General features: G+C 62.9%; 55 protein-coding genes and 1 tRNA gene (2 of these 56 running past the window's edge). 21 read left to right on the top strand and 35 right to left on the bottom strand.

Annotated elements, in window-relative coordinates:
- From SJI00_RS11395 to SJI00_RS11380, 4 genes are all read right to left on the bottom strand, one after another.
- Positions 1-381 carry the beginning of an amino acid permease gene (locus SJI00_RS11395; protein ID WP_322461814.1) on the bottom strand. 981 nt of this gene lie to the left of the window's left edge, so only the first 381 of its 1362 coding nucleotides appear in the window; it begins with the start codon at positions 379-381; its stop codon lies beyond the left edge, outside the window.
- 159 nt (positions 382-540) lie between these two features.
- Complete coding sequence (locus SJI00_RS11390) at positions 541-1482, bottom strand: AEC family transporter (protein WP_322461813.1); 942 nt, start codon at positions 1480-1482, stop codon at positions 541-543.
- A gap of 124 nt (positions 1483-1606) precedes the next feature.
- A complete protein-coding gene (locus SJI00_RS11385; protein ID WP_322461812.1) occupies positions 1607-2167 on the bottom strand; it encodes a response regulator transcription factor in 561 nt (186 codons plus the stop codon).
- The gene (locus SJI00_RS11380) at positions 2164-3423 is read right to left on the bottom strand and encodes an ATP-binding protein (protein WP_322461811.1); all 1260 of its coding nucleotides are present in this window, start codon (positions 3421-3423) and stop codon (positions 2164-2166) included. The genes SJI00_RS11385 and SJI00_RS11380 overlap by 4 nt, the downstream gene beginning before the upstream one ends.
- Before the next feature lie 198 nt (positions 3424-3621).
- On the opposite strand from SJI00_RS11380, the gene SJI00_RS11375 reads away from it, so the two are divergent.
- The 9 genes from SJI00_RS11375 (at position 3622) to SJI00_RS11335 (ending at position 15297) form a co-directional block, all read left to right on the top strand.
- A complete protein-coding gene (locus tag SJI00_RS11375; RefSeq protein ID WP_322461810.1) occupies positions 3622-4338 on the top strand; it encodes an SIMPL domain-containing protein in 717 nt (238 codons plus the stop codon).
- 345 nt (positions 4339-4683) lie between these two features.
- Complete coding sequence (locus tag SJI00_RS11370; RefSeq protein WP_322461809.1) at positions 4684-6309, top strand: ABC transporter substrate-binding protein; 1626 nt, start codon at positions 4684-4686, stop codon at positions 6307-6309.
- Between the two features lie 219 nt (positions 6310-6528).
- A complete protein-coding gene (locus SJI00_RS11365; protein ID WP_322461808.1) occupies positions 6529-8121 on the top strand; it encodes an ABC transporter substrate-binding protein in 1593 nt (530 codons plus the stop codon).
- Between the two features lie 160 nt (positions 8122-8281).
- On the top strand, positions 8282-9658 hold the full coding sequence (locus SJI00_RS11360) for an OprD family porin (RefSeq protein WP_322461807.1): 1377 nt from the start codon (positions 8282-8284) through the stop codon (positions 9656-9658).
- A gap of 66 nt (positions 9659-9724) precedes the next feature.
- Positions 9725-11311 carry an ABC transporter substrate-binding protein gene (locus SJI00_RS11355; RefSeq protein ID WP_322461806.1) on the top strand — a complete coding sequence of 529 codons (1587 nt, stop codon included), beginning with the start codon at positions 9725-9727 and terminating at the stop codon, positions 11309-11311.
- Positions 11312-11402: 91 nt separating this feature from the next.
- Positions 11403-12413, top strand: coding sequence for an ABC transporter permease subunit (locus SJI00_RS11350; protein WP_322461805.1), 1011 nt, complete (start codon positions 11403-11405; stop codon positions 12411-12413).
- A 10-nt stretch (positions 12414-12423) separates the two neighbouring features.
- Positions 12424-13350 (top strand): ABC transporter permease subunit, encoded by a 927-nt coding sequence (locus tag SJI00_RS11345; protein WP_322461804.1) that lies wholly within the window; start codon positions 12424-12426, stop codon positions 13348-13350.
- A gap of 10 nt (positions 13351-13360) precedes the next feature.
- Positions 13361-14329: an ABC transporter ATP-binding protein gene (locus tag SJI00_RS11340; RefSeq protein WP_322461803.1), complete on the top strand. Its 969-nt coding sequence runs from the start codon at positions 13361-13363 to the stop codon at positions 14327-14329.
- Positions 14329-15297, top strand: a complete 969-nt coding sequence (locus SJI00_RS11335; RefSeq protein ID WP_322461802.1) for a peptide ABC transporter ATP-binding protein — start codon at positions 14329-14331, stop codon at positions 15295-15297. Before SJI00_RS11340 ends, SJI00_RS11335 begins: the two co-directional genes overlap by 1 nt.
- A 164-nt stretch (positions 15298-15461) precedes the next feature.
- Here the strand turns inward: SJI00_RS11335 and SJI00_RS11330 are convergent, their stop codons facing one another.
- Positions 15462-16370 (bottom strand): hypothetical protein, encoded by a 909-nt coding sequence (locus tag SJI00_RS11330; protein WP_322461801.1) that lies wholly within the window; start codon positions 16368-16370, stop codon positions 15462-15464.
- Positions 16371-16609: 239 nt separating this feature from the next.
- On the opposite strand from SJI00_RS11330, the gene SJI00_RS11325 reads away from it, so the two are divergent.
- The 4 genes from SJI00_RS11325 to SJI00_RS11310 all read left to right on the top strand — a co-directional run bounded on the left by SJI00_RS11325 (position 16610) and on the right by SJI00_RS11310 (position 20620).
- Complete coding sequence (locus tag SJI00_RS11325) at positions 16610-17422, top strand: helix-turn-helix domain-containing protein (RefSeq protein ID WP_322462050.1); 813 nt, start codon at positions 16610-16612, stop codon at positions 17420-17422.
- A 277-nt stretch (positions 17423-17699) separates the two neighbouring features.
- Positions 17700-19106, top strand: a complete 1407-nt coding sequence (locus tag SJI00_RS11320) for an NAD(P)/FAD-dependent oxidoreductase (RefSeq protein WP_322461800.1) — start codon at positions 17700-17702, stop codon at positions 19104-19106.
- A 33-nt stretch (positions 19107-19139) separates the two neighbouring features.
- Entirely contained in the window at positions 19140-19484 is a 345-nt protein-coding gene (locus tag SJI00_RS11315) for a cupin domain-containing protein (RefSeq protein WP_322461799.1), read from the top strand.
- 56 nt (positions 19485-19540) lie between these two features.
- On the top strand, positions 19541-20620 hold the full coding sequence (locus SJI00_RS11310; protein WP_322461798.1) for a polyamine ABC transporter substrate-binding protein: 1080 nt from the start codon (positions 19541-19543) through the stop codon (positions 20618-20620).
- 346 nt (positions 20621-20966) lie between these two features.
- Here SJI00_RS11310 and SJI00_RS11305 read toward each other — a convergent pair whose 3' ends face one another.
- Complete coding sequence (locus tag SJI00_RS11305; protein ID WP_322461797.1) at positions 20967-22550, bottom strand: peptide chain release factor 3; 1584 nt, start codon at positions 22548-22550, stop codon at positions 20967-20969.
- Between the two features lie 481 nt (positions 22551-23031).
- Here SJI00_RS11305 and SJI00_RS11300 point away from each other — a divergent pair, with 481 nt between their 5' ends.
- The 5 genes from SJI00_RS11300 to SJI00_RS11280 all read left to right on the top strand — a co-directional run bounded on the left by SJI00_RS11300 (position 23032) and on the right by SJI00_RS11280 (position 28105).
- Positions 23032-23745, top strand: a complete 714-nt coding sequence (locus tag SJI00_RS11300) for an ABC transporter permease (protein WP_322461796.1) — start codon at positions 23032-23034, stop codon at positions 23743-23745.
- Positions 23746-23758: 13 nt separating this feature from the next.
- A complete protein-coding gene (locus tag SJI00_RS11295) occupies positions 23759-24670 on the top strand; it encodes a glycine betaine ABC transporter substrate-binding protein (protein WP_322461795.1) in 912 nt (303 codons plus the stop codon).
- Positions 24667-25320, top strand: a complete 654-nt coding sequence (locus SJI00_RS11290; protein ID WP_322461794.1) for an ABC transporter permease — start codon at positions 24667-24669, stop codon at positions 25318-25320. Before SJI00_RS11295 ends, SJI00_RS11290 begins: the two co-directional genes overlap by 4 nt.
- Positions 25317-26471, top strand: a complete 1155-nt coding sequence (locus SJI00_RS11285) for an osmoprotectant ABC transporter ATP-binding protein OsmV (RefSeq protein ID WP_322461793.1) — start codon at positions 25317-25319, stop codon at positions 26469-26471. The genes SJI00_RS11290 and SJI00_RS11285 overlap by 4 nt, the downstream gene beginning before the upstream one ends.
- A gap of 470 nt (positions 26472-26941) precedes the next feature.
- Complete coding sequence (locus tag SJI00_RS11280) at positions 26942-28105, top strand: type III PLP-dependent enzyme (protein ID WP_322461792.1); 1164 nt, start codon at positions 26942-26944, stop codon at positions 28103-28105.
- Between the two features lie 141 nt (positions 28106-28246).
- On the opposite strand, the gene SJI00_RS11275 is transcribed toward SJI00_RS11280, so the two are convergent.
- The 21 genes from SJI00_RS11275 to trmJ all read right to left on the bottom strand — a co-directional run bounded on the left by SJI00_RS11275 (position 28247) and on the right by trmJ (position 46851).
- Positions 28247-29041, bottom strand: coding sequence for an amidohydrolase (locus SJI00_RS11275; RefSeq protein ID WP_322461791.1), 795 nt, complete (start codon positions 29039-29041; stop codon positions 28247-28249).
- Entirely contained in the window at positions 29029-30177 is a 1149-nt protein-coding gene (locus SJI00_RS11270; protein ID WP_322461790.1) for a pyridoxal phosphate-dependent aminotransferase, read from the bottom strand. The genes SJI00_RS11275 and SJI00_RS11270 overlap by 13 nt, the downstream gene beginning before the upstream one ends.
- Positions 30178-30288: 111 nt before the next feature.
- Entirely contained in the window at positions 30289-31752 is a 1464-nt protein-coding gene (gene der, locus SJI00_RS11265; RefSeq protein WP_322461789.1) for a ribosome biogenesis GTPase Der, read from the bottom strand.
- Positions 31753-31868: 116 nt separating this feature from the next.
- On the bottom strand, positions 31869-33011 hold the full coding sequence (gene bamB / locus SJI00_RS11260) for an outer membrane protein assembly factor BamB (RefSeq protein ID WP_322461788.1): 1143 nt from the start codon (positions 33009-33011) through the stop codon (positions 31869-31871).
- A gap of 1 nt (position 33012) precedes the next feature.
- Positions 33013-33654, bottom strand: a complete 642-nt coding sequence (locus SJI00_RS11255; RefSeq protein WP_322461787.1) for a tetratricopeptide repeat protein — start codon at positions 33652-33654, stop codon at positions 33013-33015.
- Positions 33655-33693: 39 nt separating this feature from the next.
- The gene (gene hisS / locus SJI00_RS11250) at positions 33694-34983 is read right to left on the bottom strand and encodes a histidine--tRNA ligase (protein ID WP_322461786.1); all 1290 of its coding nucleotides are present in this window, start codon (positions 34981-34983) and stop codon (positions 33694-33696) included.
- A gap of 24 nt (positions 34984-35007) precedes the next feature.
- Entirely contained in the window at positions 35008-36117 is a 1110-nt protein-coding gene (gene ispG / locus SJI00_RS11245) for a flavodoxin-dependent (E)-4-hydroxy-3-methylbut-2-enyl-diphosphate synthase (RefSeq protein WP_322461785.1), read from the bottom strand.
- A gap of 3 nt (positions 36118-36120) precedes the next feature.
- Complete coding sequence (locus SJI00_RS11240; RefSeq protein WP_322461784.1) at positions 36121-37128, bottom strand: RodZ family helix-turn-helix domain-containing protein; 1008 nt, start codon at positions 37126-37128, stop codon at positions 36121-36123.
- Complete coding sequence (pilW, locus tag SJI00_RS11235; RefSeq protein WP_322461783.1) at positions 37128-37886, bottom strand: type IV pilus biogenesis/stability protein PilW; 759 nt, start codon at positions 37884-37886, stop codon at positions 37128-37130. The genes SJI00_RS11240 and pilW overlap by 1 nt, the downstream gene beginning before the upstream one ends.
- A gap of 13 nt (positions 37887-37899) precedes the next feature.
- Positions 37900-39045, bottom strand: a complete 1146-nt coding sequence (gene rlmN / locus SJI00_RS11230) for a dual-specificity RNA methyltransferase RlmN (protein WP_322461782.1) — start codon at positions 39043-39045, stop codon at positions 37900-37902.
- A gap of 28 nt (positions 39046-39073) precedes the next feature.
- Positions 39074-39499 (bottom strand): nucleoside-diphosphate kinase, encoded by a 426-nt coding sequence (ndk, locus tag SJI00_RS11225; protein ID WP_312934870.1) that lies wholly within the window; start codon positions 39497-39499, stop codon positions 39074-39076.
- 89 nt (positions 39500-39588) lie between these two features.
- Positions 39589-39789, bottom strand: coding sequence for a Fe-S cluster assembly protein IscX (gene iscX, locus SJI00_RS11220; RefSeq protein ID WP_322461781.1), 201 nt, complete (start codon positions 39787-39789; stop codon positions 39589-39591).
- A 10-nt stretch (positions 39790-39799) separates the two neighbouring features.
- Complete coding sequence (gene fdx, locus SJI00_RS11215) at positions 39800-40141, bottom strand: ISC system 2Fe-2S type ferredoxin (protein WP_322461780.1); 342 nt, start codon at positions 40139-40141, stop codon at positions 39800-39802.
- A gap of 3 nt (positions 40142-40144) precedes the next feature.
- Positions 40145-42007 (bottom strand): Fe-S protein assembly chaperone HscA, encoded by a 1863-nt coding sequence (hscA, locus tag SJI00_RS11210; protein ID WP_322461779.1) that lies wholly within the window; start codon positions 42005-42007, stop codon positions 40145-40147.
- Positions 42008-42049: 42 nt separating this feature from the next.
- On the bottom strand, positions 42050-42571 hold the full coding sequence (gene hscB / locus SJI00_RS11205; RefSeq protein WP_322461778.1) for a co-chaperone HscB: 522 nt from the start codon (positions 42569-42571) through the stop codon (positions 42050-42052).
- Between the two features lie 8 nt (positions 42572-42579).
- Positions 42580-42903, bottom strand: coding sequence for an iron-sulfur cluster assembly protein IscA (gene iscA / locus SJI00_RS11200; protein WP_312934864.1), 324 nt, complete (start codon positions 42901-42903; stop codon positions 42580-42582).
- Positions 42904-42948: 45 nt separating this feature from the next.
- Positions 42949-43335 (bottom strand): Fe-S cluster assembly scaffold IscU, encoded by a 387-nt coding sequence (gene iscU / locus SJI00_RS11195; protein ID WP_296263032.1) that lies wholly within the window; start codon positions 43333-43335, stop codon positions 42949-42951.
- 47 nt (positions 43336-43382) lie between these two features.
- Positions 43383-44597 carry an IscS subfamily cysteine desulfurase gene (locus SJI00_RS11190; RefSeq protein ID WP_322461777.1) on the bottom strand — a complete coding sequence of 405 codons (1215 nt, stop codon included), beginning with the start codon at positions 44595-44597 and terminating at the stop codon, positions 43383-43385.
- Between the two features lie 42 nt (positions 44598-44639).
- The gene (gene iscR / locus SJI00_RS11185; protein WP_312934860.1) at positions 44640-45131 is read right to left on the bottom strand and encodes a Fe-S cluster assembly transcriptional regulator IscR; all 492 of its coding nucleotides are present in this window, start codon (positions 45129-45131) and stop codon (positions 44640-44642) included.
- A 167-nt stretch (positions 45132-45298) separates the two neighbouring features.
- Positions 45299-46087 (bottom strand): serine O-acetyltransferase, encoded by a 789-nt coding sequence (cysE, locus tag SJI00_RS11180; protein ID WP_322461776.1) that lies wholly within the window; start codon positions 46085-46087, stop codon positions 45299-45301.
- A 5-nt stretch (positions 46088-46092) separates the two neighbouring features.
- On the bottom strand, positions 46093-46851 hold the full coding sequence (gene trmJ / locus SJI00_RS11175) for a tRNA (cytosine(32)/uridine(32)-2'-O)-methyltransferase TrmJ (RefSeq protein WP_322461775.1): 759 nt from the start codon (positions 46849-46851) through the stop codon (positions 46093-46095).
- A gap of 151 nt (positions 46852-47002) precedes the next feature.
- On the opposite strand from trmJ, the gene suhB reads away from it, so the two are divergent.
- Both suhB and SJI00_RS11165 read left to right on the top strand, forming a co-directional pair.
- Positions 47003-47821, top strand: a complete 819-nt coding sequence (gene suhB / locus SJI00_RS11170) for a type III secretion system regulator SuhB (RefSeq protein ID WP_312934856.1) — start codon at positions 47003-47005, stop codon at positions 47819-47821.
- A 267-nt stretch (positions 47822-48088) separates the two neighbouring features.
- Positions 48089-49150 carry an SDR family oxidoreductase gene (locus tag SJI00_RS11165; protein WP_322461774.1) on the top strand — a complete coding sequence of 354 codons (1062 nt, stop codon included), beginning with the start codon at positions 48089-48091 and terminating at the stop codon, positions 49148-49150.
- Between the two features lie 153 nt (positions 49151-49303).
- Here the strand turns inward: SJI00_RS11165 and SJI00_RS11160 are convergent, their stop codons facing one another.
- The 6 genes from SJI00_RS11160 to queA all read right to left on the bottom strand — a co-directional run bounded on the left by SJI00_RS11160 (position 49304) and on the right by queA (position 55391).
- Positions 49304-49852: a glycine zipper 2TM domain-containing protein gene (locus tag SJI00_RS11160; RefSeq protein WP_312934853.1), complete on the bottom strand. Its 549-nt coding sequence runs from the start codon at positions 49850-49852 to the stop codon at positions 49304-49306.
- Between the two features lie 122 nt (positions 49853-49974).
- The gene (secF, locus tag SJI00_RS11155; RefSeq protein ID WP_312934852.1) at positions 49975-50883 is read right to left on the bottom strand and encodes a protein translocase subunit SecF; all 909 of its coding nucleotides are present in this window, start codon (positions 50881-50883) and stop codon (positions 49975-49977) included.
- Positions 50884-50893: 10 nt separating this feature from the next.
- Positions 50894-52756 carry a protein translocase subunit SecD gene (gene secD / locus SJI00_RS11150; RefSeq protein ID WP_322461773.1) on the bottom strand — a complete coding sequence of 621 codons (1863 nt, stop codon included), beginning with the start codon at positions 52754-52756 and terminating at the stop codon, positions 50894-50896.
- A 62-nt stretch (positions 52757-52818) separates the two neighbouring features.
- Positions 52819-53151, bottom strand: a complete 333-nt coding sequence (yajC, locus tag SJI00_RS11145) for a preprotein translocase subunit YajC (RefSeq protein WP_312934849.1) — start codon at positions 53149-53151, stop codon at positions 52819-52821.
- A gap of 60 nt (positions 53152-53211) precedes the next feature.
- The gene (gene tgt, locus SJI00_RS11140) at positions 53212-54327 is read right to left on the bottom strand and encodes a tRNA guanosine(34) transglycosylase Tgt (RefSeq protein WP_312934881.1); all 1116 of its coding nucleotides are present in this window, start codon (positions 54325-54327) and stop codon (positions 53212-53214) included.
- 14 nt (positions 54328-54341) lie between these two features.
- Complete coding sequence (gene queA / locus SJI00_RS11135; RefSeq protein WP_322461772.1) at positions 54342-55391, bottom strand: tRNA preQ1(34) S-adenosylmethionine ribosyltransferase-isomerase QueA; 1050 nt, start codon at positions 55389-55391, stop codon at positions 54342-54344.
- A 108-nt stretch (positions 55392-55499) separates the two neighbouring features.
- On the opposite strand from queA, the gene SJI00_RS11130 reads away from it, so the two are divergent.
- Positions 55500-55584: transfer RNA gene (locus SJI00_RS11130), tRNA-Leu, on the top strand.
- Between the two features lie 358 nt (positions 55585-55942).
- Here the strand turns inward: SJI00_RS11130 and SJI00_RS11125 are convergent.
- Together SJI00_RS11125 and SJI00_RS11120 are read right to left on the bottom strand one after the other, a co-directional pair.
- Positions 55943-56458, bottom strand: a complete 516-nt coding sequence (locus tag SJI00_RS11125; protein WP_322461771.1) for a hypothetical protein — start codon at positions 56456-56458, stop codon at positions 55943-55945.
- 491 nt (positions 56459-56949) lie between these two features.
- Positions 56950-57376 carry the end of an AraC family transcriptional regulator gene (locus SJI00_RS11120; protein ID WP_322461770.1) on the bottom strand. The gene runs 539 nt beyond the window's last position, so 427 of the gene's 966 nt are visible here — the last part of the coding sequence; its start codon lies off the right edge, out of view; its stop codon occupies positions 56950-56952.

The raw sequence follows: 57376 nt of genomic DNA, 5'->3' as shown, positions 1-57376 counted from the left end.
CCAGGTAGGGAAGTCCGGCCACCAATATTTGACGTAGATGCCGACCGCCGTCAGCTCGGCCATGCCGACCAGCACGTACACCACCCAATAGTTCCAGCCCGAGACAAAGCCTGCGAACTCGCTCCAGTAGCGGTGGGCGAAGTGGCTGAAGCTGCCGGCAACCGGCTCTTCCACGACCATCTCGCCAAGCTGGCGCATGATCAGGAAGGCCATCACCCCGGCGATGGCATAGCCCAACAGTACCGAGGGCCCGGCCAGCTGGATGGTCTGGGCGATGCCCAGGAACAGGCCGGTACCGATGGCACCGCCCAGGGCGATCAACTGGATATGGCGGTTCTTCAGCCCGCGATGCAGCGGATCGGGCGTGTTCTGCTCGTGCATGAGGTGTCCTTTGGCTCAGAAGGCAGTGTCAGGAACGGTAGGAAGCGTCTTGAGAAAGCGGCCAGGCGCGGGGAAAACGACCGAGGTCGCTTGCAACGCAGCATGGCCGGGCATCAAGGCTTTTCGTACAACGCCTGAGAGGGAGACGGCGGGCAGCATCTAGATCCAGCCGCCCCACTGCAAGACGAAAATGCCGATGTTGGTTGTGATCGCCGCCATCAAGGTGGTGATGACGATGATCGAGGCCGCCAGCTCATGGTTGCCATTGGCTGCGCGAGCCATGACATAGCTGGCCGCTGCCGTGGGGCTGCCCAGGTAGAGAAACAGAATGCCCAGCTCAGCGCCGCGGAATCCGCACAGCCACGCGCCGGTGGTGCCCAGCAGCGGCAGCCAGGCCATTTTCAGCAGGCTGGCGTCGATGGCCAAGCGGCCACTGTCACGCAGGGAGGCCAGCGACAGCGTGCCGCCGATGCAGATCAGGGCCAGGGGCAAGGTCATCTGCGCGAGGTAATCGCCGGAGGTGAGCAGCCAGTTGGGCAGCGGCACCTGGGCATAGGCCAGGGGCGTGGCGATGACCACGCTGAGGATCAGCGGGTTGCTCGCCAGGCTCTTGCAGATGCTCCAGGGGTCGGACTTGAGGCTTGGGCTGTACACCGCCAGCACCACCGCCGAGAGCGTGTTGTAGAGCAGAATCACCACGCCAGCGAGCACCGCGCCCAGGGAAATTCCGACGTCGCCGTACAGGCTGGCCGCCAGGGCCAGGCCGATGACGCCGTTGTTGCCGCGAAACGCGCCTTGGGTATAGATGCCACGCTCGTGGGGTGGGCAACGCCAGATCGCCATGCCCCAGCACAGCGCGAACCCCAGCACGGTCGCGATCGTGAAGAAGCCGATCAGGCCCGGGCGGAACGCACTGGAGAGGTCGGCGTGGTAGATGCCGAGGAACAGCAGCGCCGGCATGCAGACGTTGAACACCAGATTGGAGGCGACGCGGTTGAAGGCATCGTCGATCACATGCAGACGTTTGAGCGCGACGCCCAGGAACAGCATGGCGAACACGGGCGCCGTGATGTTGAAGGTCTGGATCAGCAGGGCAAGCATGAAAGGCGGGAATCCTGAGGGCACGGTCAGGCCGAGGATAATACGCCAGTGCTCAGGACTTGAGGTTTATTACCCATCATAAAAGGCAGTTTCCTACGAAACTGCCGTGATCAAGCGGCTTGGCTCAGCGGCGCACCGGCCGCTTCTGCAGCTTGCGTTGCAAGGTGCGGCGGTGCATGCCCAACGCGCGCGCAGTCGCCGAAATGTTGCCTTCGTGCTCGCCCAGCACGCGCTGGATGTGTTCCCACTGCAGGCGGTCGACCGACATCGGGTTGTCTGGCACCAGGGTCTCGAGGTTGGCGTGCTCGGAGAGCAACGCGGCGAGCACGTCATCGGCGTCGGCGGGCTTGCACAGGTAGTTGCAGGCGCCGCGTTTGATGGCTTCCACGGCAGTGGCGATGCTGGAATAGCCGGTCAGCAGCACCACACGCATGTCCGGGTCCAGTTCCAGCAGCTTGGGCAACAGCACCAGGCCTGAGTCACCTTCCATCTTCAGGTCGAGGGTGGCGTAGTCGGGCAGGTCGCGCTTGGCCAGTTCATAGCCCTCTTCGGCCGAAGCGGCGGTGCTGACACGGAACCCGCGACGGCTCATGGCGCGCGCCATGACGCGGGTGAAGGTGGCGTCGTCGTCGACCAGCAGCAGGTGCGGCAGCTCTTCGCCTTCAACCTGGATTTCTTCGCTCATTGTGGTTCTCCTGGCGTGCCATAGGGCAGGCGCAATTCGGTCAGGGTGCCGCCCTGTTCATGGCTGTAGAGTTTCACCGAGCCGCCGGCGCGGGTCACGCTGGCCTTGCTCAGGAACAGGCCGAGGCCGAAGCCCTTGCCCTTGGTGGTGATGAACGGCTTGCCGATGGCTTCGGCAATGGCCGGCGCGACCCCGGGGCCGTGGTCGCGGATGCTGATCAGAATATCCTGCTCGTCCCAGTCCAGGTGCACTTCAAGGCTGTCCGGGCAGGCATCGGCAGCATTGTTCAACAGGTTCAGCAGGGCCTGGGTGAGGTCTGGCGGCGGTGACAAGCGTGGCACTTCGCCGTCGCGCAGGCGCTGGAAACGGTAGCTGGTTTCCGGGCGCATGAGGTGCCAGCGGTTGAGCGCCTCATCGAGCCAGGCGGTGACCTCCTGCTCGATGATCGCCATGCGCCGGTTAGCCTCGGCGGCGCGCACCAGCTGCTGCAGGCTGTGCTTGCACGACTGCACCTGGTCTTGCAGCACCATCAGGTCTTCCTGCAACTGCGGGTCGGTGTGGTCCTGGCGCATCTCGTTGAGCAGCACGCTCATGGTCGCCAGCGGCGTGCCCAGCTCGTGCGCCGCGCCCGCCGCCTGGGTGGCGACGGCCAGCAATTGTTCATCGCGCAGGCTGTCTTCGCGGCGCTCGGCACGCATCTGCTCGGCGCGGCGCAGCTCTTCGGCCATGCGCGCGGCGAAGAAGGTGATCACCGCCGCCGCCAGGGCGATGCTCAGCCACATGCCATAGACCTGCATGGTGTCGCGCGCCATGGGCATGCTTTCCAGCGGGTAGAACTGCACCAGCAGCAAGCTGTAGGCCGCCAGGGCAATGCCTGACAACACCAGCGAGTAGATCCACGGCAGCGTCACGGCGGCGATGGCCAGCGGCACCAGGTAATACGACACGAACGGGTTGGTCGAGCCGCCGGAGTAATACAGCAGCGCACTGTGGATCAGCAGATCGCAGGCCAGTTGCAGCGCGTACTCAAGCTCGGTGACCGGCAATGACAGGCGCAAGCGCAACGCCGTGAAGGCGCACAAAAGCGAAGACAGCACCAGCGTCAGCGCCAGTGACAGCCAGGGCAGGGGCAGCAGTTCGGTCCAGTAGGCAACGCCCACCGAGCCGGCCTGGGCAGCGAGCACCAGCACACGGATGACCGTGAGGCGCCAGAGGTTCAGGCGGGTGGCAGATAACGGGTGTGGTGCGGCGAGCATGAACGCTCCTGGTGGCAACAGCGGAAAACGCCGACGAAGTATACCGAAGCCGCTGACTGCACTGTAGCGATGCGGCAAAGCGCCACACTTTGATACAAGCCATTGAGGGCCGGTTTGAACCGGCTTCACCCGACCCGGTCTGATTGGCCATCAGGGGCAACCGTATCCATCGCCCCTTTCTACGCCAAGGAGCCCCACATGTTCATTCCTCGTCGCAGTGCCGCCATGATCATCGCCTCCGGGCTGCTCGTCAGCCTGCCTGCGCTGGCTGCCGATGAGCCGCGCTACAACCAGGTGTCGCTGCGCGCCGAAGTCAGCAAGGAAGTCCCCCGCGACCTGATGGTGGTCACGCTCTACACCGAAGCCCAGGACAACGATCCGGGCAAACTGGCCAAGCAGATCACCGATGCCATGAACAAGGCCGTGCAGCAGGCGCGCACCGTCAAGGACGTGAAGATCAGCCAAGGCAGCCGCAACAGCTACCCGGTCTACGACAACAAGGGCCAGAAGATCAACGGCTGGCGCGAGCGGGCCGAGCTGCGCCTGGAAAGCGCCGACTTCCCGGCCTTGTCCAAGCTCACCGGCGAGTTGCTGCAAGACCTGAAGATGGGCGGTATGGACTTCTCCATTGCACCGGCCACACGCAAGACCAGCGAAGACCAGTTGCTCAAGGACGCGGTCGGCGCCTTCAAGGCCCGCGCGCAGCTGGCCACCGAGGCCCTGGGCGGCTCCGGCTATAAAGTGGTCAACCTGAACCTCAACAGCAGCGGCTATCCACGCCCCTACCTGCGCAGCGCGCCGATGGCCATGAAGGCGATGAGCGCCGACGAAGCGGCGCCAGCACCGGATGTCGAGGCCGGCACCAGTGAAGTCAGCATGAACGCCGATGGCCTGATCGAAATCCAGATGCCCTGAGCGCATCCCGCCGGCCGCTCCATAAGACAGACCAAGGCGTGCAACGCGCCTTGGTCCTCCTCACCTGATACAAATTCCTTCGTAACTTTCAGTCATTTCCTACAACAAACACCGCGCTGTCTGACTAGCTGAAAAATCTCGAAAAATTACCCATCCTCGCTTAAATCAGCGATAAATCGACGCATCTTCGGCAAAGTTACAGGTATGCGACATTGATGTACGATCGTTCTACCTTTTCACCCTCATTCATTCTGCGAGCGTTGCAATGCCCCCTGCCCTGGACAAGTATCCCCAGGTCGGCTCACGAGGCCATCTCACTCGAAAAACTACAAGAATGAGGCCAACATGCTCAAAACTGCGGTTTTCCCTCTTCTGATCGGCGCCGGTTTGCTGGTTGGCAGTGCACCTCTGCTAGCAGCCTCCAACCTGGTGTTCTGCTCCGAAGGCAGCCCCGCCGGATTCGACCCGGGACAGTACACCACCGGCACCGATTTTGACGCGTCGGCCGAACCCCTGTTCAACCGCCTGGCCCAGTTCGAACGCGGTGCCACCCAGGTGATTCCGGGGCTGGCAACACGCTGGGAGATCAGCGACGAAGGCAAGGTGTATACCTTCCATCTGCGCGAAAACGTCAAGTTTCACACCACCGAGTACTTCAAACCTTCCCGCACGTTCAACGCCGACGATGTGCTGTTCACCTTCAACCGCATGCTCGACAAAGAGCACCCGTTCCGCAAAGCCTACCCCTCTGAATTCCCCTACTTCACCGACATGGGCATGGACAAGAACATCGCCCGTCTGGAAAAGCTCGACCCCTACACGGTGCGCTTCACGCTGAACCAGGTCGATGCGGCGTTCATTCAGAACCTGGCCATGAGCTTCGCCTCGATCCAGTCCGCCGAGTACGCCGGGACGTTGCTCGAGCAGGGCAAACCCGCCGAGATCAACCAGAAGCCCATCGGTACCGGCCCGTTCGTGTTCAGCAAGTACCAGAAAGACGCGCTGATCCGGTTCAAGGGCAACAAGGACTACTGGAAGCCTGAGGATGTGAAACTCGACAACCTGATCTTCGCCATCACCACCGACCCGTCGGTGCGCATGCAGAAGCTGCGCAAGAACGAATGCCAGGTCACGCTCTTCCCCCGCCCTGCCGACATCGCCACGCTGAAAAAAGACCCCAACCTGCAAATGCCCGAACAGGCCGGCTACAACCTGGGTTACATCGCCTACAACGTGATGGACAAGATCAAGGGCAGCGACCACGCCAACCCCATGGCCCAGCTCAAGGTGCGCCAGGCGCTGGATATGGCGGTCAACAAGCCGCAGATCATCGAGGCGGTCTACCAGGGCGCTGGGCAACTGGCCGTCAACGCCATGCCGCCCACGCAGTGGTCGTACGACACCAGCATCGAGGACGTGCCGTTCGACCCACAGAAAGCCAAGGCCCTGCTCCAGGAAGCGGGCATCAAGGAAGGCACAGAAATTACCCTGTGGGCGATGCCTGTACAGCGCCCGTACAACCCCAACGCCAAGCTGATGGCTGAAATGCTGCAGGCCGACTGGGCCAAGATCGGCATCAAGGCCAAGATCATCAGCTACGAGTGGGGCGAATACATCAAACGCTCCAAGGGCGGTGAGAACGGCGCCATGTTGATCGGCTGGAGCGGTGACAACGGCGATCCGGACAACTGGCTAGGCACCCTGTTCGGCTGCGATGCCGTGGAGGGCAACAACTTTTCCAAGTGGTGCTACAAGCCCTACGACGACCTGATCAAGCAGGCCAAGGCCACCTCTGACCAGGCCAAGCGCAGTGAGCTGTATCAGCAGGCCCAACGCATCATCAAGCAACAGGTACCCATGACGCCGATTGCCCATTCCACGGTGTATCAACCCATGAGGAAAACCGTGCAGGGCTTCAAGATCAGCCCCTTCGCACTCAACTCGTTCTATGGCGTCAGCGTGAGCAAATAGACCGGCCTGCGCCGCGCACGGTGGGCTGTCTCCCTACTGAGCGGCAGCTGCGCACGGCGGCACGGTGTGCGGATCCATGCGCAGCGCTGCCGCCGTTCAGACCGCCCTACCAGCGCACGGCAGTGCTGCCAGTGAACCCGGCAGCAGCCTCATCCGCACCGCCACACCGTCGTTGTAACGCGCCCAAGGAAGGGCCACGCACCCCTACAAGGAGTTGTCATGCGTACCCCCTTGCTACTCTGCGCGCTGATTGCCGCCGGGCTGACCAGCCACACCCCTGCCGTACTGGCCAACAGCCTGGTGTTCTGCGCCGAGGCCAGCCCCGCCGGTTTTGATATCGCCCAGTACACCAGCGCCACCGACAGCGACGCGGCGACACCGATCTACAACCGCCTGATGGAGTTCGAGCGCGGGGGCACGGCGGTGAAGCCGGCGCTGGCCACCGCCTGGACCGTATCCGAAGATGGCCTGCGCTACACCTTTGAGCTGCGCGAAGGCGTGAAATTCCACAGCAACCGGGCCTTCACACCCCGCCGCGACTTCAACGCCGATGACGTGCTGTTCACCTTCCAGCGCATGCTCGACCGGCAACATCCGTTCCGCTTGGCCTACCCCGCCGAGTTTCCCTATTTCGTCAGCATGGGCCTGGACAAGAACCTGCTCAAGGTCGAGAAAACCGGCCCGCTCAGCGTCACGTTCCAGCTTGCCCAGGTCGATGCCGCATTCATCCAGAACCTGGCCATGAGCTTTGCCTCCATCCTCTCGGCCGAGTACGCCGAGCAACTGCTGGCCCGGGGCCGCGCCAGCGACATCAACCAGCAGTCCATCGGCACCGGGCCATTCGTCTTCCAGCGCTACCAGAAGGATGCGCAGATTCGTTATCGCGGCAACCCGGCCTACTGGGCGCCCGAAGAGGTCAGGCTCGACACGCTGGTGTTCTCGATCAACGTCGATCCGTCCGTGCGCATCCAGAAGCTGCGCCGCAACGAATGCCAGATCACCCTCAACCCGCGCCCGGCCGACGTGCCCGCACTGCGCGCCGACCCGCAGCTGAACGTGCTTCAACAGGCCGGTTTCAACCTCGGCTTCATCGCCTACAACACGCGCCATGCACCGTTCGACCAATTGAAGGTGCGCCAGGCGCTGGACATGGCGGTGAACAAGCAGGCGATCATCGACGCAGTGTACGGGGCCTCCGGGCAGGTCGCAGTCAACGCGATGCCGCCGACCCAATGGTCGTATGACGCCAGCCTGGTCGACGCGCCCCACGACCCGGAAAAAGCCAAGGCTCTGCTGCGTGAAGCGGGGGTTGCCGCAGGCACAGAGATCACCCTCTGGGCCATGCCCGTGCAACGCCCGTATAACCCCAACGCCAAGCTGATGGCGCAGATGCTACAGGCCGACTGGGGCAAGCTGGGTTTGAAGGTACGCATTGTCAGCTATGAATGGGGCGAGTACCTCAAACGCCTCAAGCAGGGCGAACACGACGTGGCCCTGGTGGGCTGGACCGGCGACAACGGCGACCCCGACAACTGGCTCGGCACCCTCTACAGCTGCGGCGCCATCGGCAGCAACAACTACGCCCAGTGGTGCGACCCCGCTTACGACCAGCTCATCACCCAGGCCAAGCGCGTCACAGGCCAAGGCCCGCGCAGCGCGCTCTACCAACGGGCCCAGCAGCGCCTCAAGCAGCAGGTGCCGATCACCCCGATTGCCCATTCCACGGTCAGCCAACCCATGCGTGCCACGGTCATCGACTTCAAGGTCAGCCCGTTCGGCCGTAACGCCTTTTCCGGCGTCAGTACCGAATAGCCCCGCCCACTGCCCGGGAGTGCCGCAGCACTCCTGCGGCTGCGTGCGTCCGGCATTTGGCCAGAGCGCACGCCCCCCGTGCAACACCGCTGTGCAACACCGCTGTGCAACACCCCTGCCCGACCTTGCGCCGGGCCATAACTAGAAAGGAGCATTCACCTTGAAAACACCCTACATCGCGCTGGCCCTGGCCATCTGCAGCATCAGCGACCAAGCGCTCGCAGACCCCATCAGCCAGGCGGCCATTCCCCTGCAACGCCCCGCGACCTCAGCCCAGGACCAAGCGCCTGGCTTTATCGAAGGCCAGAGTGTGTCTGGCACCACGCGCAACTTCTATGCACGCGAACACGCCGCGCGCGGGCCACTATGGCGCTATCACCAAGCCGACGGCAGCCTGCATGACAGCCACAGCCGGGAAAACTGGGTACAGGGCACGATCCTCAACTACAGCTCGGGCTTCACCCAGGGCACCGTGGGCTTTGCCGTGGAAGCGGCCGGCTACAATGCCCTGGCCTTGCAACAAGGGCGCGCACGGGTGGCCGGGCCGAACAACCGCACGCTCACCCACAGCGACGGCGACGTCCTCGCCCAATGGAGCAAGGTCGGCCTGGCCAACCTCAAGACACGGGTTTCCAACACCACCCTGACCGTGGGCCGGCACAGCGTCGACACCCCGGTGATCGCCTACATCGGCAACCGCGCCCTGCCCTCGAGCTTCCAGGGCGCCAGCCTGCACAGCGCCGAGTTCGACACCCTGAGCTTCGATGCCGGCACCTTCGACCGCGTTTCGCCACGCACCGAACAGAGCCTGAGCAAGTTTCGCAGCGAATACGGCGCGGCGGGCGTGGAAACCGACCGGGTGAGCATGCTGGGCCTCAACTACCAGCCGCTGCAAAGCCTCACTACCAGCCTGTACGCCTCCAAGGTCGATGACTTCTGGCACCAGTACTACGTAGGCGCGCTGCACGAGCTGGGCGACCGCGACACCCTGAGCCTGTCGACCAACCTCAACTACTACAAGACCGTCGACACCGGCCGCAAGAAGCTCGGCGAAATCGACAACGACACCTACAGCGTGTCGCTGGGCCTGACCCACCAGGCCCACACCGTCTCGGTGGCCTGGCAGCAGGTCAATGGCAACGAGTACTTCGACTACCTGCACGAAACCAACGGCATCTTTCTGGCCAACTCGCTGATGTCGGACTTCAACGGCCCCAACGAGAAATCCCTGCAGTTCTCCTACGTCCTCAACATGGCGCCGTTCGGCGTGCCGGGGCTCAAGTTCAATGTGTACAACGCGCGCGGCTGGGGCATCGACGGTACCCATTACCGCGGCAGCGGCTATGACGTGGCCGGCATGAAGGGTGAAAGCCACTACGAGTACGGCTTCGGCACCAGCTACGCCGTGCAGAGCGGGCCACTCAAGGACACCGCCATCCGCGCCACCTACACCGCCCACCGCGCCAGCAAGGGCCAGGCCGATGGCAGCCTGGACGAGCTGCGCGTGGTCACCACCGTGCCGTTCAACCTCCTCTGACCCTCACTGCCGTGGCGCCTGCGCGCGCCATGGCAGCTATCCTGAAACGATTCCCCAGGAGATCGCATGAAACTCAACGCCACCTTGCTTACCCTGCTGCTGGCCATGGCCGGCCAGGCGCTGGCCAAGCCGCTGGTGGTCTGCACCGAAGCGAGCCCCGAGGGCTTCGATGTGGCCCAGTACAGCACCGCCGTCACCTTCGATGCTGCCGCCGAAACCGTCTTCAACCGGCTGATCGACTTCGCCCCGGGCACCACCGACCTGCAACCGGCCCTGGCCGAACGCTGGACGGTGAGTGACGATGGCCTGGTCTACACCTTCCACCTGCGCCGCGGCGTGCAGTTCCACCGCACCGACTACTTCACCCCCACCCGCGAATTCAACGCCGACGACGTGCTCTGGAGCTTCCAGCGCCAGCTCGATCCCAAGCACCCGTGGCACGCCAAGGCCAGCGTGGGCTTTCCGTACTTCGAGAGCATGGGCTTCGGTCAACTGATCCGCTCGGTGGAAAAGACCGACCCCTACACCGTGGTCTTTACCCTCAAGCGCCGCGAAGCCCCCTTCTTGCACGACCTGGCCATGGGCTTCACTTCGATCTATTCCGCTGAATACGCCGACCAGTTGCTGGCCGCCGGCAAAACCGGCGATCTCAACAGCAAACCGATCGGCACCGGCCCGTTCGTGTTCCAGCGCTACAGCAAAGATGCCCAGGTGCGTTACCGCGCCCACCGGGATTACTTCCGTGGCGCACCGCCGGCCGAAACGCTGGTGTTCGTCATCACCACCGACAACAATGTGCGCCTGCAGAAACTGCGCGCCAACGAATGCCAGGTGGCGCTGTACCCCAAGCCCGAAGACGTCCCGGTCATCGAGGCCGATCCACAGCTGAAAGTGGCGGGCATCGAGACCCTGGTCACCAGCTACGTCGCGCTCAACACCCAGCATCCGTTCCTCAAGGATGTGCGCGTGCGCCGGGCGATCAACATGGCCTTCGATCGGCGCAGCCATGTCGATCAACTGTTCGGCAAAGGCAACGCCCTGCCTGCCGTCAATCCCTATCCACCCAGCATGCTGGGTTACAACATCGCCACCCACAACCTGCCCTACGACCCAGACAAAGCCCGCGCCCTGCTCAAGGAAGCCGGGGTGCCGGACGGCACGGTGCTGACCCTCTTCACCCGCAACGGCGGTGGGCCGAGCAATCCGAATCCGCGTCTATCTGCCGAAATGCTCCAGGCCGATCTGGCCAGGATTGGCCTGGTTCTGGACATCCGCGTGATGGAATGGGCCGAGATGCTGCGCCGCGGCAAATCTGGCGAGCACGATTTGCTGGCCAGTGGCTGGGCCGGCGACAACGGCGATCCGGACAACTTCCTCACGCCACTGCTGGGCTGCGAAGGCGCCAAGACCGGGGAGAATTACGCGCGCTGGTGCAACTTCGCCTTTCAGGCGCTGATCACCCGGGCCCGCGAAATCATCGAACCTGACGCCCGCGCCAAACTCTATGAGCAAGCGCTGGCGGTGTACGATGACGACCAGCCGTGGATCGCGATTGCCCATCCCAGGATCTTCACGGCCATGCGCCGCAACGTCGAAGGCTACCAACCCAGCCCGCTGACCAAAAACAACTTCGCCACTACCCAGGTGAAGTAGCACAGAACAACGATCGCCGGCTCCTGCAGGAAGTCGGCGGCACTTGCCGCAGCGGTTGACCACCCCGCGGCCTGAAGAGGTACCGTCATCCATGTTGAGTTTCATTGCCCGCCGCCTGGGCCTGCTGATCCCCACGTTCTTCGGCATCACTTTGCTGACCTTTGCCCTCATACGCCTGATACCAGGTGATCCGGTGGAAGTGATGATGGGTGAACGCCGGATCGACCCAGAAATGCACGCCCAGGCCATGGAGCGCCTGGGCCTGAACAAGCCGTTGCCAGCGCAATACCTGGACTACATCACCAAGCTTGCCCATGGCGATCTGGGTGAGTCGCTGCGCAGCCGTGAAAGTGTGTGGAGCGAATTCACCACGCTGTTTCCGGCCACGGTGGAGCTGGCCGGGGCCGCCCTGCTGTTCGCCGGCATCCTCGGGCTGCTGGCCGGGGTGATTGCCGCGCTCAAGCGTGGCTCGCTGTTCGACCACGGGGTGATGGGCATTTCCCTGGCCGGGTATTCCATGCCGATCTTCTGGTGGGGGCTGATCCTGATCATGTTCTTCTCCGTGAGCCTGGGCTGGACGCCGGTGTCCGGGCGCAACGGCGTGCTGTTCGATGTCGAGCCGGTCACCGGCTTCATGCTCATCGACACGCTGCTCAGCGGTGAGGAAGGCGCGTTCAAGGACGCGCTCATGCACCTGATTCTGCCGGCCATCGTGCTGGGCACGATTCCCCTGGCGGTGATCGCGCGCATGACCCGTTCCTCGATGCTCGAAGTGCTGCGCGAAGACTACATCCGCACCGCCCGCGCCAAGGGCCTGTCGCCCGCGCGGGTGGTGTTCATCCATGGCTTGCGCAATGCGCTGATCCCGGTGCTGACCGTGTTCGGCCTGCAGGTCGGTGCGCTACTGGCCGGTGCTGTACTGACAGAAAGCATCTTTTCCTGGCCGGGCATCGGCAAGTGGCTGATCGAGGCCATTGGCGCGCGCGACTACCCCGTGGTGCAGAACGGCATTCTGTTGATCGCCTGCCTGGTGATCCTGGTCAACTTCGTCGTGGACATCCTCTACGGCCTGGTCAACCCCCGCATTCGCCATCAGCGCTGAGGCCCCCGTCATGACGACTCCTACGCTCAAACCCCTGGCGACCACTCACGCGGTGGACCAGAGCCTGCTGTACCCCTCCCCCTACAAGGAATTCTGGCACGCCTTCTCGCGCAACAAAGGCGCGGTGGCCGGGCTGTTCTTCATGTGCCTGGTGGTCTTCTGCGCCCTGTTCGCGCCCTGGGTCGCGCCACACAACCCCAGCGAGCAATACCGTGATTTTCTCCTCACACCCCCGGTGTGGCTCGATGGCGGCACCTGGCAGTTCATTTTCGGCACCGATGAACTGGGCCGCGACCTGCTCTCACGGCTGATCCAGGGCGCGCGGTTGTCGCTGCTGATCGGCCTGTCTTCGGTGGTGCTGTCGCTGATCCCAGGCGTACTCATGGGCCTGCTGGCCGGTTTCTTCCCGCGCCTGCTGGGCCCGGCGATCATGCGCCTGATGGACGTGATGCTGGCCCTGCCCTCGTTGCTGCTGGCCGTGGCCATCGTGGCCATCCTCGGCCCTGGACTGATCAACACCGTGATCGCCATCGCCATCGTCTCGTTGCCGTCCTACGTGCGCCTGACCCGCGCGGCGGTGATCGGCGAGCTGAACCGCGACTACGTCACGGCCGCGCGCCTGGCCGGTGCCGGGCTGCCACGGCTGATGTTCATCACCGTGCTGCCCAACTGCATGGCGCCGCTGATCGTGCAGGCCACCTTGAGCTTCTCCTCGGCGATTCTCGATGCCGCCGCCCTGGGTTTCCTGGGCTTGGGCGTGCAACCGCCGACCCCCGAGTGGGGAACCATGCTGGCCTCGGCCCGTGACTACATCGAACGCGCCTGGTGGGTGGTGAGCCTGCCCGGGCTGACCATCCTGCTCAGCGTGCTGGCAATCAACCTGATGGGCGACGGCCTGCGCGATGCGCTGGACCCGAAACTCAAGAACGCCGCCTGAGGAGAACGCCATGTCCCTGTTGACGATCAACAACCTGAACGTGCGCTTCGGCGACGCCGATGCCATCCCAGTGGTCGATGGCCTCGACCTGAACGTGAATGCCGGCGAGATCCTCGCCATCGTCGGTGAATCCGGCTCCGGCAAATCGGTGACCATGATGGCGCTGATGGGCCTGATCGAGGCGCCCGGGCGCATCACTGCCGACACCATGAACTTCAATGGCCAAGACATGCTGACCCTCAGCCGCCGCCAGCGGCGCAAGGTGGTCGGCAAAGACATCGCGATGATTTTCCAGGACCCGATGACCGCGCTGAACCCCAGCTACACCGTGGGTTACCAGATCGAAGAAGTGCTGCGTCAGCACCTGGGCCTCAAGGGCAAAGCTGCACGCCAACGCGCCCTGGAGTTATTACAGAAGGTGGAGATACCGGCCCCTGAAAGCCGGCTGGATGCCTATCCGCATCAGTTGTCCGGCGGCATGAGCCAGCGCGTGGCAATCGCCATGGCCATCGCCGGTGAACCGCGCCTGCTGATCGCTGACGAGCCGACCACCGCGCTCGACGTCACCATCCAGGCGCAGATCATGGAGCTGCTGGTCAACTTGCAGCAAGCGCACGACATGGCGCTGATCCTGATTACCCACGACCTGGCCGTGGTCGCCGAAACCGCCAGGCGGGTGTGCGTGATGTACGCCGGGCAAGCCGTGGAGCTGGGCCAGGTGCCCACCCTGTTCGAGCTGCCGGCCCACCCTTACAGCGAAGCGCTGCTGGCGGCGATTCCCGAGCACAGCCTGGGCGCCGAGCGCCTGGCCACCCTGCCCGGCATCGTCCCCGGTCGCTATGACCGCCCGCAGGGCTGTCTGCTGTCACCGCGCTGTCCCTATGTCCAGGACGACTGCCGTCAGCGACGGCCGCCGCTTGAGCCGCAGGCGCACAGCCAGGCGCGTTGCCTGCACCCATTGAATCAGGAGGTGGCGTGATGACCGTCGTTCTCACGGCGCGCGAACTGACGCGTCACTACAGTGTTTCCCGCGGCCTGTTCAAGGGCGCAGCCGTGGTCCAGGCCCTCAACGGTGTGTCCTTCGAGCTGCATGCCGGAAAAACCCTGGCAGTGGTCGGTGAATCGGGCTGCGGCAAATCGACCCTGGCCCGCGCACTGACGCTGATCGAAACGCCCAGCGCCGGTTCGTTGCAGATCGATGGCGTCGAGGTGGCCGGCGCCAGCAAGGCCGAGCGCAAACAGTTGCGCCGGGATGTGCAGATGGTGTTCCAGAGCCCTTATGCCTCGCTCAATCCGCGGCAGAAGATCGGCGACCAACTGGCCGAACCGCTGCTGATCAACACCTCGCTCAGCCGCAATGAGCGTCGCCAGCGGGTGCAGGCGATGATGGAGCAGGTGGGCTTGCGACCGGAGCACTACCAGCGCTATCCGCACATGTTTTCCGGTGGCCAGCGCCAACGCATCGCCCTGGCCAGGGCCATGATGCTGCAGCCCAAGGTGCTGGTGGCCGACGAACCGACCTCGGCGCTCGATGTGTCGATCCAGGCGCAAGTGCTGAACCTGTTCATGGACCTGCAGCAGCAGTTCAACACCGCTTACGTGTTCATTTCCCACAACCTGGCCGTGGTGCGCCACGTGGCTGACGACGTGCTGGTGATGTACCTGGGCCGGCCGGTGGAGATCGGCCCCAAGCTCGACCTCTACGACACGCCGCTGCACCCGTACACTCAGGCCCTGCTGTCGGCCACGCCCACCATCCACCCTGACCCCAGCAAACCCAAACTACGCATCAGCGGTGAACTGCCCAACCCCTTGAACCCGCCTGACGGCTGCGCCTTTCACAAGCGCTGCCCGTATGCCACCGAGCGCTGCACCCGAGAGGTACCGGCGCTGCGCCCGGTTCACACCCGCCAGGTGGCCTGCCATTACGCCGAGCAGTTCCTCTAGACCCACTGCACCAGATGCAAGAAGGGGCCGCAGATGCGGCCCCTTCTTCGTTCAACGCCCTTCGCTTAGTGCACGAAGATCGCGATCAGGATGATGATTGGAATCGGAATGCCGAGGAACCAAAGCAGCAATGAACGCATGGTGAATCTCCTTGTTGGAACGTATTAGCGAACGGTACGAGTCGTGGCATAGGTGTCTTCGACGTAGACCACTTGGTCACGACGACGGCCACCGAACAGTGCAGCGATGCTGGCGAAGAAGGCGCCGCACAGCAGGGCAACGAAGGTCCACAGCGCAGTCCAGGCAGCGACTTTGGCGGCGGTTTCGGCCGCTTGCTTGGCATCAGCCTTGGCTTGTTGCACTTTGCCCAGGGCTTCGTCGACACGCGCTTCGGCTTCGGCCTGATTCAGACGGGTACGCTGCGCAACGATCTGCGCCAGGTAAGTACGGTCGGCTGGCTCAAGCGTGCCGCCCTGGGCAACGCCACGGGCCAGAATGCGGGTGGCAACACCGTTGGCGGCATCTTCGCTGACGCCCACTGGCGCATCGCTACGGAACAGGCCGTCGACGAAGTACGCCATCGGGTCATTGTTGCTGGAGGATTTGTCAGCAGTGGCCGCTGCTGCTGCACCGGCACCGGCTACCACACTGGCACCGGCCTTGGCGCCTGCACCGATCACGTTGCCCGCGGCGCTGATGATGAGCACGCCCGCTACCAGCGTGGCGACAGCCCACGACAGGAAACCATGCGCGGTATCGCGGAAATACACTTCATCACCGTGCAGATTGGCCCATTTGACCCGCAGACGACCGGCGATGTAGCCACCGGCGCCCGACGCGATGATCTGGGTGACCAACAGCCAGACGATTGTCGAAATGCCCAACGCCTGCGCGCTGGCCCCTTCGTTCTCCCAGGGGGAGGTCGCTGCAAAGCCCAAACCGGCTCCCAGCACCACCAGGATCATTGACAAGGACGCGGCTGCAGCAGCACCCGCAAAGATTGCAGCCCATGACACCCCCGAACGATTCGGGGCCTCTGAGACAGCGGTTGGCAGATCGGCATTCGTTATCATGACTCGGCGCCTTATGATTGTGAGCAAAACTTCCGTGGATTCGCACGAGGGACAGTGCAGCGCACGTGCCAGGTATGACAAAAAATGACATCCAATAAAATCAATAACTTAGCGACAGGCGCCTTCCTAGGATCGTGCGAAACGCCCGAAGTCATCCAAATGAAGTGGGCGTTATGCAGTGTTCCACCCCTGGCGCGCCGCCCGGCGGCCGCGCACGCTTGCCGAGCGGCCGCAAGGCGATGCACTATCGCCCGATGATCGCCCAGCCTTTTCCAGATGGTCCCGAGCAGACGCCGCTGACGGCGGACGTCGTGATGCGCTACCACCTGTGCTGGAAACAGCGCGACCTGGACGGCGTGATGGCGCTGTACCACCCTGGCGCGCGCTATCACGACTTCTTCCAGGACCGCGTGCTCGACCACACGCAGCTGCGCGATTACGTGACGGTGTGCCTGCCGCACCAGGCGGGCGAAGACATCGTGCACAGCGACCGCATTCGCGTGGATGGCTGCAAGGCGTTCATTCAGTACCAGGTCACGGTGCAGGGCGGTGATGGCCTGGTCGCCTTTCAGTCCAGCGAGGTGATCACCGTGCGCGACGACCTGATCTGGCAGGTCAACGAGTACGCCACGCTGGTGCGTCAGTCCGCGGTGGGCGTTGCCGGCGTCAGTGATCCCCGCCGCCCGGCCACCAGCCGCCTGGGCTTGTCCCCGCGCCAGCTGAGCACCATGGCGCAGGATCTTGAGCAGTATTTCCAGCGGCGGCGTCCCTACCTTGACCCGGCGCTGGACTTGCAACAGGTCGCCAGCGAGAGCGGCTACAGCCGCAACCAGATCTCCTACCTGCTCAACCAGGTGCTTGGGCAAAGCTTCTACCGCTACGTGAACCACGCGCGGTTGCAGCATCTGCTGGGGCAACTGCAGGCAGGCAGCACGGGGGCGCGGATCGACGCGCTGGCGTTCGCGGCGGGCTTCAACTCGTTGTCGGCGTTCTACAAGTGCTTCCGCGAGCACACGGGACGTTCTCCGAAGGCGTTTCTCAGCCAGAAATGAGGGTGGCTCTTCTATGAAATCGTGCTCATCGGCGACAGACGATCGACGTGGCAACCAAACGGTCTTTCGCTAGACCCCGACGAACGATTGGATCAGGCCGGCTGCGCCGGCCCCACGGCTGCCACGCGATTCGTCCAGGCTCACGCAGCGCCAAGGCTGGCCCGGCGGCACTCCCCTACTCACCCGTTTTTCTCTGCGTGCACGCACGCAAGACAGCCCGCCTTGCACCGCACTAGCATCGTTGCCAGACCTGAAATGTCAGTAGGAGCAGTAGCGGATGCAAGCCTGGCGCACGATCAGCCTGTGGATGGACCAGCTCGACGAGCCCCTGGTCGCTCGACCGTCCCTGCCACACGACCTGGACGTCGATGTGTGCATCATCGGCGCCGGCTACACCGGCCTGTGGACGGCCTACTACCTCAAGCGCCAGGCGCCACATCTGCGTATCGCCATCCTCGAAGCCCAAACCGCAGGTTTCGGCGCTTCCGGGCGCAATGGCGGCTGGTTGATGGGCAACCTGCTCGGCGAAGACCGCCTGCTTGCCAGCCTCTCGGCGCAGCAGCGGCGAGACAGCATCGACCTGCTGCACGATATCCCCGATGAAGTGCAGCGCGTGCTGCAGCGCGAGGGCGTCGACTGCGATTACCGCAAGGCCGGCGTCATTTATTGCGCCGCCCGCTACCCGGAACAGGAACGCCATCTGCGCGCCTACCTCGACGACCTCTATCGCCAAGGCATGAACGAAGACGACTACTGCTGGCTGAAACCCGAGCAACTGGCCGGCCAGCTGCGTGCCAGCAATGCCTACGGCGCGCTCTTCAGCCCGCACGTGGCGACCCTCAACCCGGCCAAGCTTGTGCGCGGGCTGGCACGAGTGGTCGAGGGCCTGGGCGTCACGATCTACGAGAACACCCCGGCGCAGGACTGGGACACCGGCGAGGTCCGAACAGTCCAGGCGCGGGTGCGCTGCCAGTGGGTGGTGCCCGCCGTGGAAGGCTATGCCGCCAGCCTGCCGCCGCTGGGGCGTCATCAACTGCCGGTGCAAAGCCTGCTGGTGGCCACCGAACCGCTGCCCGCCTCGGCCTGGGAGCAGATTGGCCTGGGCCAGGGCCAGGCATTCAGCGAAGGCAGCCGGCAGGTGACCTACGGCCAGCGCACCCTCGACGACCGTCTGGTGTTCGGCGCCCGCGGTGGCTACCGCTTCGGCGGTCGGTTGCGGGAAGATTTCAACCTCAGCGAAGCCGAGGTGGAGCTGCGCCGCTACCTGTTCAGCGAGCTGTTCCCGCACCTCAAGCAGGTGCGCATCAGTCATTCGTGGGGCGGCAACCTGGGCATGGCGCGGCGCTTTCGCCCGCACATGCTTTGCGACCGCCAGCGCGGCCTGGCACTGGCCGGTGGCTATGGCGGCGAAGGCGTCGGCGCCAGCAACCTGGGCGGCCGCACCTTGGCCGCGTTGATCCTCGGCCAGCACAACGCCCTCACCGCCCAGCCCTGGGTGCACGACAACCGGCCACTGTCGAGCCTGGCCAGTTGGCCACCCGAACCGTGCCGCTGGTTGGGCTACAACGCGATCATCCAGAGTTTCGTCCTTGAGGACCGTGTCCTCGCCAACCCGGCCAGCCCGGCCTGGCGCCGCCGCCTGGCAAGGCGTCTGGCCGAATTCATGGAAGGCTTCATGCACTGAGTTGCACCCACTGTCACAGGAGACCCCGCAGCCATGAGCATCACCCAGTTCAAACACACCGAGCACGCTGTCCTGGAAACATCCAGTCCGGTTGCCGTCCCGCTGGGCGAGCCGGTGGCGGTGACTTCGGTCACCTGCGTCGAGCGCAGCGACGGCGTGGAAACCGGCATCTGGGAATGCACCCCCGGCCGCTGGCGGCGGCAGATCGTGCAACAGGAGTTCTGCCATTTCATCAAGGGCCGCTGCACCTTCACCCCCGATGGTGGCCAACCCGTTCTGGTCATAGAAGCCGGCGACGCCTTGCTGCTACCGGCCAACAGCACCGGCACCTGGGACATCCAGGAGACCGTGCGCAAGACCTATGTACTGATGTTCTGATCCGCTGATCGCCTGCCGTTCTTCAATAACAACAGACCCAGCAAGGTAAACCGGACATGCGCACACTCCTTATCGCTCCGCTGTTGCTCACCGCTGGCATGGTCAATGCCGCCGACTCGGTGAAGATCTACAACTGGTCCAGCTACATCGCGCCGGACACGCTGCAGAACTTCCAGAAGGCCACCGGCATCGTGCCCACGTATGACGTCTACGACAGCAACGAGACCCTCGACGGCAAGCTGATGACCGGCAACTCCGGCTATGACGTGGTGTTCCCTTCCAACCACTTCATGGCCCGGCAGATTCAGGGCAAGGCCCTGAAGCGGCTCGACAAGGCGCAACTGCCGAACTGGCAAAACCTGGACCCGCGCCTGCTCAAGGTGCTGGAGGTGAACGACCCGGGTAACCAGCACGGCTTCGCGTATCTGTGGGGCAGTACCGGCATCGGCTACAACATCGACAAGGTCAAGGCGGTACTGGGCGATAACGCGCCGCTGAACTCGTGGGACCTGATCTTCAAGCCCGAGTACCTGAGCAAGCTCAAACGCTGCGGCGTGGCCATGCTCGATAACGGCCCCGAGCTGCTACCCATCGCCCTCAACTACCTGGGCCTGCCGCACCACAGCCAGAAACCTGAAGACTATGAAAAGGCCAAGGCACTGCTGATGAACGTGCGGCCGTACATCAGCTACTTCCACTCCTCCAAGTACACCGGCGACCTGGCCAATGGCGATGTGTGTGTAGTGGTGGGCTTCTCTGGCGATGTTCTGCAGGCCAAGAACCGCGCCGAAGAGGCGAAGAACGGCGTGAAAGTGGGTTACTCGATCCCCAAGGAAGGCGCGCCGCTGTGGTTCGACATGGTTGCGATGCCAGTCGATGCGCCGGATGAGAAGCAGGCCTACGCCTACATGAACTACCTGCTGCAGCCTGAAGTGATGGCCAACATCAGCAACTCGGTGCAGTACGCCAATGGCAACGCCAAAGCCAATGCCCTGGTGGACACCGCGCTCACGCAGAACACCATGATCTACCCGAGCGACGATGTGATGAGCAAGCTGTTCGCGCTGGAATCGATGCCGGCGAAGATCGACCGTATCCGCACGCGGATCTGGACGAGCATCAAGTCAGGCAACTGATCACACACATGGGCAGCACCACTGCGACCTTACCCGCGTTTCTTCCAGGATGAGACGCGGACAGGAGACCGCGCTTGCTCCCAAAGTGAGACGCGGACAGGAGACTGCATCGACCTGCCCCCCGTAGTTCCGTGTAGGAGCGGCTACTGCCGCGATGGGCGGCAAAGCCGCCCCAGGAGCTGCAACCTGTATTTACGCATCATCCTGGAAGCGAGGATAACGCCGGCACCGCCGGCCCATCCGCCACAATGCCATCCGCCCAGCTTCATCGCATCGCCTGGATCAGGGCTGCTGCGCAGCCCATCGCGGCAATAGCCGCTTCTACAGGGTTGAGCGCCGCAGGGACTCAGTGATGCTCGCGCGTGGCGCGGAATTTCACATCGGGCCAGCGCTCTTCCATCAACGCCAGGTTCACCCGCGTTGGGGCCAGGTAGGTGAGATGGCCGCCGCCATCAATGGCCAGGTTCTCGATGGCCTTGTTCTCGAATTCCTCGAGCTTCTTCTTGTCATCGCAGGTGATCCAGCGCGCTGACCACACGGTGATCGGCTCGTAGGCGCACTCGACCTTGTATTCCTCTTTCAGGCGGCTGGCGACGACGTCGAACTGCAGCACACCGACGGCGCCGAGGATGATGTCGTTGCTGCGCTCGGGGAAGAACACCTGGGTGGCGCCCTCTTCGGCCAACTGCTGCAGGCCTTGGCGCAACTGCTTGGATTTGAGCGGGTCTTTGAGGCGCACGCGGCGGAACAGTTCGGGCGCAAAGTGTGGAATGCCGGTGAAACCGAGCACTTCACCTTCGCTGAAGGTGTCGCCGATCTGGATCGTGCCGTGGTTGTGCAGGCCGATGATGTCGCCGGCGTAGGCTTCTTCGAGCTGTTCGCGTTCGGACGAGAAGAACGTCAGCGCATCGCCAATGCGCAGGTCCTTGCCCAAGCGCACGTGGCGCATCTTCATGCCCTTCTCGTAGCGGCCCGAGCAGATCCGCATGAAGGCGATACGGTCGCGGTGCTTGGGGTCCATGTTGGCCTGGATCTTGAACACGAAACCGCTGAATTTCTCTTCGACCGGCTCCACGGTGCGCTCGTTGGCGACGCGCGCCAGCGGACGTGGGGCCCAGTCCACCACGGCGTCCAGCACGTGGTCGACGCCGAAGTTACCCAGCGCGGTGCCGAAGAACACCGGAGTCAGCTGGCCGTTGATGAACTCGTCCTGGTTGAACGCGTGGCAGGCGCCCTGCACCAGTTCCAACTGCTCGACGAAGCTGTCGTACTGGTCGCCCAGGTGCGCGCGGGCTTCATCGGAATCGAGCTTCTCGATGATCTTGACGTCGGTGCGCTCGTGACCATGGCCCGGGGTATAGACGATGATGTAGTCGCCGGTGAGGTGGTACACGCCCTTGAAGTCGCGGTAGCAGCCGATGGGCCAGGTGATGGGCGCCGCCTTGATTTTCAACACCGCTTCGATTTCATCGAGCAGCTCGATGGGGTCGCGGATATCGCGGTCGAGCTTGTTGATGAAGCTCACGATCGGCGTGTCGCGCAGGCGGCACACGTCCATCAGGGCGATGGTCCGCGGCTCGACACCCTTACCGCCGTCGAGCACCATCAACGCGGAGTCGACGGCAGTCAGGGTGCGGTAGGTATCTTCGGAGAAGTCTTCGTGACCGGGGGTGTCGAGCAGGTTGATCATCTGCTCGCGGTAGGGGAACTGCATCACCGAAGTGGTGATGGAGATACCGCGCTGCTTCTCCATTTCCATCCAGTCGGAGGTGGCGTGGCGGTCGGACTTGCGCGACTTCACGGTACCGGCGACGGCAATGGCCTTGCCCATCAGCAAGAGCTTCTCGGTGATGGTGGTCTTACCGGCGTCGGGGTGGGAGATGATAGCGAAAGTGCGGCGCTTCGCGACTTCGGCGGCCTGATGGGTCATGGGAAATCGCCTGACTCGAGGATGAAAAAAGGGGCCGTATCATACCTGATCTCGTGCCGGGACCAAAGCTGGGCATTTGCCAATCCTCGCCCACGACCCGGCGCCAAGGGACCGACTGCCGCTCGCACAGGCCGGGGCCGGGCAAGGTCTGGAGAACAGGCTGAACGGCAGTGTTTTCAATGGCTAGAGCCGTATCATGACCATGTTTTGTCTGGCATTGATGACCGATGGCAGGTGATAAACGCTGGCCACAGGCCCCTTTACGTGGGAACCTCTCCCCCTTCGAAGACGTTCACTCCCCTTGCGCAGACTGCGTTTCAGGGCTGGCACCACCTGCTTCACAAGCCTGACGAGGCTTGGCTCATGGCGTGATTTGCCGCCCTCCCCAGGCGCCACGCTGCTACTCGCGAACCCACCGCCTACCGCCAGCAATGGCCGGCTTCACAGCGGTGCGTTCGCCGACCAGAAAAGGAGTCCACCTGTGGCTGAACGCTACGGAAAAGGGCTGTTGGGATGGGCCACCGTGCTGATCATCCTGGCCCTGCTGATCCACTGGATCGGCCTCGATACCCTCGCCCGCTACCGGGGCGATCTCGGTTTCTATCTGCAAGCGCACCTGGTACTGGTTCTGGCTTCGATGGCGGCGGCGCTGGCCGTGGGCATCCCGGCCGGCATTGCCTTGAGTCGACCGCACCGGGTCGACAAAGCCGAGCGCTTCATGCAGTTCTTCAACGTTGGCAACACCATTCCTCCCCTGGCCGTCCTGGCCATCGCGCTCAGCGTACTGGGCATCGGCGCGGGTCCTGCGATCTTCGCCCTGTTCCTCGCCTCGCTGCTGCCCATCGTGCGCAACACCTATGAAGGCCTGAAAAACGTCCCCGCTTCGCTCAAGGAAGCTGCCACCGGCATCGGCATGACGCCACGCCAGCAGCTCTGGCAGGTCGAGCTGCCCAATGCCGTGCCGATCATCGTCGGCGGCGTGCGCGTCGCCCTGGCGCTGAACGTGGGCACTGCGCCCCTGTCGTTCCTGATCGGCGCGAACAGCCTGGGCAGCCTGATCTTCCCCGGCATCGCCCTGAACAATCAGCCGCAATTGCTGCTGGGCGCCGCGTGTACCGCGCTGCTGGCGCTGTTGCTCGATGCGCTGGTGAGCTTTTCCAGCCGCCGCTGGCTGGAACGCGGCCTGGCCCGATAAAACGAGGATGCCCATGAAACGAACCATCGCCTTGCTGCTGGGCGCGGCCCTGCTGTTCGCAGGATTTGCCCAGGCTGCCGAAAAACCGCTGATCCGCATCGGCGCGCGGGTCTTCACCGAGCAGACCGTGCTGGCCGAGATCACCGCGCAATACTTGCGCGCCCACGGCTTCGACGTCCGTATCACCTCGGGCCTGGGCAGCAACATCGCCCGTCAGGCCCAGGAAACCGGCCAGCTCGACATGCTCTGGGAATACACCGGGGTGTCGCTGGTGTCGTACAACCATGTCGAGGAGCGCCTGCCCAGCCCTGAAGCCACCTACGCCAAGGTCAAGCAGCTGGATGCGCAGAAAGGCCTGACCTGGCTGACGCCGTCGAAATTCAGCAACACCTACGCGCTGGGGCTGCCGCAGAAGGTGGCCGAGGCGTACCCACAGATCAACAGCATCAGCGATCTGACACGTGCGCTGCACGAGGCGTCCGGGCGCCACCACCTGGTTGCCCTCGACACCGAGTTCGCCAACCGCCCCGATGGCCTGGTGGGCCTGCGCGAGCTGTATGACATGCCGCTCGATCGTCGCAACATCCGCCAGATGGACAGCGGCCTGGTCTACACCGCCATGCGCAACAATCAAGTGTTCGCAGGGCTGGTCTACACCACCGACGGCCGCCTGAACGCCTTCCACCTCAAGCTGCTCGAAGACGACCTGCACTACTTCCCCGACTACACCGCGGCACCCGTGCTGCGCGCTGAGGTGCTCAAGGCCAACCCGCAACTGGCCGCGCTGCTCAAGCCGTTGGCCGAAGCGCTCGACGACCAGACCATGCGCACGCTCAACGCCCAGGTCGATGTCGAGCATCAGAGCCCGACCCGTGTGGCCGCCGCCTTCCTGCGAGACCATCCCCTGAGCGAGGCCAAGCCATGAACTTCCTCGATACCTTCACCCACCTGGACTGGGCGCAAGTCCTGCACCTGACCTGGCAGCACATCACCCTGGTCGGCGTCGCGGTGACGCTGGCGATCGTCGTCGGCGTGCCGCTGGGCATTCTGATGACGCGCTTCCCCGCCGTCGCCGGCCCCGTGCAAGCCGGCGCCACCGTGCTGCTGACGGTGCCGGCGATTGCCCTGTTCGGCCTGCTGCTGCCGTTCTATTCCAAGTTCGGCCAGGGCCTGGGCCCGTTGCCGGCGATCACGGCGGTGTTTCTCTATTCACTGCTGCCGATTCTGCGCAACACCTACCTGGCCCTGACCAGCGTCGAGCCGGGTATCCGTGAAGCGGCGCGCGGCATCGGCATGACCTTCAGCCAGCGCCTGCGCATGGTCGAGCTGCCGATTGCCGTGCCGGTGATCCTGGCCGGTGTGCGCACCGCCGTGGTGATGAACATCGGCGTGATGACCATCGCCGCGACCATCGGCGCCGGGGGTCTGGGCGTACTGATCCTGACGTCCATCAGCCGCAGCGACATGTCGATGCTGGTGGTCGGTGCTGTGCTGGTCAGCCTGCTGGCCATCCTCGCCGACCTGCTTCTGCAAACCCTGCAACGTGCCCTGACTCCAGAAGGACTGCGCTCATGATCGAACTGAAAAACCTCAGCAAAACCTTCACCGCCAACGGTAAAGAGATCAAGGCCGTCGACGCCGTGAACCTGACCGTCAACGAAGGCGAGATCTGCGTGTTCCTCGGGCCTTCGGGCTGCGGCAAGAGCACCACCTTGAAGATGATCAACCGGCTGATCGTGCCCACCGGCGGCCAGGTGTTCATCAATGGCGAAGACACCACCGGGCTGGATGAGGTGACGCTGCGCCGGCACATCGGTTACGTGATCCAGCAGATCGGCCTGTTCCCGAACATGACCATCGAGGAAAACATCACCGTGGTGCCGCGCCTGCTGGGCTGGGACAAGCAGCGCTGCCATGATCGCGCCCGCGAACTGATGAGCATGATCAAGCTCGAACCCAAGCAGTACCTGCAGCGCTATCCGCGCGAGCTGTCCGGTGGCCAGCAGCAGCGCATCGGTGTGATCCGGGCACTTGCCGCCGATGCCCCGGTGTTGCTCATGGACGAGCCGTTCGGTGCGGTCGACCCGATCAACCGCGAGATGATCCAGAACGAGTTCTTCGAGATGCAGCGGGCCCTGAACAAGACCGTGATCATGGTCAGCCATGACATCGACGAAGCCATCAAGCTGGGTGACAAGATCGCCATCTTCCGCGCCGGCAAGCTGCTGCAGCTCGATCACCCCGACACCCTGCTGGCCCACCCGGCCGACGAGTTCGTCAGCAACTTCGTGGGCCAGGACAGCACGCTCAAGCGCCTGTTGCTGGTCAAGGCCGAAGACGCCGCCGACAACGCGCCGTCGGTGAGCCCGGAAACGCCGGTGGCCGACGCGCTGGAGCTGCTCGACGAGCACGACCGCCGCTACGTGGTGGTGACCGACGCCGACAACAAGGCCCTGGGCTATGTGCGCCGCCGCGACATGCACCGCCAGCAAGGGACCTGCGGCGACTTCCTGCGACCCTTCAATGCCACGGCATCCTTCGACGAGCACCTGCGCATCCTGTTGTCGCGCATGTACGAGTTCAACCGCGCCTGGCTGCCGGTGCTCGATGCCGAACAGGTGTTCCTGGGCGAGGTCACGCAGGAATCCATCGCCGCCTACCTGAGCTCGGGCCGTTCGCGCGGGGCGAAGACTTGCATCGTGTCGCCGGCCGAGGCGGTTTCGTAAGTCGTTAACAAAAAATTTATGGCCGATCGTCTGCGCGTCCGAGCAGGCGCTCGTGGCCATAAATATGCACAGTGTAAGAGGGTCTTCAGTCGCGATGGGCTGCGCAGCAGCCCCCATCCAGCCAGCGCAGGGTCCACGTGGTAACGCATTTGCCGGGTTGGGCCGACTGCGTCGGTCATCGCGGCTGAAGTCGCTCCTGCAGTGCCCCTTCCACAATATTTAACGCTTGCCCCTCCCACCGGAACACCCGCCCGCCAAGCCAGTCGGTCACTCAGGACGCGGGCCCGATTCGCCTGTTGATTCCACGGTCCCCACGCCCTACAGTGCGCGCCGAACGCCCATGCTGGAAACGATCCATCCGGCTCGAACCTGCGCCGTCCAAGGCTGCGGCGAGCCAATCAAAGTGGGGATACGGAGGACGTTCGTTCACAGCCACTTATCCATTCCGTTTGCCCATGGAGTCCCTGAGTATGTCGATTCAAGTCGAAGACTATTTCGCACGTGACACTTTCACCAAGATGAAGGCGTTCGCCGACAAGCAGGAAACCCCGTTCGTGGTCATCGACACCCAGATGATCAGCCAGGCCTACGACGACCTGCGCGCCGGGTTCGAATTCGCCAAGGTCTATTACGCGGTCAAAGCCAACCCTGCCGTCGAGATCATCGACCTGCTCAAGGAAAAAGGCTCGAACTTCGACATCGCCTCGATCTACGAGCTGGACAAGGTGATGAACCAGGGCGTGAGTGCCGACCGCATCAGCTACGGCAACACCATCAAGAAGTCCAAGGACATCCGCTATTTCTTCGAGAAGGGTGTGCGCCTGTACGCCACCGACTCCGAAGCCGACCTGCGCAACATTGCCAAGGCTGCACCGGGTTCGAAAGTGTATGTGCGGATTCTCACCGAAGGCTCCACCACCGCTGACTGGCCACTGTCGCGCAAGTTCGGCTGCCAGACCGACATGGCCATGGACTTGCTGATTCTGGCCCGTGACCTCGGCCTGGTGCCCTACGGCATCTCCTTCCACGTCGGTTCGCAACAGCGCGACATCAGCGTGTGGGACGCAGCGATTGCCAAGGTCAAGGTGATCTTCGAGCGCCTGAAGGAAGAAGACGGCATCGAGCTGAAACTGATCAACATGGGCGGCGGCTTCCCGGCCAACTACATTACCCGCACCAACAGCCTGGAAACCTACGCCGAAGAGATCATCCGCTTCCTCAAGGAAGACTTCGGCGACGACTTGCCGGAAATCATTCTGGAGCCAGGTCGCTCGCTGATCGCCAACGCCGGCATTCTGGTCAGCGAAGTGGTGCTGGTCGCGCGCAAGTCGCGCACTGCGGTCGAGCGCTGGGTATACACCGACGTGGGCAAGTTCTCTGGCCTGATCGAAACCATGGACGAATCCATCAAGTTCCCGATCTGGACCGAGAAGAAGGGCGAGATGGAAGAAGTGGTCATCGCCGGTCCCACCTGCGACAGCGCCGACATCATGTACGAGCACTACAAGTACGGCCTGCCGCTGAACCTGGCCATCGGTGACCGCCTGTACTGGCTGTCGACCGGCGCCTACACCACCAGCTACAGCGCGGTGGAATTCAACGGCTTCCCGCCGCTGAAGGCGTTTTACGTCTGAGGGTGCTGTAAAGCGGCGCTGCCTGCCTGACGTCTCCAGCGTGGCGACCGGGCAGGCACCGCGCTGTCGCGCACCGCACTGGTTGAACCTGCTCGATTCAAGCAGTTTTTTTTTGCACCTCGGTACCGCGAGCGGCGCTGCTCAAAACTCCAAGCTGAAGCTGTCTGCATCCAGATTGGCCGGAAATCGGCTGCGATAGGCCGCCAGTTCCGCCGCGCGCAACTCGATCATGAACACCCCGTCCGCTTCCCCAGCGCTCAGCAGGCTTTCCCCCTGGAAGTCCAGTACCTGGCTGTCACCGGTATAGGCAAAGCCCTTGCCGTCGGTGCCCACGCAATTCACCGCCGCGACGAAACACAGGTTTTCGATGGCCCGTGCAGGTAGCAAACGATTCCAATGCAAACGCCGCGCTGCCGGCCAGTTGGCGGTGTACAGCAGCAGGTCGGTGTCCGACGCATCGCGGCTCCACACCGGGAAGCGCAGGTCGTAGCAGATCAGCGGGCGGATGCGCCATCCCTTGAGCTCGAACTGCACCTGGCGCTCGCCAGGGGTGTAGTGCTTGTGTTCGCCGGCCATGCGGAACAGGTGGCGCTTATCGTAGTGCAGCACCTCACCATCCGGGCGCGCCCACAGCAGGCGGTTGCGGTGGCTGCCGTCAGCGGCACGGATGATCACACTGCCGGTCACCACGGCGCCGAGTTTCTTCGCCTGGGCCTTCAGCCATTTGCTGGTCGGGCCGTTCTCAGGCTCGGCCAGGCGCTCTGACTCCATGGAAAACCCGGTGGTGAACATTTCCGGAAGCACGATCAGGTCAGCCCCTGCGGCCTGCTGCAGCAACGTCTCGAAATGCTCGTAATTGGCCTGGCGGTCCTGCCAGGCCAGGCGGGTCTGCACCAGAGCGATGTTCAGGTCAGGCAATTGGCTCAGATCGCGCATAGTTTCTCCGCCGCGTGTTGCAGCGTCTCCTCACGTTTGGCGAAGCACAGGCGAAGCAGCCGTTGCTCGGCGATAGGTTGCTGGTAGAACACCGATACCGGAATGCTGGCCACGCCATGTTCACGGGTCAGCCACACGGCCATGTCGACATCGTTGAGGTCGGGGCGAATCGCTGAGTAGTCGACCAGCTGGAAATAGGTGCCGGGGGTACGGGTGAAGCGAAAGCGCGAACCTTGCAGCAGGTCGCAGAACAGGTCGCGCTTGGCCTGGTAGAACGCCGGCAGTTGCTCGAGGTGTTCGGGCTGGTCGGCCATGAAATCGGCCAGCGCGTACTGCAAGGGCGTCACGCCGCAGAAGTTGACGTACTGGTGCACCTTGCGCAGCTCAAGGCTCAGCGCCGGCGGCGCGATCACATAGCCGGTCTTCCAGCCGGTCACGTGGTAGCTCTTGCCAAACGAGCTGACCACGAAGGCCCGCGCATAGAGCTGCTCATGGGCGAGCACGCTGGCATGGCGGGCACCGTCGTAGACCAGGTGCTCGTAGACCTCGTCGCTGATCACGTAGAGGTCGCGCTCGGCAGTCAACCGCGCCAACTGGTCGAGGTCTTCGCGGGTGATCAGCGCGCCGCTGGGGTTGTGCGGAGCATTGAGGATCACCAACCGGGTGCGTGGACTCAAGGCATCGGCGAAGGCCTGCCAATCGATACGAAAATCGTCACCGCTCAGCTGCAGGTGCACGCACTGTCCGCCGGCAAGCGTCACCGCCGGCGCGTAGGCGTCGTAACAGGGGTCGAACACGATGGCTTCGTCACCGGCCTGGATCACGGCCTGGATGGCGCAGAAAATCGCCTCGGTGGCGCCCGGGGTGATGGTCACCTCAAGCTCCGCATCGACCGTCACGCCGTAATGCCGCGCAACCTTGCAGGCCACTTGCTCGCGCAAGGCCGCCAGGCCGATCATCGGCGCGTACTGGTTATGACCCGCTGCCACGTGCCGGCCCACCGCGTCGAGCAGTGCCAGCGGCGCGTTGAAATCCGGAAAGCCCTGAGACAGGTTCACGGCACCGGTCTGCGCGGCCAACTGCGACATGGTGGTGAAAATCGTGGTGCCAACGTTCGGCAGTTTGCTGCGGATCATGTAGCCCTCTTCCTACGGGTCTGAAGGCTATAAGCTACAAGCTCTGGGCCATAAGAAAAAGCGGCATGGATCACTCCATGCCGCTTTCTTGTGCCTCGACGCGCAACCGGGTCAGCGTTTGTCGCGGCGCTTCTTCTCGGCTTTCTTATGGTGCGACATCAAGCGGCGCTTCTTGTTGACCTGGCGGTCGGTGAGGGTGTTCTTCTTGCCCTCGAACGGGTTCTCGCCGCCCTTGTATTCGATGCGGATCGGCGTACCCACCAGCTTGAGCACGCGCCGGTAGGTGTTTTCCAGGTAACGCGAGTACGAACGTGGAATCTTCTCGGTCTGGTTACCGTGGATCACGATCAGCGGCGGGTTGGCACCACCCAGGTGGGCGTAGCGCAGCTTGATCCGACGACCGTTGACCAGCGGCGGCTGGTGCTCGCTGATGGCGTCTTCGAGGATCTGCGTGAGGCGGCTGGTCGGCCAGCGGGTGACCGCCGACTTGAACGCGGCCTGCACCGACTTGTACAGGTTGCCCACGCCAGTGCCGTGCAGCGCCGAGATGAAGTGGATGTCAGCGAAGTCGACGAAGAACAGCCGGCGTTCCAGCTCGGTCTTGACGTAGTCACGCTCACCCGGCTCCATGCCGTCCCACTTGTTCAGGGCAATGACGATGGCCCGACCCGCTTCGAGGGCAAAGCCCAGCAGGTTGAGGTCATGGTCGACAACGCCTTCGCGGGCATCCATGACGAAGACCACGACGTTGGCGTCCTTGATCGCCTGCAGCGTCTTGACCACCGAGAATTTTTCGACTTCCTCGTGGATCTTGCCGCGTCGACGCACACCGGCGGTGTCGATGAAGGTGTACTTCTCGCCATCACGCTCGAAGGGAATGTAGATGCTGTCGCGAGTGGTGCCCGGCTCGTCATAGACCACCACGCGCTCTTCGCCGAGCATGCGGTTGACCAGCGTCGACTTGCCCACGTTGGGGCGGCCGATGATGGCGATCTTGATGCCATCCTTTTCGCTCGGGCCCGGAATGCGCACCGCCTCTTCGCCTTCGGCGACGTCGGCATCGAGCGCTTCTTCTTCGGCGTCGCGAGGAATGTGGCCCAGTACCGACTCCATCAGCGCGCTCATGCCGCGGCCCTGGGCACCGGCGACCGGCACCGCATTGCCCATGCCCAGCGGCGAGAACTCGGCGCGGGCGACGTCGGCATCGATGTTGTCGATCTTGTTGGCGACCAGGATGGCGGCCTTGTTACGTTTGCGCAGGTGCTCGGCGATCATCTGATCGGCCGCGGTCATGCCGGCGCGGGCATCGACCAGGAACAGCACATAGTCGGCTTCTTCGATGGCCAGCAGCGACTGCTCGGCCATCTTCTCGTCCATGCCCACTTCATCACCGGTGATACCACCGGTGTCGACGAGGATGTACGAACGACCCTGCCAGCTGGCATCGCCATACTGGCGGTCACGGGTCAGCCCCGACAGGTCCCCGACAATGGCGTCGCGGGTCTTGGTCAGGCGGTTGAACATGGTGGACTTGCCGACGTTCGGCCGCCCTACCAAGGCGATTACGGGAACCATGCGGCTCTCCAATGGTGAATTCTTGAAAATGCAAAGGCCGCTGCAGGGCAGCGGCCGGAGTTCGTGCGGCGCTCGAAGCGCCGCGACTCAAGGTCGGCGAGACCTTGAGCATAGCGTCAGCGGACGGTCAGTGCCTCGAGCTTGCCGCTGTTGCCGTAGACATAAATGGTATCGCCGACCACCAAGGGGCGGGCGCGCACGCCATCGCTGTCGATCCGCTCGCGGCCGACGAAGCGACCATCGACCTGGCTGAGCAGGTGCAGGTAGCCTTCGAAGTCGCCCACGGCGATGTAGCTGGAGAACACTTCCGGAGCCGACAGTTGCCGACGCGCCATGCTGTCGTTGCTCCACAGCGAGCTGGAGGAACGCTCATCGACGCTTTCGACCGTACCGGAGGCTTCGCTCACATAGACGTTGCCAAAGCCCTGGGCGACACCGACGTAGCTGGAGGCATCGCGCTGCCAGAGCACGCGGCCGCTTTCCAGATCCAGACCGGCAACCCGGCCCTGGTAGGTGCTGACGTACAGCGTACCGCCGGACAGCAGCAAGCCGCCGTCGATATCCACCACGCGGTCCAGTTCGGAACGGCCTTGTGGCACCGCCACTCGGCTTTCCCAGACCGGTACGCCATTCTGGATGTCGACCGCGACCACTTTACCGCTCGACAGGCCAGCGATGGCCAGACGGTTGGTAACGACTGGCGCGCCAGTGCCACGCAGGGTCAGCACGGCCGGGGAGCTTTCATAGATCCAGCGGCGCTCGCCGGTGGCGGCGTCCAGGCCGATCAGGCGATCGTCCTGGGTTTGCACCACCACCACGTCACCGTTGTTGGCGGGCGGCGCCAGCACTTCGCTGCTCACCCGCGAGCGCCAGCGCTCCTTGCCCGAGCTGGCGTCCAGGGCAATGACCTCACCCTTGAGCGTGCCCAGCGTCAGCAGGCCGTAGCCCACGCCGACTGCACCGGAAACCGGCAGGTCGAGGTCTTTTTCCCAGGCCACATCGCCGGTGAGGCGATTCAGCGCATACACCTCGCCGGTCACGTCGGCGGCGAAGATGCGGTCGTTCTCGATAGCCGGTACCAGCGTGTTGTACTTCTCACCCTGGCCTTCACCGATCGAACGGCTCCACAGCTTCTTCAGTACCACTTCCTCGTTGAACTGGGTCAGTTCGGCCGGGGGTAGTTCCTTCTTGCTGTTGCTGCTGCAACCCGCGGCCAGAACGGCCAGGGTCAGCACTGCTGCTTGTTTCCAACCGATCACGTCACGCGTCCCCTTTGGCCAAGTCGTCCAGCTTCAATTGCAGTCCACCGGTCGCGGCGTCATCGGACATCGCGGCCTTGGCCTTTTGATAGGCGCCGTGCGCGTCATCGGCACGTCCCAGTTGCACCAGCAGGTCACCCTTGAGCTCCTCACGGCTGGCGAGGAAGGCCTTGTCGGCATCACCGTCGAGCAGCTTGAGGGCTTCTTCTGCCTTGTCTTGCGCCGCGAGTACACGGGCCAGACGCTGACGCGAGATTTCACCCAGGGTGGCATCGGCCGGCTTGTCCATCACGCCCTTGAGCTCGGACGCAGCGTCGTCGAGTTTACCGCTCTCGACCGCGACCTTGGCCACGAACAGGCTGCCGTATTGCGCGTAAGGCGTGCCGCCGAAGTCACTCTTGAGCTTGCCGGCCAGTTCGGCCACCTTCGCCGTGTCCGGTGTACCGGTCGGGGTCAGGGTGGTTTCCAGCAGCGCCTGGTACAATCCCGAGGCGCCCTGGGACTGATTGGTCTGGTATTTGTGCCAGGCCTGCCAGCCCATCACCACCGCAGCGGCGAGCAAGGCGCCGGTGAGCAACGGCTTGCCGCTGCGGTTCCACCAGTCCTTGGCGCCAGCCAGGCCATCATCATCGATACTCGACACCCCAATACTCCTTCTCAGCAATTCGGCAGTTGAACCGCATCACGCCTGCGCGATAGCGGTTTCCAGGTGCTCGGCCAGAGCATCCCAGGCAATATTCTGTTGTTCGCCCTGGCCACGCAGGGGCTTGAAGCCAACCACTTCGGCGGCCAGCTCGTCTTCGCCCAGAATCAGCGCGAACAGCGCGCCACTCTTGTCGGCTTTCTTGAACTGGCTCTTGAAGCTGCCGGCACCGGCGTTGACCGCCAGGCGCAGCGAGGGCAGCTGGTCGCGCAGGCGTTCGGCCAGGCGCAGGCCGGCAAGCTCGCCCTGCTCGCCAAACGCGCACAGGTAGACATCGATCTGTCGGCTGATGGCGGCAGGCACCTTGTCCAGTGTCTGCAGGAGCAGGATCAAGCGCTCGATACCCATGGCGAAACCCACGCCAGGGGTCGGTTTGCCGCCCATCTGCTCGACCAGGCCATCGTATCGACCACCCGCGCACACCGTGCCCTGGGCGCCGAGCTTGTCGGTGACCCATTCGAAGACGGTCTTGCTGTAGTAGTCCAGGCCACGCACCAGCTTGGTGTTGATCACGAAGGGAATCCCGGCCGCATCGAGTCGGGCTTTGAGGCCCTCGAAGTGAATGCGCGACGCTTCGTCGAGATAGTCTTCGAGCTTCGGCGCGTCGGTGAGCACCGCTTGAGTGCCTGCATCCTTGCTGTCGAGCACCCGCAACGGGTTGCTCTTCAGACGACGCTGGCTGTCTTCGTCAAGCTGGTCGAGGCGCGCGGAAAGAAACGCCACCAGCGCATCGCGATACCGGGCGCGGGCCTCGCTGGTGCCCAGGCTGTTCAGCTCGAGGGTGACCGCATCGCGGATACCCAGTTGGCCCCACAAGCGCCAGCTGAGCATGATCAGTTCGGCATCCACGTCCGGCCCATCGAGGTTGAACACCTCAACGCCGATCTGATGGAACTGCCGATAGCGGCCTTTCTGCGGACGTTCATGGCGGAACATCTGACCGATGTACCAGAGCTTCTGCACCTGGCCATTGCCGGTGATGCCATGTTCGAGAACGGCGCGCACGCACGCAGCGGTGCCTTCAGGGCGCAAGGTCAACGAGTCGCCGTTGCGGTCTTCGAAGGTGTACATCTCTTTTTCGACGATATCCGTCACTTCGCCGATCGAGCGCTTGAACAGCTCGGTGAACTCGACGATGGGCGTACGGATCTGGCTATAGCCGTACCCGTCCAGCAGGCTGGCCACGGTGCCTTCGAAGTAGCGCCACAAGGGCGACTGGTCAGGCAGGATGTCGTTCATGCCACGAATGGCTTGCAGCGATTTGCTCACGGAAAGTCCTTACGAATCTGTTTCTCAGCCACGGGCGATCAGTGCCGCGTCGGCGTCGGCTTTTTCGGCCGCTTTCTGGCGGATGAGCCTTTCCAGCTCCTCGACCAGGTTGTCATTGTTCAGTTTCTGCGCCGGCTTGCCGTCGATGTACACCAGGTTCGGCGTGCCGCCAGTGAGGCCGACATGCGCCTCCTTGGCCTCGCCCGGACCGTTGACCACGCAACCGATCACGGCCACGTCCATCGGCACCAACAGATCTTCCAGGCGCCCTTCCAGCTCGTTCATGGTCTTGACCACATCGAAGTTCTGCCGCGAGCAGCTCGGGCAGGCGATGAAGTTGATGCCACGCGAACGCAAGCGCAGGGACTTGAGAATGTCGTAACCGACCTTCACTTCCTCGACCGGGTCAGCAGCCAGGGAAATGCGGATGGTGTCGCCGATGCCTTCGGCCAGCAGCATACCGAGGCCTACGGCAGATTTCACTGTTCCTGAACGCAGGCCACCGGCTTCGGTGATACCCAGATGCAAAGGCTGGATGATCTGCTTGGCCAATTGACGGTAGGCATCGACCGCCATGAACACGTCCGAGGCCTTGACGCTGACTTTGAAATCCTGGAAATCGAGGCGATCGAGGTGCTCGACATGGCGCAAGGCCGACTCGACCAACGCCGCGGGCGTGGGCTCGCCGTATTTCTTCTGCAAGTCTTTTTCCAGCGAACCGGCGTTGACACCGATGCGGATCGGGATACCGCGATCACGCGCCGCATCGACCACGGCACGCACGCGGTCTTCGCGACCGATGTTGCCCGGGTTGATGCGCAGGCAGTCGACGCCCAGCTCAGCCACGCGCAGTGCAATGCGGTAATCGAAATGAATGTCGGCCACCAGCGGCACGCTGACCAGCTGCTTGATACGGCCGAACGCTTCGGCAGCGTCCATGTCCGGCACCGAGATGCGCACGATGTCCACGCCCGCATCGACCAAGCGCTGGATCTGCGCCACGGTGGCGGCCACATCGTTGGTGTCGGTGTTGGTCATGCTCTGCACGGCAATGGGCGCATCGCCGCCTACCGCTACATTGCCGACCCAGATTTTCCGGGATTCGCGACGTTTGATCGGAGATTCGCCGTGCATTGCTTACTGTCCCAACTTGAGGCGAGCAGTCTCGCCACTGGTGAACGGTGCCAGGTTGACTGCCTGACCGTTGTAGCTGACCTGCGCGCCACGGGCGAAGCCCAGGCGCACGGCGAAGGGCGGCTTGCCGCTCAGTTCAAGGGTATCGCCCTTGCGCTTGACCGAGCTGGTGAGCACCTTGCCGTTGCCGTCCGTGACCTGGGCCCAGCAGTCGGCGACGAAGGTGATTGCAACCTTGCCGGTGCCAGCAGGCGCGGCAGCGGTTTCTTCGCGCACTGGGGCAGTGCTGCTGGCGGCCGCGCTGGCTGGCGTTGCGGGCGCAACGGCGCCCGACGCAGCGGCGCCCGGTACAGTCGCAGCCGGCGCAGTGACGGGCGCAGTGGCAGACGGCTGATGGGTCGAGGCGGCAGGCGCGGCCTCTTCGGTGGCACCTTGTTCGGCAGGCGACTGCAACGCAAGCGCCGTGGATTCAGGTTGCTGCGCGGCCGATACGGCCTGGTCTTCGGGCTCGTCGAGCGGATGGATCTGCGTGGTGCCGTCGGCGCTTTCGACCTCGACGTGCTCCAGTGCCATCTTGGTCAGGTCCTTGCCGCGCAGGCTGCCCTGATCCTGCCACCAGACGAAACCGCCACCGACCACGGCCACCAGCACCAGCAGGCTGACGCCACGCAGGATGTTCTGGGACAAGCGTCGTGGCTCTTCGATACGTCCCAGCGAATGAACGTCGCTGCCCTTGGCGTTGGACCCGGTGACCTGATCGAAGGCCGCGACCAGCGGAGCCTGGTCCAGGTCCATCAACTTGGCATAGGCCCGAATGTAGCCGCGAGCAAAGGTGTGCCCCGGCAGCTTGTCGAACGCCCCGGTTTCAAGGTTGTTCAGCGAAGTGATCGTAAGGTTGAGTCTGCGAGCGACCTCGGTCTGCGACCAGCCGCGGTGCTCACGCGCCTGGCGCAAGGTTTCCCCGGGATTCTGGTGGGTCGCTGATGCTGATTCGGGATACGCGGCGTTCATCATTGCTCCGACAGGTATTGCTGATATTCCGGCGTACCCGGATAAAGTCGTTGTAGTTGCTGGCCCAGCTGCGCTGCATCGACTTCTTCGGGGAAGAGTCGGGCAATACGCGTACCCAGCAGCAGGCTGCGGGCATCGTGGTCGCTCAGTTGGCTGAAACGATTGTAGTAATCGCGGGCCGGCACATAATGCCTGTTTTCGTAGGACAACTCAGCCATTTCCAACAATGCGTTGGGCTGACGCGGATTGAGTTGCAGCGCCTTTTTCAGATGAAGGTGCGCCTGGTCACGGTCACCTTGCCTGAGGGCCGTCAAGCCGAGGTTTTCGTAAACCCGTGAACGCTGAGGATACAGGGTATCGCCGACTGCTTGGCGAAACATCTGTTCGGCCCGTGGAAAATCGCCTTGAGCGTAGAGGAACGAGCCGTAGTTATTGCGAATGCGCGTATCGGCCGGTCGCTGCTGCAATGCCGCGCGAAAGTGCTCGTCGGCGAGCGCTGGTTCGTCCTGGGCCTGAAACACCATCGCCAATGCGGCCTGGGCATCGGCACTGCTGCTGTCAATGGCCAGGGCCCGACCCAACGGCGCCTTGGCCTCTTCGCTCAGCCCTTGCTGAAGATAGCCCAGGCCCAGCTGGACATACGCCTGCACGGCCTGCGCACGCCCCTCGCGGGTGGCCAGGGGGTCGCTTGCGCCGCTCGATACGCAGCCAGCGAGCAGCGTAAAGGCGAAGATCGACAACACGGCGCGCAGGCTCATGAGCAGGTTCCGGTCAGTGACGCACAGCGCTGTCTGGCAGCTCGGCATCGTTCGCGATCTGACGCACGGCGATGTACCGCTCACTGCGCCGGGTGCGGTCCATGACCTGACCGACCAGCTGCCCGCACGCCGCATCGATGTCTTCGCCGCGGGTGGTGCGGGTGGTGACGTTGTAGCCGGCGTGGTGCAGCAGGTCCTGGAAGCGGCGGATGGCGTTGTTGCTCGGCCGTTCATAACCCGAATGCGGGAACGGGTTGAAGGGGATCAGGTTGATCTTGCACGGCACGTCGCGCAGCAGCTCGATCATCTCGGTGGCATGCTGTGGCTGATCGTTCACGTCCTTGAGCAGGGTGTACTCGACGGTCAGCACGCGTTTGCCGCCCAGGGTGGACATGTAGCCCATGCAGGACTCGAGCAGCACCTTCAACGGATACTTCTTGTTGATCGGAACCAGCTGGTTGCGCAGCGCATCGTTCGGTGCGTGCAGCGACAGGGCCAGGGACACATCGATGTGCTTGGCCAGTTCGTCGATCATGGGCACCACACCCGAGGTGGACAGGGTGACGCGGCGCTTGGAAATGCCATAGCCCAGATCGTCCATCATGATCTTCATGGCGGCGATGACATTGTCGAAATTGAGCAACGGCTCACCCATGCCCATCATCACCACGTTGGTAATCGCGCGGTCGACTTTGGCGGGAATGGTGCCGAAGGATTTGTTCGCAAGCCACACCTGACCGATGACTTCGGCGGCAGTGAGGTTGCTGTTGAAGCCTTGTTTGCCCGTGGAGCAGAAGCTGCAGTCCAGGGCGCAACCGGCTTGCGACGAGACGCACAAGGTGCCGCGGTCGTCGGTCGGAATGTAGACGGTTTCGACGCAGCTGCCGGAGGCAACGCGGATCACCCACTTGCGGGTGCCGTCTGTGGAAATGTCTTCGCTGACCACTTCCGGTGGCCGAATTTCGGCAACGGCCTCGAGCTTTTCACGCAAGGCCTTGCCGACATTCGTCATGGCGGCGAAGTCGTCGACGCCAAAGTGGTGAATCCATTTCATCACCTGACCGGCGCGGAAGCGCTTCTCTCCGATCGAATCGAAGAACTGTTCCATTTCCTGCTGAGTCAGACCCAGCAAGTTGATTTTGCCAACAGATGTCGTCATGGATTCACCTTCACTCGTAAGCTTTCGCTTAGCGAGTGGTTACCTCGGTAGCAGCGAAGAAGTAAGCGATTTCGCGAGCAGCAGCGGCTTCGGAGTCCGAACCATGAACGGCGTTGGCATCGATGGACTCGGCGAAGTCAGCACGGATGGTGCCGGCAGCGGCTTCTTTAGGGTTGGTAGCGCCCATCAGCTCACGGTTCTTGGCAATGGCGTTCTCGCCTTCCAGAACCTGAACAACGACAGGGCCGGAGGTCATGAAGGCAACCAGGTCACCGAAGAAGCCGCGCTCGCTGTGCTCGGCGTAGAAGCCTTCGGCTTCGGCCTTGGACAGTTGCTTGACTTTCGAAGCGACGATGCGCAGGCCAGCTTCTTCGAAGCGCGAGGTGATCTTGCCGATGACGTTTTTGGCAACGGCATCAGGCTTGATGATCGAGAAAGTACGTTGAACAGCCATGGAAAACTCCAGAATATTGAGTGTTACGAAAAATTAAACCCGCGAATTATACGCGGGTTCAAGGGCATTGCCTAACCTGCAGATGTCGCTTAGTCGAGTTCTTCGATCCAGGCCGCCTGGATGGCCTCCAGGACCTTCTCGCCAGCGCGCTCGGGATCGTCGTTGAAGTCAGGTAGCTCCATCACCCAACGACGCAGATTGACGAAATTCAGGTAACGAGGATCGACTTCCGGCTTGCTTTCTGCAAGCTGGATGGCGATCTCAAGTACATCAACCCATTTCAGACTCATGCGTTGATCCTCAATGCGGCGCTTCGGCAGCGTGGTTGAGCGAATACTTGGGGATTTCGATGGTCAGGTCGTCATTCCCGACGACCACCTGGCAACCCAGACGCGACTGCGCTTCCAGGCCCCAGGCCTTGTCCAGCATGTCCTCTTCCAGTTCATCGGCTTCGTCCAGCGAATCGAAGCCCTGGCGGACGATGCAATGGCAGGTGGTGCAGGCCTTGACACCACCGCAGGCGCTTTCCATCTCGATGTGGTGCTCGTGGGCCAGCTCCAGGATATTGGTGCCGGGTGCGACCTCCACGGTCAGCCCCTGTGGGCAGAACTTCTCATGCGGCAGGAATTTCACCAGCGGCATCGGTTACTCCTCGATCTCATTCAGGTTGCGCCCGGCCAGTGCGGCTTTGACCGTCGAATCAAGGCGACGGGCGGCAAATGCATCGGTCACCTGCGACAGACGCTTGGTCTGTTGCTCGATGGCAGGGCCATCGGTGCCGGTCAGCAAATCACGTAGTTCCTGCATCTGGAATTGAATGGCTTCACGCTCTTGAGCGCTGAGCAGACGCTCGCCATCGGCGTCCAGCGCGCCTTGTACCGCTTCGAGCAGCCGCTCACCGTCGACCTGATGCTCGCGCAACTGGCGAGCATTGCGGTCGGAGCCTGCATGCTCGAACGAATCTGTGAGCATGCGGGCGATCTCTCCGTCGGTCAGCCCGTATGATGGCTTGACCTGAATGCTGGCTTCCACGCCCGAGGCCAGCTCACGCGCAGCGACGCTGAGCAGGCCGTCGGCATCGACCTGGAACGTGACGCGGATCTTCGCAGCACCCGCCACCATCGCTGGAATGCCACGCAGTTCGAAGCGGGCCAACGAACGGCAGTCGCTGATCAGCTCGCGCTCACCCTGCAGGACATGGATCATCATGGCCGACTGGCCATCTTTATAGGTGGTGAACTCTTGGGCGCGGGCCACGGGAATGGTGGTGTTGCGTGGAATCACCTTTTCCAGCAGACCGCCCATGGTTTCCAGCCCCAACGACAGCGGGATGACATCGAGCAGCAGCAGTTCGCCACCTTCGCGGCGGTTGCCGGCCAGCGTATCGGCCTGGACCGCGGCGCCAATGGCGACCACCTGATCCGGGTCGATCGAGGTCAGCGGCTCGCGATTGAACAAGGCGCCCACCGCATGGCGAACACGCGGCACACGGGTCGAGCCACCCACCATGACCACCGCTTCGACCTCTTCGAGCTCCACACCGCTGTCGCGCACAGCGCGGCGGCAGGCTTTGAGGCTGGTGGCAATCATCGGCTCGATCAACCCTTCGAACGCATCACGGGTCAGCTCGCCGGACCATTGAGCATGGGCCACGCGCACGCTGTCCTGATCGGTCAGGGCTTCTTTGGCGGTGCGTGCCGTTTGCAGCAACAGGCGCTGGGTGGCCGGATCGAGGTCGGCCGACAGGCCTGCCTGGGCGATGATCCAGCCGGCGATGGCGTGGTCGAAATCGTCGCCGCCCAGCGCAGTGTCACCGCCGGTGGCGAGCACTTCGAACACACCGGCAGTGAGGCGGAGAATGGAAATATCGAAGGTGCCGCCGCCCAGGTCATAGATGGCCACCACGCCTTCGGCGTTCTGGTCCAGACCATAGGCCACCGCAGCCGCTGTCGGCTCGTTGAGCAGGCGCAGCACGTTCAGGCCGGCCAGCCGCGCAGCATCCTTGGTGGCCTGGCGCTGGGCGTCGTCGAAGTAGGCCGGCACCGTGATGACCGCACCCACCAGCTCCCCGCCCAGGCTCTCTTCGGCGCGCTGACGCAGCACCTTGAGGATGTCTGCCGAGACCTGCACCGGGCTTTTCGGGCCCTGCACGGTATCGATGAAGGGCATGTGCGACTCGCCGCCGACGAAGCGGTAAGGCAGTTGCTCACCCAGTTGCTTGACGTCGGAAAGACCGCGCCCCATCAGGCGCTTGACCGAAAGAATGCTGTTGAACGGGTCTGTCGGCGCCGCATCGCGGGCGCCCAGGCCAACCTCGGTACGGTCTTCGAGGTAGCGCACGGCAGACGGCAGGATGAGGTTGCCCTCGGCATCGGGCAGCGGTTCGCTACGGCCACTGCGCACGGCAGCGACCAGGGAATTGGTGGTGCCGAGGTCGATGCCCACCGCCAGGCGACGCTGGTGCGGCTGAGGGCTCTGACCGGGTTCGGCGATCTGCAATAGGGCCATGCTTATCTGAATACCTTAGGCGTCATCACGGGTAACGCCGGGTTAATCGTCGAGGCGCTCTTCGAGCTGGCGCACTTCTTGGGAGAGCTTGTCGAGAAACTGCATGCGGCGCATCAGCCGCTCGGCCTGCTCGCGCTCGGCCGGCACATCCCAGCAGCGCTCGAACGCGTCGTTGAGCGCCTCCTGGGCAAGCTTGAGACGGCGCTTGAATACGCCAACGCCGTCCAGGTCGGCTTGGTCCTGCAGGTCTTCGAGCTCTTCACGCAATTCCATCTGCTGCAACAGGAATTCAGGGTCGTGGACCGTGACTTCCTGCGGCACTTCATGGCCACCGATGGCCAGCAGATAGCGCGCGCGGCGCGGCGGACTGCGCAGCGTCTGATAGGCGTCGTTGAGGGCGGCCGACTTTTCCAGCGCGACACGCCGCTCCCGCTCGGAGGCGTCAGCGAAACGGTCGGGATGCACCTCGCGGGCCAGCTCGCGGTAGCGAACGGCCAGCTTGTCGAGGTCCAGGCGGAAGGCAGGCTGCAGATCGAACAGCGCGTAATGGCAGAGATTACCCACGTCAGGCCTCAGATGTTGAAGCTTTCGCCGCAGCCACATTCACCGCGCACGTTGGGGTTGTTGAACTTGAAGCCTTCGTTCAACCCTTCCTTGACGAAGTCCAGCTCGGTGCCATCGAGGTATACCAGGCTCTTGGGGTCGATGATGACCTTCACGCCATAGTTCTCGAACACCTGATCTTCGCCCGCCACGTCATCGACGAACTCGAGCACGTAGGCCAGGCCCGAGCAGCCGGTGGTGCGCACGCCAAGGCGAATACCTTCACCCTTGCCGCGCCCGTCGAGGGAGCGGCGGATATGGTTGGCGGCGGCTTCTGTCATGCTGATAGCCATCGGAACTCCTTACCTCAACATCGGTTGTCTGCTGCTACAGGCAGCTCAGACCAGGCCTTTCTTCTGCTTGTAGTCGCGTACGGCTGCCTTGATGGCATCTTCGGCGAGGACCGAGCAGTGGATCTTGACCGGTGGCAGGGCCAGCTCTTCAGCCAACTGCGTGTTCTTGATGGTCTCGGCTTCGTCGAGGGTCTTGCCCTTCATCCATTCGGTCGCCAGGGAGCTGGAGGCGATGGCCGAACCGCAGCCATAAGTCTTGAACTTGGCGTCTTCGATGACGCCCTGCTCGTTGACCTTGATCTGCAAGCGCATGACGTCGCCACACGCCGGCGCGCCGACCATGCCGGTACCGACATCCGGGTCCTCGGCATTCATTTTGCCGACGTTGCGCGGGTTTTCGTAATGGTCGATGACCTTTTCACTGTATGCCATGGTGCAATTCCTTCCTCATCAGGGGAGCCGCTCTTGCCGGCGGCTGCTTAGTGGGCAGCCCACTCGATCTTCGAGATGTCGACGCCGTCTTTGTACATGTCCCACAGCGGGGAGAGTTCGCGCAGCTTGTTCACCGCTTCGCAGACCTTCTTCGCCGCATGATCGATTTCTTCTTCCTGGGTGAAACGACCGAAGGAGAAGCGGATCGAGCTGTGTGCCAGTTCGTCGTTACGGCCCAGGGCTCGCAGCACGTAGGACGGCTCGAGTGATGCCGAGGTGCAGGCCGAGCCGGACGAAACAGCGATGTCCTTCAACGACATCAGCAGCGACTCGCCTTCGACGTAGTTGAAGCTCAGGTTCAGGTTGTGCGGAACGCGGGCGGTCTGGCTGCCGTTGATGTACAGCTCTTCGAGGTCCGAGACCTGGGCGAAGAAGCGGTCGGACAGCGCCTTGATGCGCGCGTTCTCGCTGGCCATTTCTGCTTTGGCGATGGCGAACGCTTCGCCCATGCCGACGATCTGGTGGGTCGGCAAGGTGCCCGAACGCATGCCGCGCTCGTGACCGCCACCATGCACCATGGCTTCAAGACGCACTCGCGGCTTGCGGCTGACGTACAGCGCGCCGATGCCTTTGGGGCCGTAGACCTTGTGCGCCGAGAACGACATCAGGTCGACCTTCATCGCCTGCAGGTCGATCTCGACCTTGCCGGCAGACTGAGCGGCGTCGACATGGAACAGCACGCCGCGCGAGCGGGTCAGCTCGCCAATTGCGGTGATGTCGTTGATCGAGCCGACTTCGTTGTTCACATGCATCAGCGAGACCAGGATGGTGTCGTCGCGCAGCACGGCTTCGACCATGGCCGGGGTGACGATGCCATCGGCGCCAGGTTCGAGGTAGGTGATTTCAAACCCTTCACGCTCCAACTGGCGCGTGGTGTCCAGAACGGCCTTGTGCTCGATCTTGGAGGTGATGATGTGTTTGCCTTTGGTCTGGTAGAAGTGCGCCACACCTTTGATCGCGAGGTTGTCGGACTCGGTGGCACCACTGGTCCAGACGATTTCACGCGGATCGGCGTGGATCAGCTCGGCAACCTGGCGGCGGGCATTTTCGACCGCTTCTTCGGCGCGCCAGCCGAATGCGTGGGAGCGCGAGGCCGGATTCCCGAAGTTGCCGTCCATCGTCAGGCAGTCGACCATCTTCTGGGCGACACGGGGATCGACCGGCGTGGTCGCGGAGTAATCGAGGTAGATCGGCAACTTCATTGAATATCTCCTATCAGGCGTTGGCGCAGCTCGTCATCACGGTCAGTCGACGGCAGACGTCTCAATCTTGTCCATGTGCGCAGTACGGCCGGCAACGCGGCGCAGGTCCTGGCGATGGGCGACTTCTTGCACCTCGCGGCGTGTAACGAGATCGGCCAGGCTGATGCCACTGAGGAATTCGTGGATCTGCTGGCTGAGGTCACACCACAGGTGGTGGGTCAGGCAGGTGTCGCCGGAGTGGCAGTCTCCGAGGCCTTGGCAGCGAGTGGCGTCTACCGACTCGTTGACCGCGTCGATGACCTGAGCCACCTCGATGGTCCCCATGGCCCGCGACAGCTGATAGCCGCCGCCTGGGCCACGAACACTGGAAACCAGACTGCTGCGACGCAATTTGGCGAACAGCTGTTCCAGGTAAGAGAGGGAAATGCCTTGGCGCTCGGAGATATCAGCCAGTGACACCGGTCCGTGCTGCGCGTGCAACGCCAGATCCAGCATGGCGGTAACGGCGTATCGGCCTTTGGTTGTGAGTCGCATGGCTATGGGCACCACGGGGAGTTACGGGATGTGTGCGAGTATGCTATTCCCGAGCATTTAAGTCAACTATAAGACCTACTGTATTGGTCAGGTTTACCCGGGGAAGTGGTCGCGAGTTTAGCAGACCCGGGCAGAGGTGCACACGCCCGGGTGCCATCATGGCGAAATCAGTGCGCCTGGGTGTCGCTGCGAGCCTCGTCCTTGACGGCTTCGAAGGCCTCCTCAGGCAGCGATGGCAGGGCTTTGGCGCAGTAGTCGCTGCCAAGATTGGTCAGTGCGCCGCACATGCCTTCGAGCCGCTCGTCCACCGCCTGCAGGTGATCGAGCATCTGACCGATGGCGCGGGCGACAGGGTCAGGCATGTCGCCGCTGACGCCGTAGGCATCGAAACCGATCTTCTGCGCCATGGCTTTGCGCTTGGCCTCGAGTTCATCACCCTCCTCTGCCTTGACGATGATCCGCCCGGGAATACCGACTGCGGTCGCCCCCGCCGGAACGGCCTTGGTGACCACCGCATTGGAGCCGATTTTGGCGCCGGCACCGACCGTGAACGGCCCGAGCACCTTGGCGCCGGCACCGACGACCACGCCGTTTTCCAGGGTCGGGTGACGCTTGCCCTTGTTCCAGCTGGTGCCGCCCAGGGTCACGCCTTGATAAAGGGTGACATCGTCGCCGATCTCGGCGGTTTCGCCGATGACGATGCCCATGCCGTGGTCGATGAAGAAGCGTCGCCCGATGGTCGCGCCCGGGTGGATCTCGATGCCGGTCAGCCAGCGACCGAAGTTCGACACCAAGCGCGCCAGCCACTTGAAATCACGCACCCACAGGCCGCGCGCCAGGCGATGCAGCCAGATCGCGTGCATGCCGGGATAGCAGGTGAGCACTTCGAACATGTTGCGCGCCGCCGGGTCACGGTGAAACACGCTCTGGATATCTTCACGCAGACGCTCGAACATCTGATTCAGTCCTTCCGTTTATGCGGCTCGCCCCGAGCGACTTTCTGGGTCTCGGTGAGGATGCCGCGCAAGATGCTCATTTCCGAATGGTTGACCACGCTACGCCCGTACAGACGACGCAAGCGCGCCATCAAGTGACGGGGCTTGGCGGGATCGAGAAAGCCGATCTGCACCAAGGTCTGCTCCAAGTGGCCGTAGAACCGCTCCATCTCATCCATGGTCGCCGGCTCCTCACCGGCGTCGGTCTTCTCCACGACCGTGGCCGCTTGCTGCGATGCCAACCAGGCGGTGCGCACCTCATAGGCCAGCACCTGTACAGCGGCGGCAAGGTTCAGCGAGCTGAAGTCGGGATTGGAGGGAATGTGCACATGGAAGTGACATCGCTGCAGTTCGTCGTTGGTCAGCCCGGCATGCTCACGGCCGAATACCAGCGCGATCTGCTCACCGCCGGCAGCGTGCTCGACAGCCTTGGCGCCGCATTCACGCGGATCGAGCATGGGCCAGGGCAGGCTGCGATCGCGGGCACTGGTGCCCAGCACCAGGCTGCAGCCGACCAACGCCTGTTCCAGGCTGTCGACCACTTCGGCGCCAGCCAGCACGTCGTCGGCACCGGAGGCACGTGCGCCGGCCTGCTCGGAGGGAAAGTCCCGGGGTTGCACCAGCACCAGGCGCGACAGGCCCATGTTTTTCATGGCACGTGCAGCGCCGCCGATGTTGCCGGGGTGGCTGGTATTGACCAGAACAACACGAATATTCTGCAACAAGGTGATGTGCTCACAGTGGCGGGGTTTCGGGGGCTGCAATGGTACAGAACAGGCCTGGTGAACGCCACGCAGTCGAACGTGGCACTTTTGCCGACGCGGTTTTCTGATAGAATGTTCGGCTTTCTTCTTTAACATTCCAGGTGAACCGACCATGCAGCCTATGCTGAATATCGCGCTGCGCGCCGCTCGCAGCGCCAGTGAACTGATTTTCCGCTCCATCGAACGCCTGGACAGCCTCAAGGTCGACGAAAAAGGCGCGAAAGACTACGTTTCCGAAGTTGACCGCGCCGCTGAAGACGTCATCGTCAAGGCCCTGCGCAAGGCCTACCCGAACCACTCGATCCTCGGCGAAGAAACCGGCCTGCACGCCGGCAGCGGCGAAGAAGGCAAGGATTACCTGTGGGTCATCGACCCGCTCGATGGCACCACCAACTTCCTGCGCGGCATCCCGCATTTTGCCGTGAGCATTGCCTGCAAGTACCGCGGTCGCCTGGAGCACGCGGTCATTCTTGATCCGGTTCGCCAGGAAGAGTTCACCGCCAGCCGTGGCCGTGGCGCCCAGGTCAATGGTCGCCGCCTGCGCGTCAGCTCGCGCACCAGCCTCGATGGCGCCCTGCTCGGCACCGGCTTCCCGTTCCGCGACAATCAGATGGCCGATCTGGACAACTACATGGGCATGTTCCGCGCCCTGACTGGCCAGACCGCCGGCATTCGCCGCGCCGGCGCCGCCAGCCTTGACCTCGCCTACGTGGCGGCCGGTCGCTTCGACGGTTTCTGGGAGTCGGGCCTGTCCGAATGGGACATGGCCGCTGGCGTGCTGCTGATCCAAGAGGCCGGTGGCCTGGTCAGCGACTTCAACGGCGGTCACGACTTCCTCGACAAGGGCCACATCGTGGCGGGCAACATCAAGTGCTTCAAGGCGATTCTGACGGCCATCCAGCCGCACCTGCCAGAGCACCTGAAGCGCTGAAATCGCCCTGGGCATCGCGCCTGCCAAGCCGTCCTGGCTGCGGCGGTTCACTGCCCAACCCCCTGACGCAGGGCTGCCCCGCAGCCCTCGTTCATGCATCCCTCCTCATGCAAACTCCTCACGATATCGTCCGCCACTGACTCGCCCTGCGACGCGCCAACATGCGCGCTGGCCTGATGCCCTCCTGGACGCTGCGACCAACTGAACGGAATCCGTCCGCACTCAGACGGTCACCTGTAGGCATTCGATGACTTACAGGACAGCATCATGACCCAACTCGCATTAGTCGTAGGCGCCAGCGGCATCGTCGGCAGCGCCACCACCCAGTTGCTACTGGACAACCAGTGGCAGGTCGCAGCCCTGTCTCGTCAGCCCTCGACGCTTCCAGGCGTCATACCCGTCGCGGCGGACCTGCAGGACCCGCAGTCGGTGCGCGACGCCCTGGCCGATCTGCGGCCCACCCACGTGTTCATCACCACGTGGTCGCGCCAGGCCAGCGAAGCGCAGAACATTCGCGTCAACGCCGCCATGGTGCGCAACCTGCTCGATGCCCTGCGACCCGCCAAGAGCGTCCAGCATGTCGCACTGGTCACCGGCCTGAAACACTACCTCGGCCCGTTCGAGGCCTACGGCAAGGGCACGCTGCCGCAGACCCCCTTTCGCGAAGAACAAGGCCGGCTGGATGTGGAGAACTTCTATTACGCCCAGGAAGACGAGGTCTTTGCCGCTGCCAGGCAGGATCGCTTCACCTGGAGCGTGCACCGCCCGCACACGGTGATCGGCGTTGCAGTGGGCAATGCCATGAACATGGCCACCACCCTGGCGGTGTATGCCTCGATCTGCAAACACACCGGCCGCCCTTTCGTTTTCCCCGGCTCCCGCGTGCAGTGGGACAGCCTGACCGACATGACCGATGCCCGTCAGCTCGCCAGCCAACTGCTGTGGGCCGCCACCACCCCTGACGCCGCCGACCAGGCCTTCAACGTCACCAACGGCGATGTGTTCCGCTGGAAGTGGATGTGGGGCAGGATCGCCGAGTACTTCAACCTGCCTGCGGCCGACTTTGCGCCTGCACCCGCGCCACTGGAAACCCAGATGGCCGATGACCAGCGCGTCTGGACGCAGCTTGTAGCGGAGCATGGGCTCAAGGAAGGTGACATTGATCGGCTGATTTCACCGTGGCATACCGATGCCGACCTGGGTCGACCAATCGAGGTGGTCACTGATATGTCGAAAAGCCGCATCCTGGGCTTTACCGGCTACCAGGCCAGCGATCAGGCCTTCTTCGACGCCTTCGATCGTCTACGCCAGGAAAAGCTGATTCCGTAAGCAAGACGGCGCCGTGGATCGAGATGAGCCGTCGCAATCGAAGGCTCTGAGCAAAATAAATCCGATACCTGGGCAAGGTATCGGATGGCTCTCAAGCGTGGCGCAGCGGCTGACCGCTGCCGGCAACGCGCTCAGTCAATGGCGGCCAGGCGCTTATTGGCCGGGCTGGTTCTGACTCAGGATCAGCTTGCCGTTCTTGTCCAACGGAATGCTCGATCCGGGATCGCGGTCCATCTTGATGTGCCCGGCCTGGTCACCGATGGTGTACTTGACGTTGTAGCCGACCACTTTGTCGCTGATGTCGTTGACCGTGTTGCAACGGGTTTGCGTGGTGGTGTAGGTGTCACGCCGCTGCATGCCTTCCTGGACCTTGTTACCGGCATAGCCACCACCGACCGCACCGGCCACTGTGGCCAGCTTTTTGCCATTGCCGCCACCGACCTGGTTACCCAGCAGGCCACCGGCCAGTGCACCGACCACGGTGCCTGCGATCTGGTGCTGGTCCTTGACCGGCGCCTGACGCGTCACAGTGACGTCTTTGCACACCTGACGCGGCGTCTTGATCTGCTCTTTGATTGGCTGCACGTCGGTCACCTGAGCATACTCAGGACCTTTGTTGACCAAGCTGTAGGTCGCGAACGCACCGCCGGCAGTCACCGCCACAGCACCAAGAACCGTCCCCACTAGCATTGATTTGTTCACGTGAACTCTCCTGATCTATCCAGCGGGTCCGCGCCCGCGCTTGTCCCAGCCTTGGAGCAAAAAAAAAGGCGCGAGTTCAACACTCGCGCCTCTTGCTTGGCCAAACGGCGTAGGAGATTTCCTTACGGACGATCGTCCACGCCTTCTGCCTTGACCGGTGGAATCAGGTCTTCGCTGTTCAGGTTCAGCCAGATCAACACCACGTTGGCAATGTAGATCGACGAGTAGGTGCCCGCCAGAACGCCGATGAACAGCGCCAGGGAGAAGCCGAACAGGTTGTCACCGCCGAAGAACAGCAGCGCGGCGATCGCCAGCAGGGTCGAGACCGACGTCGCGATGGTGCGCAGCAGAGTCTGGGTGGTCGAGACGTTGATGTTCTCGATCAGCGATGCCTTGCGCATCACCCGGAAGTTCTCACGCACCCGGTCGAACACCACGATGGTGTCGTTGAGCGAGTAACCGATGATTGCCAGCACCGCAGCCAGCACGGTCAGGTCGAAGGTGATCTGGAAGAACGACAGGATACCCAGCGTCACCACCACGTCGTGGATCAGCGAGATGATCGCGCCCACGGCGAACTTCCACTGGAAGCGGAAGGCCAGATAGATGAGGATGCCGCCGAGCGCCAGGAGCATGCCCAGACCGCCCTGGTCGCGCAGCTCTTCACCGACCTGCGGACCGACGAACTCCACACGCTTGACCGTTGCCGGGTTGTCGCCGCTGACCTTCTTCAAGGCTTCTGCGACCTTGTTGCCCAGTTGCGGATCGTCGCCCGGCATACGCACCAGCAGTTCGTTGCTGGCGCCGAAGCTCTGCACGATGGCCTCGTGGAAGCCCGAGCTGGTCAGCTCGCCGCGCACGGCCTTGAGGTCGGCGGGGCGCTCGTAGGTCAGCTCGATCAGGGTGCCGCCGGTGAAGTCCAGGCCAAAGTTCAGGCCCTTCTGCCACCAGCTGAACAGCGCCAGTACGGTGAGCAGTACGGTGATGGCGAACGCACTGTTGCGCACGCCCATGAAGTTGATGGTTTTCATGGTGATTCCCTCAGACCCACAGCTTCTTGATGTCACGCCCGCCGCAGGTCAGGTTGACCATTGCACGGGTCACCATGATGGCGGTGAACATCGAGGTGAATATCCCGAGGGACATGGTGACCGCGAAGCCTTTGACCGGCCCGGTACCCATGGCGAACAGGATGCCGCCTACCAGCAGGCTGGTCAGGTTGGCGTCGATGATCGCGGTATAGGCACGATTGAAGCCTTCATGGATCGCACGTTGAGCAGACATGCCGTTCTTCAGCTCTTCGCGAATCCGCGAGAAGATCAGCACGTTGGCGTCCACCGCCATCCCCATGGTCAGCACGATACCGGCGATACCCGGCAGGGTCAGGGTCGCGCCCAGCAAGGACATCAGGGCCAGCAGCAGCACCATGTTACCCGCCAGGGCGATCGTGGCGATCACGCCGAAACCACGGTAGATGGCGATGATGAACAGCGAGACGAACAGCATGCCCCACAGCGACGCATCCACACCCTTGGTGATGTTGTCGGCACCCAGGCTCGGGCCAATGGTGCGCTCTTCGGCAAAGTACATCGGTGCTGCCAGGCCACCGGCACGCAGCAGCAGGGCCAGCTCGGACGACTCGCCCTGGCCATTGAGCCCGGTGATGCGGAACTGGCTACCCAGCGGCGACTGAATGGTCGCCAGGCTGATGATCTTCTTCTCTTCCTGGAAGCTCTGGACCGGCACTTCCTTCTCGATGCCATCGACGGTTTGCTTGACGTAGCGGGTGATCGGCTTCTGCTCGATGAAGATCACCGCCATGCTGCGCCCGACGTTGCTGCGCGTGGCGCGGCTCATCAGTTCGCCGCCGTGGCCATCGAGGCGGATGTTGACCTGCGGACGGCCGTGCTCATCAAAGCTGGCCTGGGCATCGGTAACCTGGTCACCGGTGATGATCAGGCCGCGCTCGACCGGAGCCGAACGGCCGCCTTCGCGGAACTCGAACACTTCGCTGGTGGCACGCGACGCACCGGGTTCGGCGCCGAAGCGGAACTCCAGGTTGGCGGTTTTACCGAGGATACGCTTGGCTTCGGCAGTGTCCTGCACGCCCGGCAGTTCGACCACGATGCGGTTGGCGCCCTGGCGCTGCACCAGCGGCTCGGCGACACCCAGCTCGTTGACGCGGTTGCGCACGGTGGTGAGGTTCTGACGGATCGAGTATTCGCGGATCTCGGTGACCTTGGCCTGGGTCAGCGCCAGACGCAGCACGGCGAGGTCGTTGCGCTCGGAGGTGGTCAGGTCGAAGTCGGTGAAATTCTTGCGTACCAGGCTGCGCGCCTGTTCGCGGGTGGCGTCGTCGGCAAAGCCGAGCATGATGCCGCCATTCTGTTGCGGCAGGCTGCGATAGCGAATGCGTTCCTTGCGCAGCAAGGTCTTCACTTCACCTTCATAGACCTTCATGCGCGCGCTCATGGCCTTGTCCATGTCGACTTCCAGCAGGAAGTGCACACCGCCGGACAGGTCGAGGCCGAGCTTCATGGGGCTGGCGCCGATCTTGCGCAGCCACTGCGGGGTGGTCTGGGCCAGGTTCAGTGCGACGACATAGTCGTCACCGAGCGCCTTGCGCACCACATCCTTGGCTGGCAACTGATCTTCCTGATTGCTCAGGCGAATCAGGCCACTGCCCTTCTCACCCAGGCTCGCGCCCTTGACCACCAGACCGGCCTCGGTCAGCGCCTTGCTGACACGGTCCAGGTCGGCCTGGTTGACCTGCAGCGCCGAACTGGCACCGCTGATCTGCACGGCCGGATCATCCGGGTAGAGGTTGGGAGCGGAATAAATGAAACCGATCGCCAGTACCAGCACGATCAGTGCGTATTTCCACAGAGGGTATTTGTTCAGCATCACGCCGCCCGTACAAGACGCGGGGCGCGTTGCGCGCCCCGACTGGAAAAAAAATCGATGCCTCAGATCGCCTTGAGCGTACCTTTTGGCAGGGTTGCCGCGATGGCACCCTTCTGGAACTTCAGCTCAACGGTGTCGGACACTTCCAGCACGACGAAATCATCGGAGACCTTGATGATCTTGCCGGCAATACCACCGTTGGTGACAACTTCGTCGCCTTTCTGCAAGTTACCCAGCAGGTTCTTTTGCTCTTTGGCGCGCTTGGACTGTGGACGCCAGATCATCAGGTAGAAGATGACCAGGAAGCCGACCAGGAAGATCCACTCAAAACCAGCAGGACCCGCGGCAGCAGGTGCAGCAGCGTCCGCGTAGGCGGCGGGAATCAGAAAGCTCATTTGACACTCCAGTTACTAGCGTTATGCAAAGACTTGGTTTGCACATTCAGTGAAGGACACTCAGTCCAGAGGCGGCACAGGCAGCCCGCGTTTGGCATAGAAGGCGTCGACAAAGGCGGCCAATTTACCCTGTTGAATAGCCTCGCGCAAACCAGCCATCAGGCGCTGGTAATGACGCAAGTTATGGATCGTATTCAACATGCTGCTGAGCATTTCGCCGCACTTGTCCAGGTGGTGCAGGTAGGCGCGCGAGAAGTTGCAGCAGGTATAGCAATCGCAGGTTGGATCCAGCGGCGATTCATCATGGCGATGGAACGCGTTGCGGATCTTGATCACCCCGGTGTCGATGAACAGATGCCCGTTGCGCGCGTTGCGCGTAGGCATCACGCAGTCGAACATGTCGACGCCGCGGCGCACACCCTCCACAAGATCCTCGGGTTTGCCCACCCCCATAAGGTAACGAGGTTTGTCAGCGGGCATCTGGCCTGGCAGGTAATCGAGCACCTTGATCATTTCGTGCTTGGGCTCGCCGACCGACAGGCCGCCGATGGCCAGGCCGTCAAAGCCGATCTTGTCGAGCCCTTCGAGCGAGCGCATGCGCAAGTCTTCGTGCATGCCGCCCTGGACGATGCCGAACAGCGCGGCGGTGTTTTCGGCATGGGCGTTCTTCGAGCGTTGCGCCCAGCGCAGCGACAGCTCCATGGACGTGCGCGCCACGTCGTGCTCGGCCGGGTACGGGGTGCACTCGTCGAAGATCATGACGATGTCCGAGCCCAGGTCACGCTGCACCTGCATGGACTCTTCCGGGCCCATGAACACCTTGGAGCCGTCGACCGGCGAGGCGAAGGTCACGCCCTCTTCCTTGATTTTGCGCATCGCGCCCAGGCTGAACACCTGGAAACCGCCGGAGTCGGTGAGAATCGGGCCTTTCCACTGCATGAAATCGTGCAGGCCGTTGTGCTTCTTGATCACCTCGGTGCCTGGGCGCAGCCACAGGTGGAAGGTGTTGCCGAGGATGATCTCGGCACCGGTGGCTTCGATGTCACGCGGCAGCATGCCCTTGACCGTGCCATAGGTGCCCACCGGCATGAACGCCGGGGTCTCGACCGTGCCACGGGGGAAGGTCAGCCGACCGCGACGGGCCTTGCCGTCGGTGGCCAACAGTTCGAACGACATTCGACAAGTGCGAGTCATGCTTGATCCTCGGGGCCACGCGGCGCCGGATTGCGGGTGATGAACATGGCATCACCGTAACTGAAGAAGCGGTACCGCTCCTGGACCGCCGCCGCATAGGCAGCCATGGTCTCGGGGTAACCGGCGAAGGCCGAGACCAGCATCAGCAGCGTGGACTCGGGCAAGTGGAAATTGGTCACCAGCGCGTCGACCACATGGAAGGGCCGGCCGGGGAACAGGAAGATATCGGTGTCGCCACTGAAGGCCTTCAGCTCACCATCGCGCGCGGCGCTTTCCAGCGAGCGCACGCTGGTGGTGCCCACCGCGATGACGCGGCCGCCGCGCGCGCGACAGGCCGCCACGGCATCGACGACGCCCTGGCTGACTTCCAACCACTCTTTATGCATGTGGTGGTCTTCGAGCTTGTCGACCCGCACCGGCTGGAAGGTGCCGGCCCCGACGTGCAGGGTCACGAACGCCTGCTCGACACCTTTTGCCGCGATCTGCGCCAGCAGCGCCTGATCGAAATGCAGCCCGGCGGTGGGCGCCGCCACGGCCCCCGCGCGCTCGGCGTACACGGTCTGGTAGCGCTCGCGGTCGGCGCCCTCGTCAGGCCGGTCGATGTAGGGCGGCAGCGGCATGTGCCCGACACGGTCGAGCAACGGCAACACCTGTTCGGCAAAGCGCAACTCGAACAGGGTGTCATGGCGCGCCACCATTTCGGCCTCGCCGCCGCCGTCGATCAGCAATCGAGTGCCGACTTTCGGCGCCTTGCTGGCACGCACATGGGCCAGCACGCGGTGGCTGTCGAGCACGCGCTCGACCAGCACTTCCAGCTTGCCGCCCGAGGCTTTCTGGCCGAACAGCCGCGCCGGAATCACCCGGGTGTTGTTGAACACCATCAGGTCACCGGGGCGCAGGTACTCGAGCAAGTCGGTGAACTGCCGGTGCGCCAACGCCCCGCTCGGCCCATCGAGGACCAGCAGACGGCTGCCATGGCGCTCGGCCAGCGGATGGCGAGCGATGAGGGTATCGGGGAGTTCGAAAGAGAAATCGGCGACGCGCATGATCAGGTTCGGTTCGACAAAGCGGGGAAGTTTAGCCCACTGAGGCAAAATTGACCATGAAAGGCGATTGACCGACGGACGGAGCCTCTCTATACTGCGCCGCGTTAAGCCCTGATGGCGGAATTGGTAGACGCGGCGGATTCAAAATCCGTTTTCGAAAGGAGTGGGAGTTCGAGTCTCCCTCGGGGCACCATCTAAAAGAAACCCAGCCGAAACGCTGGGTTTTTTATTGCCTGAAATTTGACCAATCCTCACGCAGCACCGCCATGCTGAAAGTCCTGTATGTCAAGCAGCCCTCTTGTCCGCCCACACCTCATCAGTCACGTACCATTCCAGGCCCAGGCGCCTGAGAATACTCAGTCGTACTGGTCGCTCAGCAAGGCGCGCGCACCCGTTGCCCTATTGAGCAATGGTGCCGTCGAAACCCTGATGAAGCATCAACCATCGACCCCCAATACGAACTCGCGGCCGCTACACAGAATACCTTTACCGCGCAGTAGCGTGCGCTTCTACACAGTCGTTGCACGACAAAGAAGCCCACGCTCCCACGATCAGAATTTCATCTTGTACGGTTTCGATTTCGCCACGATCTGGAATTGTTTCGACTTCTCATCGAACACCACTACCCCATCGCTCTGCATCATGTCAGTGCCTTTATAATCGAGGCTCGACATGAAAATCAGGTTGCTCGAAGGCAGGTATGCCTTTCCACCGCTCACCTTGGGGAGGTCGGTCGTCTCGCTTGGGAACTGCATCGGGGACTTGTAGATTTTACCGTCATTCACATCGACGAACGCGGTGGACTGGCACCCCGCCCCGCAACTGAACGAGGTCACGGCGAAGTGCCCGGCGAAATCAGCCTTCTTCCCGACTGTCCACTGAACAGCGTCTTTTGACTTCAAGTCTTTCGCGTAAGCGGGGTTCGACTTCCAGTCAATCTTGCTCACTGTCTTCTGACTTACGTCTGACGCTGGGTAAGCGTCGAATTTGAAGCGCTCATCAGCACCGGCACCCATCGCCCCACCCACACACGCGACCACCAGCAAACCCTTCAAAATCCCTTTCATCTGGCACACCTTGAATGACGTTGAGGCTGAAAAATAACCTCGCCTCGAAAATCCTACAACGAGTAGTTCCTTTCAACGAAAATTGATGGTGAACAATCGACTTCGGAAAAAATTCCTTTCCCCAAATCAGGTCATTCCATTTTCTAGCGACGGCCGATTATCCGAGGGTCTGCAGGGTAAGCCTTGATACTCACTTAGGCTGGGTTGAAAACAGAGCGCAAGGCCGGGCCCTCGAAATGCTCACGTACTGCAGTTCGGTCGAGCGCGGGTCGGCCTACATGTGTTGACCTACACAGCCCGGCCTAGGCGACCCGGCCTACGCGGCGCGACCTACGCGGCCCGGCCTACGCGGCCCGACCTACGCGGCCCGACCTACGCGGCCCGACCTACGCGGCCCGACCGTTACTCACCTTTTTTGCGGGGCCTCCATCGGCCCTGCAGGGGCTTGGCCTCGAGACGTTTCATACAGACCTGGCCCCTTGGCCACGACCTCAGGACGTCAGCCGCCGATGAGGCAGTCGGCTGGCACCGGGCGGCCGGCCCGTGATGCGTTTGAAGGCACGGCTGAAGGCGGCTTGAGAGGTGTAACCGAGGTTCTGCGCCACGGTTTCGATGGGGAGCCTGTCTTGAGTCAGCCACTGACTGGCGAGGCGCATCCTCAGTTCGGTGGCATAGCGTAACGGTGGTATTCCAATGGTTGCCTGGAAGCGTTCCGCAAACACAGAGCGCGAGCAATTGCATTGCTCGGCCAGCTCCGACACGGACCAATTGCGGCCCGGGTCGCGATGGAGCGCCAGAATGGCGCGGGCCAGCCGAGGGTCACGCAGCGCTGCGACCAAGCCCGATGCATCGTCACAGCCACATTCGACCCAACCCCGTACGATCATCGCCGCGACTACATCGGCGAGACGGGCGAGA

The organism is Pseudomonas gebzensis, assembly GCF_034427815.1.
Taxonomy (GTDB): domain Bacteria; phylum Pseudomonadota; class Gammaproteobacteria; order Pseudomonadales; family Pseudomonadaceae; genus Aquipseudomonas.
This window is presented reverse-complemented; position numbering and strand designations above follow the sequence as displayed.

Coding starts and splice junctions, on each gene's coding strand:
- SJI00_RS11380 (WP_322461811.1), bottom strand. CDS start 3,423: ATGCTCGCCGCACCACACCCGTTATCTGCCACCCGCCTGAACCTCTGG.
- SJI00_RS11320 (WP_322461800.1), top strand. CDS start 17,700: ATGCAAGCCTGGCGCACGATCAGCCTGTGGATGGACCAGCTCGACGAG.
- secF (WP_312934852.1), bottom strand. CDS start 50,883: ATGAAAACCATCAACTTCATGGGCGTGCGCAACAGTGCGTTCGCCATC.
- SJI00_RS11330 (WP_322461801.1), bottom strand. CDS start 16,370: ATGATAACGAATGCCGATCTGCCAACCGCTGTCTCAGAGGCCCCGAAT.
- secD (WP_322461773.1), bottom strand. CDS start 52,756: ATGCTGAACAAATACCCTCTGTGGAAATACGCACTGATCGTGCTGGTA.
- SJI00_RS11240 (WP_322461784.1), bottom strand. CDS start 37,128: ATGAACGCCGCGTATCCCGAATCAGCATCAGCGACCCACCAGAATCCC.
- SJI00_RS11390 (WP_322461813.1), bottom strand. CDS start 1,482: ATGCTTGCCCTGCTGATCCAGACCTTCAACATCACGGCGCCCGTGTTC.
- queA (WP_322461772.1), bottom strand. CDS start 55,391: ATGCGCGTCGCCGATTTCTCTTTCGAACTCCCCGATACCCTCATCGCT.
- pilW (WP_322461783.1), bottom strand. CDS start 37,886: ATGAGCCTGCGCGCCGTGTTGTCGATCTTCGCCTTTACGCTGCTCGCT.
- SJI00_RS11345 (WP_322461804.1), top strand. CDS start 12,424: ATGACGACTCCTACGCTCAAACCCCTGGCGACCACTCACGCGGTGGAC.
- yajC (WP_312934849.1), bottom strand. CDS start 53,151: ATGAGCTTTCTGATTCCCGCCGCCTACGCGGACGCTGCTGCACCTGCT.
- rlmN (WP_322461782.1), bottom strand. CDS start 39,045: ATGACGACATCTGTTGGCAAAATCAACTTGCTGGGTCTGACTCAGCAG.
- SJI00_RS11370 (WP_322461809.1), top strand. CDS start 4,684: ATGCTCAAAACTGCGGTTTTCCCTCTTCTGATCGGCGCCGGTTTGCTG.
- iscU (WP_296263032.1), bottom strand. CDS start 43,335: ATGGCATACAGTGAAAAGGTCATCGACCATTACGAAAACCCGCGCAAC.
- SJI00_RS11385 (WP_322461812.1), bottom strand. CDS start 2,167: ATGAGCGAAGAAATCCAGGTTGAAGGCGAAGAGCTGCCGCACCTGCTG.
- SJI00_RS11310 (WP_322461798.1), top strand. CDS start 19,541: ATGCGCACACTCCTTATCGCTCCGCTGTTGCTCACCGCTGGCATGGTC.
- SJI00_RS11270 (WP_322461790.1), bottom strand. CDS start 30,177: ATGATCCGCAGCAAACTGCCGAACGTTGGCACCACGATTTTCACCACC.
- SJI00_RS11190 (WP_322461777.1), bottom strand. CDS start 44,597: ATGAAGTTGCCGATCTACCTCGATTACTCCGCGACCACGCCGGTCGAT.
- ndk (WP_312934870.1), bottom strand. CDS start 39,499: ATGGCTGTTCAACGTACTTTCTCGATCATCAAGCCTGATGCCGTTGCC.
- SJI00_RS11125 (WP_322461771.1), bottom strand. CDS start 56,458: ATGAAAGGGATTTTGAAGGGTTTGCTGGTGGTCGCGTGTGTGGGTGGG.
- SJI00_RS11280 (WP_322461792.1), top strand. CDS start 26,942: ATGTCGATTCAAGTCGAAGACTATTTCGCACGTGACACTTTCACCAAG.
- iscR (WP_312934860.1), bottom strand. CDS start 45,131: ATGCGACTCACAACCAAAGGCCGATACGCCGTTACCGCCATGCTGGAT.
- cysE (WP_322461776.1), bottom strand. CDS start 46,087: ATGTTCGAGCGTCTGCGTGAAGATATCCAGAGCGTGTTTCACCGTGAC.
- SJI00_RS11165 (WP_322461774.1), top strand. CDS start 48,089: ATGACCCAACTCGCATTAGTCGTAGGCGCCAGCGGCATCGTCGGCAGC.
- SJI00_RS11290 (WP_322461794.1), top strand. CDS start 24,667: ATGAACTTCCTCGATACCTTCACCCACCTGGACTGGGCGCAAGTCCTG.
- tgt (WP_312934881.1), bottom strand. CDS start 54,327: ATGTCGTTCGAACTGTTGGCCACCGACGGCAAGGCCCGTCGCGGTCGG.
- suhB (WP_312934856.1), top strand. CDS start 47,003: ATGCAGCCTATGCTGAATATCGCGCTGCGCGCCGCTCGCAGCGCCAGT.
- SJI00_RS11365 (WP_322461808.1), top strand. CDS start 6,529: ATGCGTACCCCCTTGCTACTCTGCGCGCTGATTGCCGCCGGGCTGACC.
- SJI00_RS11275 (WP_322461791.1), bottom strand. CDS start 29,041: ATGCGCGATCTGAGCCAATTGCCTGACCTGAACATCGCTCTGGTGCAG.
- SJI00_RS11350 (WP_322461805.1), top strand. CDS start 11,403: ATGTTGAGTTTCATTGCCCGCCGCCTGGGCCTGCTGATCCCCACGTTC.
- der (WP_322461789.1), bottom strand. CDS start 31,752: ATGGTTCCCGTAATCGCCTTGGTAGGGCGGCCGAACGTCGGCAAGTCC.
- SJI00_RS11295 (WP_322461795.1), top strand. CDS start 23,759: ATGAAACGAACCATCGCCTTGCTGCTGGGCGCGGCCCTGCTGTTCGCA.
- SJI00_RS11325 (WP_322462050.1), top strand. CDS start 16,610: ATGCACTATCGCCCGATGATCGCCCAGCCTTTTCCAGATGGTCCCGAG.
- SJI00_RS11340 (WP_322461803.1), top strand. CDS start 13,361: ATGTCCCTGTTGACGATCAACAACCTGAACGTGCGCTTCGGCGACGCC.
- fdx (WP_322461780.1), bottom strand. CDS start 40,141: ATGCCGCTGGTGAAATTCCTGCCGCATGAGAAGTTCTGCCCACAGGGG.
- SJI00_RS11285 (WP_322461793.1), top strand. CDS start 25,317: ATGATCGAACTGAAAAACCTCAGCAAAACCTTCACCGCCAACGGTAAA.
- SJI00_RS11315 (WP_322461799.1), top strand. CDS start 19,140: ATGAGCATCACCCAGTTCAAACACACCGAGCACGCTGTCCTGGAAACA.
- ispG (WP_322461785.1), bottom strand. CDS start 36,117: ATGCACGGCGAATCTCCGATCAAACGTCGCGAATCCCGGAAAATCTGG.
- SJI00_RS11355 (WP_322461806.1), top strand. CDS start 9,725: ATGAAACTCAACGCCACCTTGCTTACCCTGCTGCTGGCCATGGCCGGC.
- SJI00_RS11305 (WP_322461797.1), bottom strand. CDS start 22,550: ATGACCCATCAGGCCGCCGAAGTCGCGAAGCGCCGCACTTTCGCTATC.
- SJI00_RS11375 (WP_322461810.1), top strand. CDS start 3,622: ATGTTCATTCCTCGTCGCAGTGCCGCCATGATCATCGCCTCCGGGCTG.
- hscA (WP_322461779.1), bottom strand. CDS start 42,007: ATGGCCCTATTGCAGATCGCCGAACCCGGTCAGAGCCCTCAGCCGCAC.
- iscX (WP_322461781.1), bottom strand. CDS start 39,789: ATGAGTCTGAAATGGGTTGATGTACTTGAGATCGCCATCCAGCTTGCA.
- SJI00_RS11335 (WP_322461802.1), top strand. CDS start 14,329: ATGACCGTCGTTCTCACGGCGCGCGAACTGACGCGTCACTACAGTGTT.
- iscA (WP_312934864.1), bottom strand. CDS start 42,903: ATGGCTATCAGCATGACAGAAGCCGCCGCCAACCATATCCGCCGCTCC.